This is a genomic window from Trichocoleus sp. FACHB-90 (genome assembly GCF_014695505.1).
GTDB lineage: Bacteria > Cyanobacteriota > Cyanobacteriia > Cyanobacteriales > FACHB-T130 > Funiculus > Funiculus sociatus.
In genome coordinates this window covers 1-57671 of the sequence record NZ_JACJOK010000008.1, presented here as the reverse complement: position 1 = coordinate 57671, position 57671 = coordinate 1, and the positions used below count along the sequence as shown (strand labels likewise).

The following is a 57671-nucleotide window of genomic DNA, read 5'->3' as shown; positions in this document are numbered from 1 at the left end:
CAGACCAAGTTCCGTGGCTTCCTCTACTGTAATGGGATAGTCATGGGTGACGCGGCCAGTGGTGAGGGCTTCCACAATTTTTTCGATGTTTTCTGGAGCAATCTTTGGTTGGGGAATAGCGTCTTTGAGGAGGGTGCGGACAAACCGTTGCACCTGATCGATGGCTTTGCGTGATAGGTCTGCCATGATGATCGTTTGGTCGTCAACTTCGCTAATCGGCTTCTGTTCAATGACCTTGAGAATACTAGCAGCTGCCATATTTCCCAGTTGGGGATCGACTGGCCCTAAGACGGCGTTGGCATCCATGATGATTTCATCGGATGCTAAGGCTAACATGGTGCCGCCGCTCATAGCGTAGTGGGGTACAAAGACGGTGACTTTCGCTGGGTGACGAATTAAGGCTCTGGCAATCTGTTCGGTTGCCAGCACTAAGCCGCCTGGGGTATGCAAAATTAGGTCGATGGGAACTTCGGGAGGGGTGAGGCGAATTGCCCGCAGTACCTGTTCTGAATCTTCGATGCTGATGTAGCTAGATATAGGAATTCCTAAGAAACTAATAGATTCTTGACGGTGAATTAGCAAAATCACGCGGCTGCGACGCGATCGCTCAAATTCTCTTAAGGATTGAACTCGTCGAGATGCAACTTGGCGTTTTTGCAATACAGGTAGGAAGGAGGATACAGCTAAAATAACCCAGAAAATGTCAAAGAAACTAAAGGTCATTATTTTTTTGGCGAAAAAGCACTATTTCCTCTTATTGTTCCAATCTCTGCATTGCATAAGGTCTATCTGTGGATTGAACCACAAAGGGCTGAGGGCTGAAGAATGTCTGAGGAGAGGAGTTATCTGCTGACTCTCCTGCTCCCCTTTTCCCTTATCGGCGGGCGATCCCTTCAGATCGGGCGGCGGCTTGTACCGCACCAGCAACAGCACTGGCTACCCGCTTGTCAAACACGGAGGGGATGATGTGTTCCCGGTCGAGGTCGGAGGGTTTGACTAGGGAAGCGATCGCATTGGCGGCTTCTAAATACATAGTGGTGGTAATCGTAGAGGCGCGACAATCTAAAGCACCACGGAAGACACCTGGAAAGGCTAAAACGTTGTTGATTTGATTCGGGTAGTCACTGCGTCCCGTTGCCATGACAGCTACATCGTCGGCGATTAATTCCGGCTGAATTTCCGGGATCGGATTAGCCATCGCCATGACAATCGGATCTTTTGCCATTGAGCGTACCATTTCCGGCGACACAACACCGGGAGCGCTGACACCTAAGAAGATATCTGCTTGTTTCATGGCATCTGCCAAGTTACCGCTAGATTCTATGGCAAATTCTCGCTTTTCTGGTGTCAAGTCCGGGCGGTTGGTGGAGATAATGCCTTTGGAGTCGCACATCCAGATTGACTTGGCACCAGCTTTTTGTAAAAGACGTGCGATCGCTACCCCAGCAGCACCCGCACCATTAATTACAATACGCACATCCTCAAAGGATTTTTTTACCAATTTCAGGGCGTTGATCAAAGCTGCCAAGCTGACAATTGCTGTCCCGTGTTGATCGTCGTGAAACACAGGAATATCTAATTCTTGCCGCAGTCGCGCTTCAATCTCGAAACATCGCGGCGCGGCGATATCTTCTAGGTTGATCCCGCCAAAAACTGGGGCGATGTTCTTGACAGTTTCCACAATTTGATCTGTATCTTGGGTATTCAGGCAGATAGGAAAGGCATCAATTCCGGCAAATTCTTTAAACAGCATCGCTTTACCTTCCATCACTGGTAAGGAGGCGGCGGCACCCAAGTTACCCAATCCCAGGACAGCGCTACCATCGGTGACAATGGCAACGGTGTTTTGCTTAATAGTTAAGGTGTGGACTTGTTCCGGGTCTCGCGCGATCGCCATACAAATACGTCCCACACCGGGAGTATAAGCCATCGCTAAATCCCCTTGACTTTTGAGGGGAATTTTGCTTTCAATTGTAATTTTGCCGCTGCGATGTAAATTGAAGGTGCGATCGTAGACATCGATCAATTTGATATCTGACAGCTGCTTAATCGCTTGTACAATCTTTTCAGCGTGTTCTGTACTGGCAGCATCGACAGTGATTTCGCGAGTTACGGTCTGACGGGTGCGCTCAACCAAAGTAATCTGGTCTAAGTTACCGCCGACAGACGCGATCGCTCCTGTTACACTTGCTAACATCCCAGCGCGGTTGGGAATCTGGAGGCGAATCGTTAAACTGAAACTAGAGTTGGGTGTTAGTTCTACCATTGAGTTAAGAATTTTAGATTTCAGATTTTAGAGTTTGGATTGAGAATGTGGGATTTTAGATTCAGGAATTTGGAATGGTTAAGAGTCTTCCTCTGCACCAATCCCTAATCATCCAAAATTTACTCGCTCCTAGCCTAAAGGAGCTACAAATTTGCAATTGTACCCGCTTACACCACCTGATCAGCTGCTACGACATGGCAAGTTTCTATGCCGAAATTGAAATCAATGCTCCGAAAGCTAAAGTTTGGCAAGTTTTATTCCAAAAACAGCAGTGGCATAAATGGAACACCTTCTTATTTGACTTAGACCCTAGTGCGCCATTTAAGCAGGGGCAAGAAGTTTTCCTCTCTTTGCGGCGGTATCCAGGTGAGGAGGAGACAGAGTTTCAGCCTACGGTTACTTTAGTACAGTCTGGGACGTGCTTGGCTTGGGTTTCTTCTATTCCCGGTTTTCAGAATGAGTATATTTTCGAGTTGCAAGAGATTGGTGTTGGGCGGACTAAATACGTTCACCGGGACAATTTCTCAGGGCTGCTGACGAAGGTGTTTTTGCCCTTCATTCGGGAAGATGAGCAGCAGGGGATCAAGCGGATGGCGCGGGAGTTGAAGCGGTATGTAGAACAGATGTGATGGAGATTGGGCAGGAAGGGATTGGGAGCAATTAACTGCACGCAATTCGAGTTGGTTTCAAAAAATGTTACCAGCACTGTTCTAGAAATTGGTGCCTATATGATGACTTTAAGATAAGACTCCTTCAGAGCCGTGGAACCTCAACTCCCACGGTTTTTTATTTTGTTAGGGCAGTTTAGCGGTTCTCACTATTTTGTGGGGGCATGGCGATGCCATGCCCCCACCGCCAAAAAACTAGAACCGCTATACAACCGTCAGGGAGATTTTTCCAATTCCAGCCGATAGCGGTAAAGTGCTACTGGTCGCTCAAGAGCTTTAAAATAATCTGGATCTTGAGGTGAAAGATAAACAGCTGTCACCTGATCGGCTTCAATAGATGACCCAAGCCGATGATAAGCTGTTGTCGTTTCTACCGTGTTGAAATAAGGGCTGGGTATGCCGCGAAAGATTTGCTCTTGAAGTTCTGTGGCAATGAATTTATCGGGCGCTGGTGTCTCGGTGCCGCGACCAGTGACAATTGAGACAAGCTGGCGATTGCCTCTCAACGAGGTAATCTGACGATTGGGAGAACGGGGATCAACTTTGACTGATAGAATAGCGCGATCGCCTAAATATGCCCTACCAATATTCAACCCATTGAATGCCCGATCTGCCACCACTTGAGGAATTTTTAAGCTATTTTTGGGAAGAATCAATCTCCCCAAAACATCGCGTGATTTTGGATTTAAAAAAAATCTTGACAATCCTTCACTGGTGTGAATAATTGGGTTAAATCGCACATAGAAACTTACAGGTTGGTTAAGATAGCGACGATTACTTTCAAAACCTGGTGTTAGAATCTCTGGTGCTAAGGGTGCCACTAAATCTACTAACGTACTCGTGACCTTCCAGGTGCCTACCATCCAGTCAGGATAAACTAAATCGCCCTCAGCAGCAGCGACAGGTGGCTTACCTTCCCAATGGGGATGTGCCAAACGTTCAGCTAAGACTCCCGCCTGTGCCTCACCCCCCCACAACAGCAACACCAGAACCAGGAAGCAACTCCAAAAGACTCGTAATATCACGGTAGAGCAGATTTAATTGTCAGGTTAAATTTATCGTTAGCTAATGGCGAATGGCAACAAACAATTAGCCATTAGCTAACTTTTAAACAGCCTCAAGTGGTGCTGGTTCCCAAATTTCTCCGTATTTTTCTCTTAGTGCCTCCCATGCTTCTACTTGCCCCGGTTCGTATTCTCCCGGTTTGCCCCACTGTAGAAACGCACTCAATGCTGTTTCCTCTTTCTCATCTAAAAAGCGAATCGCGTAGGTAGTAAAGTTCCCTCTTTTTGCTTCACCTGTTTCAAATTTCACCCGCTTGATGGCATCCATGTTCAGGTGAAACTCGAATAAATCTGCGTGCATATTGGCATACCTGCCTTTAGGCAACTCTGCATAGAAAAGCTTTTGGATTGTTCCCCGTACTTCCAAAACAGCAGCGCTGCTAGTTACGATTAAACGCAACGTCAAGAGAGTGTTGCAAGCTTCTAAAAATTCTTTCAGGGTGGCAGTCATTGTCTCACGTATAAGAAGGTAGAGAACACTCTTAAGTTTTCTTAAGAATCTGTTAAAGACAGAGTGTTAGTCTATCTGCGGATTCCTGGTAACTCCAGGCAAAACAGTCATTACAGACAAATAAAATTTGTCCTCGTGTTTAAGCATACAAAATCATTTAGGGAAAATCTTATCTATATGGTTGATGCACACACCAAGACAAAAAGCAATACTAAAATTTTGCATCATTCTCAACAAAAGGAGCCAAAGCCTCTCTTGTCCCATTTCCAGTTTTTGACTGGGAATGAGAAGAATGCTGAAGGCGATCGCATTCGGTGGGCAATACCCGCCCTACTACTAGGAATGCTGTTACCAATATCAGCACAGGCCCAGTCTATTATCCCAGCTACAGACGGGACAGGCACAGTTAGCACACCCAATGGCGATGTCCTTTTAGGAGAACCTTCGGTTCGCTTCGACATTACTGGCGGAACTCTCTCTCAGGATGGGGCTAACCTCTTCCACAGTTTCACCCAATTCGGTCTGAGTGAGAACCAAATTGCCAATTTTCTCTCTAATCCATCTATTCAAAATATCTTGGGGCGTGTCAACGGCGGCAACCCTTCGATTATTAATGGTCTTATTCAAGTTACTGGCGGCAACTCCAACTTATTCTTGATGAATCCAGCAGGCATAGTTTTTGGTGCCAATGCCCAGCTAAACGTGCCTGCATCTTTTACCGCTATCACCGCCACTGGTATTGGTTTTGGTGACAATTGGTTTAAGGCTGTGGGGGCGAATAACTACGCTGCTTTAGTCGGGAAACCCAGCACCTTTGCTTTTTCGGTCGCACAGCCGGGAGCAATTGTCAATGCAGGTCAATTGGGTGTTAATTCAGGACAGAATTTAACTTTATTAGGCGGCACTGTAGTTAATACCGGGCAGTTGTCGGCACCGGGAGGTAATATCACCGTAGCCGGGGTGCCTGGTGAAAATATGGTGCGCCTCTCTCAAGCTGGGCATCTGCTGAGTTTGGAGGTGGGGACTGGGGACGGAGGGCTAGGGGCGGGGAATCCTAATCCCTTATCTTTACCCCAGCTGCTGACGGGTTCTGGTTTGGGGAATGCTACGGGATTGACGGTTAATAGTAATGGAGAAGTGCGGCTGACGGGTTCTGGCGTTCAAGTGCCAGAAGCAGGGGGGGTAGCGATCGCATCTGGCACTCTAAATGTATCTGGTGCAACTGGTGGCAAAATACAAGTCTTGGGCGACAAGGTAGGGTTAATTGGTGCCAATATCAACGCCTCTGGAACTAATGGCGGCGGAAATGTGCTAATTGGCGGCGATTATCAGGGTAAAGGTACAGTACCGAATGCCTCTGCAACTTACGTCAGTTCCGACTCGCTGATTAATGCCAACGCTGACAACAATGGTAATGGCGGGCGCGTCATTGTATGGTCTGATAATGTTACGAGATTTTATGGCAATATCAGCGCTCGTGGCGGTGCGAACCTTGGTGACGGTGGCTTTGTTGAAGTCTCTGGTAAAGAGTTTCTAGATTTTAACGGTGGGGTGAATGTCTCTGCAATTAAGGGCAAAGATGGAACAATACTCCTCGATCCCAGAGATATTATTATTGAGCGTGACACGAACCCTGATAATAATGCCGAAGTAGGGGACAGGGAAATTATTTTTCTTGATGGTGGTGTTACTGATTTCCAAATTGATGATACGGCCTTAACTGCTCTGGACGGCGATATTTTTCTGCAAGCGCAACGCGATATTATCGTGCAACCTTTTACTGCACCGATAGTATTTACCAATCAAACGTTAGGTGAGTCAATCACTTTCCAAGCAGGTAGAGATATTCGCATCAACAGAGCTATTAGCACAGCAGGTGGTTCTATAGATTTGAGTGCCGGACAAGATATAATTGTCACTCAAAATATTTTCACTTCTTCAGCTATAGGAGGCGGAGTTATTCGCCTTAACAGTGTCAACGGCTCTATTGATACCAGTTCAGCTATTCTTCAGTCAAGCAGTAACAATGGTGCTGGCGGAGAGATTGCCATCAATTCTAATTCTACAAACGGTACTGTTAATACTGGGGTTATAAATTCTTCCTCTTCGTCTGTCAGCGAGAATGGCGGTCTAATTACTATTCAAGGTGCTGGCAACATTATTACAAATACCATTGATTCCCGTTCGCTGAACGGTGCGAAAAGTGGGGAAATTCGCATTACTAGCGGAGGTGGAAGTATCGATTCTCTACAATTATTGTCTAACTCTGTTAGTGGTAATGCAGGCGCGATCGCTCTCACTGCTGCTAACGGTATTAATGCTGATTTTGTAGAATCCAGCACTCAAGGAGGGGGAACAGCAGGAGACATTACTTTTACAACCAGTAATGGCAATATTACCACAGGAGATATGTTCTCCAGAGCAGAAGTTAATGCGGGAACCGCTGGTAATGCTGGAAAAATTCAACTAACAGCAAATAATGGCAGCATTACTACCACTAATCTTAGATCCTACTCTAGTATCTCTTCTGGTTCGGGCAATGCTGGAAATGGTGCTGCTGTCATTCTCAATGCTGCTAATGATATTACCGTAAATGGTTTGCTGCAAAGTGGTTCTCGCGTTGCTGGTACTGGCAATGCTGGGAATGGTGGTGATGCAATTCTTACAACTACCAATGGCGATATTAATCTAAAAAATGCTTTGCAAACTAATGCTGAAACTGCATCTGGAAATGCCGGAAATGCTGGCAACATTAGGCTGAATGCTACTAATGGTAATATAACCACCAATCTTGTACAAGCTTATGTTAACGCTACTGGTACTGGGGGGAATGGAGGCGCGATCGCACTTTTTTCCAACACAGGTGACATCACTACAGACGCTATTACCTTTGGTTCCAATTTGTCTAGTGGTGTAGATAACCCTTTGAATATCAATACTGCTGGCATTGTTAACATTAATAGTGATATAAATAACAATGGTAGAGATATCTCTATTGGCGATATTGCTGCGCCTAAAGAAGTTAACTTAAATTTATCTACAGATACTTTAGCTACCTCTGGCGGCGATATTTTTATCAAGACTTCGGAAGAACTGAATATTTTAAAAAATCTGGATACTGATGGCGGTAATATTACTCTTGGCGGGAACACAATTGATACTACCGCAGTTACTTTAGATTCCAGCAGTCTGACTGGTAATGGGGGAAAAATTGAACTTTCTGCAACTAGCGATATTACCAGTGGTGCTGTAAATTCTGCCGCTGTTGTTTCAGGTAATGCAGGCGATATTATTTTCACGAGTAATCAAGGACAAATCAACTCTCAAGGCGAGTTAAATTCAAGTTCGATTTTAGGAAATGGGGGAAAAATTCAACTTTCCGCAACTAGCGATATTACTACAACCAACTTAAATGCTGCTACTGGTGCTGGCGATGCAGGTGAGATTAATCTCATTAGCACTCAAGGAACAATTAATACTCAAGGCGCGTTAAATTCTAGTTCTGTTTCTGGCAGTGGGGGGAAAATTGAACTCGCTGCTAATAACAACATTACCACTGCAAAAGTTGACTCTTTCTCTGTTAATGGTACGGGAGGAAATATCACTGTCAATAGCACGGCGGGAGGAATTAACACAACCGGAGAATTAAAAACTGCTTCTGGTGGTAATGGGGGAGCGATCGCGCTTTCAGCCTTTGGCGACATTACTACAGATAAACTATCTTCTTACTCTCTCGTTTCTGGCAATGCGGGTAATATTATCCTCACCAGCCAAACTGGAAATATCAACAGCGGAAATTTTGATGCTGATGCTGATAATGGTACTGGCGGCGAAATTAAGCTTTCTGCTAATAACAACATTACCACTGGCGAATTAAATTTTGGTTCTATCGCCGGACTTGGCGGGGGTGCCTTGACAATTGATACTTCTGGGGTGATAAATTTCACTGGAAATATTACCGCTCAGGGAGCAGATACTGTGGTAGGAAATGATATTAAACCAAGCAATATTTTGCTACCAAACAGTATCAACACCAGTGGCGGAGATTTTACCCTGAATGCCAGTAATGCGAATTTGTCGAGTTCTGTTTCCACTGGTGGCGGAAATTTTGAGCTGAAGAGTCCGGGCGCGATCGCTATTTCCGGTACACTACAGACGCAGGGCGGCAAAATCACTCTCTCCGGCGCAACCATTGACACTAAGCAAGGCACTATTAACTCTAGTAGCGCTACGAATGGCGGAGAAATTGACTTTCAAGCCAGTGGAGATATTCTTACAGGCTCCCTTGATTCCAGCGCAGCCGGAATTGGCGGTAACATTACGCTTACAAGCGATCGCGGTGCTGTAGAAACCGAAAATCTCACTTCAAAAGGGACAACCCGTGGCGGGGATATCACCATTTCTGCTCTTAACCAGGTGATTACTGGCAATCTAGACTCTAGTGCGTCTTCAGGCGATGGCGGTAAAATTACCCTCACCAGCACCAGAGACGCGGTGCAAAGCGGTAATCTAACATCTTCAGGATTGAGTAGTGGTGGGAAAGTTACTGTCTCTGCACGTTCGCGCATTCAGACTGGCGCGATAAACTCTAGTGCAACTGTGGGAGACGGTGGCGATGTCACCCTCGATCCGGAAAATGACATCCAGGTTGTCTCAATTAACTCCCAAGGTGGCACTCAAGGCAAGGGGGGCAATGTTGATATCACCACAGGGCGATTTTTCCGGGCGACTGACTCCTTCACAGATCAAAATGGTACACAAGCCAGTATTTCCACTGCTGGTGGTGCAGGGAATGGTGACATCACTATTCGACACGCTGGGGGATTCCTTGATACTCCCTTTGTCGTCGGAGATGCCAGTGTCAACGGCACAGCAGGGGCCATTACCAGTGGAAATGATACGATACAGCCGCAGCAATCTTTTTCCGGTGCGTACACTCAGGGCGATATTAAGATCCTGACTTTTACACCAGATGCAAGGGCGGCAACAACCTTCCTCGACTTCCAACTTCAGCCATTACCAACACTATCCGCCAGCATTGATAACCTCAGCCCAGTTTTAGATAATTCTGATATTTCTGCCTTGGAGAAGGCTTTTACCAACCAGTTTGAGAATTATCTGGGTATTGAGGATACCTCGATCAAAAATCTGGAAGATGCCCAGAAGACAGTTCGTAATATTGAAGCAGAAACAGGCGTAAAACCAGCACTGATATATATTGTATTTTTGCCTGCAAGCGTTGCATCCGAGGAGAAAAATTGTAGAGGCGTTAGATGCAACGTTTCTACAATCCAAAATTCCCAAGATCAGCTGGAATTGATTCTGGTGACGGGGAAAGGGGAACCGATTCGTAAGAAAATACCTTCAGCTATGCGATCGCAAGTCCTCAAAACTGCTCTTGCCTTCAGCACCGAAGTAAGCAACGTACAAAGCAGTCGTCAGAAATACCTTCCTCTGGGTCAGCAACTTTATCAGTGGCTAATAGCCCCCTTGGAAGCAGATTTAAAAGCACGAGGCATCCAGAATCTAGTATTCATCACGGATATGGGGCTGCGTTCTCTACCCCTAGCTGCTCTCCACGATGGTCAAAAATTTCTCGTAGAAGGCTACAGCGTCGGTCTGATGCCCAGTCTCAGCTTAACCGATACCCGTTACCGAAATATCAAAGATACGGAAGTTCTGGCTATGGGGGCGGCGAAATTTCAGAACAAACCTGCTTTACCTGCTGTACCTGCGGAGTTGTCGTTCATCGCCTGTACAGACCAACAAAGTAGCGCTCGCCCTTGCTGGAATGGTAAATCTTTCCTAGACGAAGCTTTTACTCTAAGTAATCTCAAGACGCAACGCGGTGAACGCCCTTTTGGGATTGTACACCTGGCAACCCATGCAGAATTTAAGTCTGGCTCACTGAGCAATTCTTACATTCAGCTATGGGACACTCAGCTGAGATTGGATAGTCTGGGACAAATGGGCTGGAATAACCCCCCAGTTGATTTGTTAGTGCTGAGTGCGTGTCGAACGGCAATTGGGGATGAAGAAGCTGAGTTGGGCTTTGCAGGGCTGGCGGTGCAGGCGGGAGTGAAGTCGGCGCTAGCAAGTCTGTGGTATGTGTCCGATGAAGGTACTTTGGGATTAATGACAGGCTTCTACAACGAATTAAAAAAAGCCCCAATCAAAGCGGAGGCGCTACGTCAGGTGCAGGTAGCGATGTTAAAAGGGGAGTTACGTGTAGAGGAAAACCAATTGCTTAGTCCTGATGGGAAAATACCTCTACCACCGACTCTGGGAAATTTCTCAAATCAACAGTTTACGCATCCTTACTACTGGGCGGCTTTTACGATGATTGGCAACCCTTGGTAATCGGATTATGGCCCAATACGGTTCACTTAAAAGTAGTTGTACAGCAATCCTATTTGAGTTGTGAGCCAACCTTTCAGAGCCCCGACTTCTTAGAGAAGTCGGGGCTCTCGCCTTCACGAATCATTTAGGACTGGTATAGTTGTAGGTTGGGGTTGAATTTTTAGGTTTAAATACTCGTTCCCATGCGATCGCATGGGAACGAGGATAATTTGGGCTGAATGCCAGTAGTAACAAACTATTGACTATTACTTTGCTTCGTGCTGTTCGTAAGCTGATACAATTCTCTCAACTAAGGGATGGCGAATGACATCAGTTTTGGAGAGATAGCAGAAGGAAATACCTTCAACTGACTGGAGGATTTTCTGAGCAACAGCTAATCCTGACTGTTGATGTCCAGGCAAATCTGTCTGGGTGATGTCGCCTGTAACAACCATCCGGGAACGGAAACCAAGCCGAGTCAGAACCATTTTCATCTGCGCTGGTGTGGTGTTCTGGGCTTCATCAACAATCACAAAGGAATTGTTGAGGGTACGACCGCGCATATAAGCTAGGGGTGCGACTTCGATAACGCCGCGTTCCATCAAACTAGGAATTTTCTCTGCATCGATGAATTCATATAAGGCATCGTAGAGGGGGCGCAGAAATGGATCGATTTTCTGCTGTAAATCCCCAGGCAAAAATCCTAATTTTTCGCCTGCTTCTACTGCTGGACGTGTTAGGATGAGCCGTTCGTACTGATCGCTAAGCAGCGCCTGAACTGCTAGAACTGCCGCTAGGTAGGTTTTACCAGTGCCTGCTGGCCCGATGCAGAAGGTAAGGTCGTTGGTGCGTACTGCCTGGATATACTGCCACTGGGGGAAAGTTTTGGCGCGGATTTCTTCGCCGCGACGGTTTCGGGCTAGAACTTCCTCTTGCATGGCTTGCATTTCGTCAGTGCGTCCGGTATCCACGGCGTAGGCGGCGGTGCGGATATCGACTTTGGTGATGCGCTTTCCGTCTTTCCAGAACGGTTTAAGGCTTCGCACTAACTCATAGCAACGGTCTACTTGTTGCTGGGTTCCAGAAATTATCAGTTCTTGTCCGCGCAACACTATAGTTGCACCTGTAGACTTTGCTAGGGCTTTGAGGTTTTCTTCCCGATCTCCCGCGAGGGCGATCGCACTATTTGTACTCGGTAGTTGTACTGTCTTAAAGGCCTCTGTCATTTATATATTTATGTGAAAGAACGCCCGATTTATCGCTTTGCAGCTCCCAACTTGGGCGTCCCAAAAAAAGGCAATCATGTAATCTAAAAGGCAAAAGCCAAAAGAAAGAACTTTTAGGTTTTGATACTTTTTGCTTCATATCGGTCAAAAAACCACGATGAAGTATCGTTATTCAATTCCCTAGCTTTAGACATGGGATATTCTTTTTGCTTTTGCCCTTTTACTTTTGACAGATGAGTAGGTTCTGCTCATCTCCCCATCTCCCCATCAAAGCTAAACGCGATCGCTTGAGCGTTTGACTTTTAATTGGGGCGAGATTTGGAAGAAGGTATTGGGGCAGACGGGCGACGGGGTGGATCTTTCTTGGGGACTTCTCGGTTTTCCGGGGGAGTTTCAAGCGATCGCGCCGGACTTCCATAAATATCTAGATGTACAGATTGTCCAGCAGCAAGGGCAGCCGCTTCAATTACTGTCCGAATTGCCTGAATATTGCGCCCCCCTCGACCAAATACTCGTCCCTTATCCTCACCTTCAAAGGCAACCCTCAGCCAGGCTCGCGTGTTGCCTTGTGACATTTCACAGTCTACGCTAAGCGACTTTGGCGACTCCAAAAAGGGCTGCACCAAAAAATTCACCAGAGCGGCATAATCCGGTTGTACTCCCCCACGAGGGGACGTTCCTACTGGTTTGATGGTTGGAGCTGGTTTACCCAACCCGTTCTCATGAGGTGGCTCTTGCACTGGATTGTTCAAGGACATTAGCTTTTTGCAGAATCCGACGCACCGTTTCTGTGGGCTGCGCTCCTTCTTTGAGGCGCTTGGTTATGGCAGGCTCGTCCAACCTTACTTCATCGGTTCTGGGGTTGTAGAAGCCCAGTTCTTCCAGGGGACGACCATCCCGGCGGGAGGTGCTATGCACCGCTACAATCCGATAGCTAACTTCCCGCTTTTTGCCGAATCGCTTTAATCTCAGTTTGACCATGTTGATGAAGAATGCTCCTTATTGGATTTTAAGCTATTAGCCAGATCCACTTATGAGTAACGAGTTTTGAACTTACAATTATAACTCATAATTCATCGCGCGTTCTCTCTTTCCCTCGTTAAGAGTCTCTGACTCTTAACGAGAAACTGCTAATTTTTAACTTTTAGAGAGTGCCGAAGCCTTTCTTCTTCTTCTCCTTTTTCTTTTTCTTACCTGGGTTTCCTGCCGAGTAGCCGCGCCAACCGGGTTGAGAAGGATGATTACCGCCGCCCATGCCGCCCATGCCGCCGCCCATCATTCCCGGCATACCGGGGAAGCCGCCCATACTCATTTGCTGCATGGCTGTTCTCATTTTTGTGAAATCAGTTACCAGCTTGCTCACATCTGATTCTAGATAGCCAGCACCACGAGCAATCCGGCGACGGCGACTGGGAGACTTGGCTAATAAATCTGGGTTGGTGCGCTCCTGTTTGGTCATGGAATTAATCATCGCTTCCGTCCGCTTTAGCTGGGTTTCTCCCTGCTTGAGCTGTTCGTCGGAAATCTTGTTCATCCCCGGAATCATCTTGAGGAGTCCCCCCAGAGATCCCATATTCTTCAAGAGCCGCATCTGCTTGAGGAAGTCGCTAAAGTCAAACTTAGCCGAGAGCATTTTCTCCTGCATCTTCTCGGCATCTGCCAGGTCGATTTCCTCTTGGGCTTTCTCCACGAAGCCGATAACGTCTCCCATGCCCAAAATCCGGGAAGCCATCCGGTCAGGATAAAAAGGTTGCAGGGCTTCGACCTTTTCACCCACGCCGACAAATTTAATCGGCTGTCCAGAAATCTGCCGTACAGAAAGCGCCGCACCGCCACGACTGTCGCCATCCAGCTTGGTAAGAATGGCACCAGTAATGCCAATCTGTTCGTGGAAAGTACGGGTGAGATTGGCTGCTTCTTGCCCGGTCATGGCATCCACAACCAGCAACGTTTCGTGCGGCTGGACGGTTTGCTTGATTTTGGCTAATTCAGCCATCATGTCCTGGTCAATTTGGAGGCGACCAGCAGTGTCAATAATTACCGTGTCTACACCGTCTGCCTTAGCTTGTGCGACACCTTGCCGCGCAATTTCCACTGGGTTAGCGTCTGTACCAAGTTCAAACACTGGCACGTCAATCTGTTTGCCCAGCGTCACGAGTTGGTCAATGGCTGCGGGACGATAGATATCTGTTGCTACCAGTAAGGTACTGCGATTTTGCTTGCGGAGATACAAAGCTAGCTTTGCCGTAGCTGTGGTTTTACCTGTTCCCTGCAAGCCAGCCATCAAGACGATTGTGGGAGGCTTATCGGCTGAGGCGATGGGAACATTGGTTTCTCCCATCACTTGCAACAGCTCATCGTAAACAATTTTGATGAACTGCTGGTCGGGGCGGACTCCTGAGATTACCTCGGCACCTTGCGCCTTGGCTTCGACATCGGCGATAAAATTTTTGACTACCTGGAGATTGACATCCGCTTCCAGCAATGCGCGACGAACTTCTCGCAGCGCATCTTGGATGTTGGATTGGGAAATTTTGTCCTGGCCACGTAGTGTTTTCCAGGCAGATTCTAGGCGTTCAGCAAGTGCGTCAAACATATTATTTGTATTTTTTGGTTTAGATAATTATCCTGCTTATCAAAGTGATGAGGATTAAGTGGGAGAGGAACTCAGGGTAGAGGAGATTACTAATTGCCAATTACCCATTGCCAATTACTCATTTGATAACTGCTCCCGAAAGCGCTGTGAAAGGGCATTGGTTAATATAACCAATTTTTGTTTAAAAAAAATGCGATCGCAATATTCTAAGCGGATCTTTGTCATATGGGTTAGACACCCTCTGGGAAGACAGTATCATTTGTCTAAATTAAAGCGATTACATAACCTGGAATTGTGGAGAACATTGAAACTAAGATCGGCTGGTTCTGTCTTAGAGCTGAAACTGTGGTAGTTTTAACCCCTATCTATACAGGGTAATCGTTTTCGCGCTTGTCTGTGATGCGGCTTCAAGCTTGAGTTTGAGCCGTATCAACAAGACTTCCACAACTTCTTATTAGTACCAGAAGCCCTTTGTAAACGCCGACATTGAAACGGGAAGGGTACAGACGGTGTCAGGTATCACTGAAGGTAAGTTTGCCCACGTGTGGGTCGAAGCAGGGGTTTAAAAGGGAAAAAGGCAGAAGAAAGAGGAAAGATTCTTTCTTTTGCCTTTTTTTGCCTCTTTTTGATACTCACAACTTACTTTAGCCTAGCCATATCTCGTTTCAAGCCAGAGGCGATCGCTGTGCTTAGCTTTTCAAGAGGATTGCGATCGCATAAAAGCCTTTCTTAGGAAGCGCTCAGCACCGAGTCTGGACGACAGGCTTTAAGTCCCAACGCGGGATTATGACGATAGGAAGCTTCTGGAACCCAGACATTGACACTGCGATCCAAAGATACGCAGTAGATATATCCCACATCCTGAGCAAACTTCATCCCTACTCGCAAGTTAGAAAAATCGTCTTCACACATCTCGTAGCCGAAACGCACCAGAATCTGAGCCGCTAAGCACTCAGGCGTATCGCTGTTTTCTCCACAGGTTTCTCGTTCTTGCCAAAACTTATCTAGAAATCGCTTGAGAATGGGTAAAACCTTGTTAGGGCTACCATTCCGGCTGGCATAGATGATGACAGGGTTGCCCTCTACGAGAATATGACACGATGTAAGCATTTTTTTATTTCCTAGTCAGTTATATCTTCTGGACTGAGCTACAGAGTCGATTTCTTCCCAATATTATGTCTTTAGCCTACCTATCTGAAGTATTAAATCAAACTTTTGGAGGATGTAGGAGTTTCAAATTTGTCGGTGGCTCGTCAAATTCTACAGCCTTTGCCTGCCGACCAGTATCGGCTATGCAAAATCTGAATCACGATGCTACCCGATCCCAAAATTATTTGTGAATTTTTGTTTAAAAAGCCGTTTTGTAAATTTAGATACAGAATTTTCTGTTATATTGAATAAGTAAGGAAAAACAACGACCTTCAAACATCACTTAAGCAACACGGAGAAACCTGGTATGTCTACTCAAGAACAAGCTCGCGCCCTAATGATGCGTCATCATCACATCATCAAGAATCGTCAGCAGTCCATGCTAGGTCGCACAGCAGCTGAAGTTGGTATGGATGTTGAAGGATCTGAATACTGGAACCACATTCAGGGACAGCCTCATCCCAGCTTCCGCGCCAGCTATGACCGCAGCAATGCTTCGCTGAGCTAGGTTTATTGCAATTAATCGGCTAGAGTCCGTTTTGGATAGTGGTGTAACAATTCAATGAGGCTTTCCAAAGCCTGTGAATAAATGAATCGATTTGAATCAGGGCGTTCTTCAAGCTGAAGAATGCCCTGAAGCTTTTTGAGCCTAGTTGGGGAGCCACCCTTATGCGTGGATTAAGAGCGCACGAGAGTGCGTGGCTGTTGAAGAATTTTATTTTACCTATGCGTTTTGGGTTAAATTCTCAAACCACCTTGGTAGGGACATGGCCTTGCCATGTCCTACAGATGTATCGCACCCAACCCTTGAATTGCTGTATTTCTATTAATCCCTAACTCATCACTCCTCATTTTTTGGCAATACCCGCAACATTTGGTTGCCACCTTTTTGAAATTCATAAGGTACTTGTTTTATTTCCAAGTTGTAGCCTTGTGCTTCTAAATGTTTCATAACTGGCACAAGCATTGGTGACGCTTCTCCAGAAAGATGCAAAAGGGGAAAAATTCGCACTTCTTTGGCAACGCGGCAAAGTTCGATAATTGAGTTGATATGAAAGTCTTGTGAGAGAAAATCAGAATAGGTGAATAAGAAATGACCGCACAAGGCTAAATCAAATTGATTGGTGTTGAAGGGCAAAACAGGTAATTCAGCGGTTATGTATCGCTTTTGTTGAATTCCTAAGGGCAAGTCTTCGAGAAATTGCTGCATGGCTGACATCCGAATTTCCCCCATTTGTTCTGGTGACTGGATATTCTGCCAAACGTATCTGCCGAGGTTGGCTTGAACGCCGTCTATAACTTGTTGGTAGGTTTCTTGGATACGCTGTTGAATTTCACTAGCGGTAAACTGATAGACAGGATCGCAAGATATAACTTTGTACCCTTGGCGTGTCATCTCAATATTAAAGCTGGCAGGGCCACCAGCACAATCAAGAATTGTCCTCTGGAGGTCGTCAGGAGTTAGGTGAAACATCCCACTATATTCTTTTAATGAACGTCCCCAAGGAATGACACTTTCAAGCTTTAATCCCATATGTTTTTTTAGCGCGATTTTATTTATGAACTACCCAATAGTTTCCTTGACTCGTTAAAAGCCAAAGACTGGGAATGCTCCCCTTCAAGGTAGAGTCTCGACCTTCACAACTGGAGGTTCTGCCAAGTTCTCGTTAAGAGTCTCTGACTCTTAACGAGAGAAAGTTAGGTTTAAGCGGCTTGGGAAGTTCAAGACGCATTGACGCCGTTAAACTTTCTGCAACAAAACTTGATTTAATTTGCCGCTGCGGTAGCCTTCTAAATCGAGGGTGACGTAAATAAAGCCGAATTCCTGAAAGGCGGAAACTAGAGTTGGTAAATCGGTGGTTAAGACAAATTCTTTGATTTGCTCTGGTGATAACTCAATTTTGGCCGTATCGCCATCGGAACGGACTCGGAGATTAGATAAACCTAGCTTACGCAGATAAATTTCGGCTCTTCCGACTCGTTGCAGTTTGCTGACGGTGATTTCTTCGCCGTAGGGGAAGCGGGAACTCAGACAGGGTTGAGCGGGCTTATCCCACCAGGAAAGTCCTAATTGTTTGGAGATTTGACGTACTTCGGCTTTGCTTATTGTGAGTTCTGCTAAGGGCGATCGCGCTCCTCGTTCTTTCGCCGCCTGAATTCCTGGTCTATAATCTCCTAAATCGTCAGCGTTGACACCATCCACGACGTAGGGATAACCAAGTTCAAGGGCTAACGGTTTAAGGGTGTCGTGCAGTTCGCTTTTGCAGAAATAGCAGCGATTGACAGGATTCGAGGTGTAGTTGGGGTTGTCCATTTCGTGAGTTTGCACGACTTTATGGGCAATTCCAATTGCTGCTGCTTGGATACGAGCATCTTCTAGTTCTTCTGGAAGAAGAGAAGGAGAAACGGCGGTTACGGCTAAGGCGCGATCGCCTAAAACGTCATGTGCAATCTTGGCAACTAAGGTGCTATCGACGCCTCCGGAATAGGCAATCAGAGCCATTTCCATTTCTGCAAATAAGGTTTTCAGTTGCTCAAGTTTTTGATCAATCATGGTTAGTTAAAAAAAATTGAACCGCTCCAGGCAAGAAAGTACGCAGAGGAAGAGAATGCTACATGAGAGTTACTTTTTTACGGTAGCGAATTTTGGGTGGTTTTTGATGAATCTAAGGGCTGTATTGGCAGGTGTAATGTAAAGCACGAGCCGCTTAAGAGTTTTGACTTTACTGTAATCTCGCCACCGTGTAGTAATGCCAGTTTGCGGCATAGAGCCAAACCTAAACCAGTTCCCTCATATTGGCGATTCAGTCCGCTATCTAGCTGCTGGAACGCTTCAAAAAGGATAGTTTGCTGGGCTTGGCTAATCCCAATACCAGTGTCAATCACTGAAAATAAGATGGTGTCTGCGGTTTTTTCTACGTTGAGCGTTACTAAACCTGTTTCTGTAAATTTCACTGCATTAGACAGCAGGTTTACCAAAATCTGTTCCAAGCGGTGGTGATCAGCTATGCAGGTTGTGATATTTCGCGCAATATATACTAATATTTGTAACCCTTTTTTTTGCGCCCGTTCGCGCACAAGTTTAACAGCATCCAGGCATATTTCTTCTACTAGCAGTGTTTCTAAAGTTAATTCTTCTTGACCCGCTTCAATTTTAGATAAATCCAGAACGTCATTAATCAGTTCTAATAAATGATTGCCAGATGAACTAATAGCAGTGAGGTATTCTTGCTGTTTTTGGTTGAGTCTCCCAAAAACCTGATCTAATAGCAGGCGCGAAAACCCTAAGATGCAGGTTAGGGGTGTTCGCAGTTCGTGGCTCATGGTGGCGATAAATTCGCTTTTGGTACGATTGGCAATTTTTGAGAGTTGTTTTTCTTGCTCTAGTTCTTGGGTACGGTCTCTGACTTGCTGTTCTAGGCGTTTGTAGGTTTGAGCATTGTAGAGTGCGATCGCAGTCTGGTCAGCCATTCTTTCTAATCGGTGAGTTTGGTTTGTCTTTGCTTTTAGATAATTCACACCTGCCTTATCTTCTAAACAACTATTAAATAAATTTAAGGGTATTTCTTGCTTTGATTGCTGGAGTAATTTTAGTATCTCCATACTCATGTCTTCCAGTAAAGTATCTAATAATACTGCATCATAGCTTTGCTCCTGCAATAGTTTCTGACAAGCAGCAGAAGTTGCGGCAACATCATAAGTAACAGCGGCTGCTGCTTTGTGCAGCCTTTTAATAATCAGCTCTACATCCAAACTTGATTCTGACACTATCAGTAGGCGGAGGTTAGCTGGTTGGGGTGCTAGTGGCGACTGCGACATTACCAAGAGAGAGGTTTGAAATAAAACTAAAGATGAAACAGTGGTTTTATACTCTCGCTATCGCGCCTTAACTAACTTTACACCTGTAGTTAAAATTCACGCCTTGAAAAAATCAGGATAGCGATCGCCAAGACTAATACAGTGTACAGCAAGCCATACACAGCATTGCTTAAAAGTGTTATTGAGTCAGGCAAAATTCCATAAACTGCCTGATTTTTTAGGTCTAGTCTGGATAAGTCTGGTAATACTAGATATAGGGCTTGAGTTAGGCGTTCAATATCGACATTGCGGCTCAACTTCCCTAAGGCTAACAAATCCCGGCTGGAATGCCCCATTAAATACATTCCAAAAGTTAGCAAAGTAGCTAGCAAGGAGCTAGTAAAAACGCCTAACATCAACGCAATACCAGTTAATAAGCATAACTTAAAAAATAGGTAGAGTGCGGCAATCAAAATGCTAACTACTGGGTACGAAATCTGAGCCAAACTCAAAAAAGCCAGATAAATTCCTGTCATTAGTGCCACTAATACACCCAGCACCGCTGATAGTCCTAGTTGTTTGCCAATAATAAATTCAGCGCGGCTAATTGGCTTAGGAATTAACACCAAGACTGTGCGCTTATCAATTTCTTTGTTGATCAGCCCTGTGCCAACAAATACAGCGACAATTGAACCCAGTACATCAATTGCTGCCAGGCCTACATCTAAAAGCATTTTATCTTCTGTTGTTGCCGCAACTTCTGGTAGCAATCGCCACGCTGCTGCCATCACAAGGGCATACAAAACGATGAGATAAAGGACGCGATCGCGTATTACTTCTCGAAACGCATTGGTAGCGATCGCTAAAGTTCTCTTCAAGCTTCCAATCATTTCTTTAAACACATTGCTTTGCCTTGGTTTTACTGTACTTAAATTCATTGTTATTTTGAATTAATATTTATTTACTACAACGATTTATTATATTTTATTACCCTTGACTTCTGGTTGCTTGATTCTCCTTTAAGGTACTGGCTGGTTGACAGCTAACTTCAGCAATCGCAGTTGCTTGTCCCCTAGTTTCGTTGGATGTCGCCTCAGAATTAGTATCTGCTTGCTCGTAGGTTTGAGTAATCTGACAAGGCTTGTTTATGTAATATACTTCAGGTTGCGATCGCGGCCCTTGCCAAATTGCCAGTAATTGTAAGTTATAGCCTGAGTTAATTGAGGATATTTTAGACGTATATTGCCACCATAAATCTTCCTCAACACTAGGAAGCCCTTTGATCGCTTCCTGTTTAAGGGCATCTATGCGCGGTTGCGGTTGCAGCAGCCATCGTTCCACTTCTGACCAAGGTTTATTATCCAACTCTTGCTCTAAAAGTGGTTCCATAAAGTCTAAAACTATGGCACCTCTGGGAGCTATCGGCTCTGTAGACTCCATTCTAAACATAAAAGCACTTTGGCTAAAGTCATCGGACATTAAGGTGGGATATTCACTCAACCAATTTTGAGCTACAAAATAAAATTGAATCCAGCAACTAATCAGTATATTGCTGGTAAGCAATATTAAGTCTCTTTTACGAATTGCTGGTTTAGGCAATGTTAATTTCATGCCTTGATCGAGAAAATCTGGGCCAATAGCAATCAGTGCCGATAATGTAGGCCAGATTATCAAGCCCGCCTCTTGTTCTTCCGGCGTTCGGTTGCCAAATACGAAAGTACATATTAAGGCACCCGTAATCCACGGACTCAGATACAGATTGCCAATTTTTATTTTGTTTTCTGTGCTAGCCCAGCTTGTCCCAGCAATTAAAAATATCCATCCCCAAAAACTAATAAAATCTCGCGCTTCATCGGTTGTCAAAAGAGACATTACCCAAGAAAATGTACTTAGATAAATTAGTGTCTTCCAAGAATAAGCGCGAGAAGGTATGAAAGGCTCGATTAGCGACTGCAAAAATTTAAAAAAATCTTTAATGTCTACTACGATCCAAAACATTGCTAATTTCCTTGCACTAAAAAATTAACATCAATCATTTTTGTAGGTTGGAAAATGCCTAAAAACCTAAAAATTTATATAATTTCTGAACGAATCAAAAATATAATAACTAAAATAACACCATAGCTACAGAAAGTTGCTTGAAACATTATATTTGCTAGATTCGGACTTTCTTGGATTTTAACGTTACGATCGGCAATAGTTTTCAACTTCCTTTCTTGGGGTTCAGATGTAGTGGGTTTAGGTGGCTCAATTACAAATTGAATTAGTTGTAAAAAATTTAATTTTAAGAGATAATTAGACAGGAAAACAATAAATATTGTTAAAATTAGCTGTGTTGTATATGTTGAAGATTGATTAATTGTAAAAAAGGTATCAAAAAAAATGTAACTAATTACCTGCGCTCTCAGTTCCAATGGCAGCAAAGGCAAAACATAAAAGAAAATCCACCATCCTACAATACTTGAGAGTAAGTTAATCAACATAGCATAGTCGGCACTGGTTTGGCGACCGAGGTTAAGATTTCTATGTAGAATGAATGATTCTATAGCAATCGCTACCAGTAAAAAGAGAAATTGAAATAAAATCGTAGGCAGGGGGAAAACATTTGAACCCATAAGACTGTCTCCCTAACTTCTAGTTAACAAAGTTGCAAAGAGTGGAAATCGTTTTTTGTTTGTTGTGTTGGTTGCACTGACACAGGGGAAGAAAAGCACCACCAACGGACTACTTATTCCTAGTGTAGATTTATACGGCGTTGGATACACAACAGCTTAACTCCTGTAACGTCTTGTGCCTTGCTCCTTTTCAATTTAAACTTCTAATCTGCTATCGTTATCAATTTGTGGCAGCTGAGATTTCATGAGAATGATGAACAGAACGGGGATTGGCATTCGCACGGCGCAAGCACGTTCTGAGCGTATTGTTGGGCAGATTCATGTTTATGATGGAGCCGGGAAGGGAAAATCGCAAGCGGCGCTGGGTGTCGTTTTGCGTTCAATTGGACTAGGTATTAATACAGATTTGGCAACGCGAGTGCTGCTGTTGCGGTTTCTCAAAGGGCCGGGACGCGCCTATGATGAAGATGGCGCGATCGCAGCTTTACAGCAAGGTTTCCCGCACCTAATTGACCAGGTTCGCACGGGACGAGCAGAATTTTTTACCAAAGAGGAAATTACGCGCTTTGACAGACAGGAGGCGGAACGCGGCTGGGATGTGGCAAAAGGCGCTCTAGCATCTGACCTCTATTCTGTCCTGGTTCTAGACGAACTGAACCCGGTTCTAGACTTAGGTTTGCTGAGTGTGGATGAAGTCGTGCAGACTCTCAAGCATAAACCCCAAGAGTTAGAAATCATTGTCACAGGTAGAGCCGCGCCGCAACAACTGCTGGATATTGCCGATTTGCACTCGGAAATGAAGCCTCACAAACACTCCGCATCTGAGGAAAATTCAATTTCGGGAATTGAAATCTACACGGGTGCTGGGAAAGGAAAGTCTACCAGTGCGCTAGGCAAAGCGTTGCAGGGGATTGGACGCGGGATTAGTCAGGATACTTCGCACCGAGTTCTGATTATGCAGTGGCTTAAGGGTGGTACTGGCTATACTGAGGATGCCGCGATCGCTGCTTTGCAACAATCATATCCGAACCTGGTGGATCATCAGCGCTGCGGGCGGGATGCAATTGTCTGGCGGGGACAACAGCAAGAGCTAGACTATGTGGAAGCAGAACGAGGCTGGGACATTGCCCGGACTGCGATCGCGTCTGGTTTGTACAAGACTATCATCCTCGACGAACTCAATCCCACAGTTGACTTAGAATTACTGCCGCAACAGCCGATAGTAGAAGCTTTGTTACGCAAACCTCGCGACACAGAAGTTATCATCACCGGACGTTGTTTGAATACACCAGCTTATTTTGATCTGGCCAGCGTCCACTCGGAAATGATTTGCCACAAGCATTATGCTGACAGAGGCGTTGACTTAAAGCGAGGAGTAGATTTTTAGGCTTTCAGTTAAGTTAAACTGCCTTCACATCTTTGTAAGACATCTTGCCTGTCATCTTCATGCAAACTTGCCTTTGCTGCCAAACTTGCTGTAGTTGTTCTAAACCTTCTTCAGTGTACCGCTTGGCTTCTTTTTGAATAGCTGACCAAAGGACTGCCAGTGCTTCCAAGTTAGGACAACAGCGCAGCAAGCCGCAGCAAGCGGTTATCCACTGTTCCAAGGTGCGATAGCTAACGAAGTAGCCGCCTCTACCTTCAATATGTACCCAGAGGACGTGTTGCCACTTTTCCCAATTTAGGATGCGTCTGGAGTCAATGTTGAGGTGTTTGGCAAGTTGTCTCAGGGTGATGACAGTTTGCGGGTTGATGCGGCTACGAAGCAGAGACATGGCAATTTTGCGGTTCAGACGCACTGGTTCCTATTAGTTACCATCTATCTTACAGTAATCGTATCCAAAAGGAAACATTTACTATACCGTGAACCTCTGAGACGATCAAAGTTATGGGAAAAGCAGGCAAAGCACTTAGAAAGGTATTGGATACCCATAACATCAGCCAAAATCGTCTGGCAATGACAATGGGGATTCGGCGATCAAATGTAAGCCGTTGGGCCAGTGAAGTGAGAGATCCCGTGGCTGAAACGATGCTTGAGATTTGGAAGGCGCTTCAGAAGATCGATCTGGTCGCTGCGGAGGAGTTTATCAGGCTGTATTTGGATGACTCTGCTGAGGATGAGGCGCAGTCTTGATATTAGCTTCACCTAGATACACTCGCTTCCTAGTTCCCGGTTCCAATTATCTAATTCAATTTTTTCAATAATTAGGACTTACGCACTGGAAGGAAATCAATTTCCAGGCCCAAAGCCTAAGTCAGTTGAAACTGACTAAAAAACCTCAAACAAACCCATTTCAATGGGTTTAAGCTTTGAGCCGGAACTTTAGTTCACGGCAACTGCATAAGTCCTGAATAAATTTGAGGAAACAGAATTTCTAAGGCTACCGTCCTAATAATTACCGGATATAGGTAAACGCGAGCGGAATTTATCAGTTAAATAGTTCGGGATTGTTCAAATTCACAGAAATTGTTGAATAACTAAACCGTCCTTGAAAAAGCGCGATTTTTGCCGTTTGTGTAAGCCCTATATAGTCTTTCAAGAAAATCCATGAAAAATATTGTTTCTCGATATTCTCTATTGTTTGTCCTAGGAGTTGTAGCCTTCGTGCCACTAGGCGACATACTCTCCCCAGGTAGCAGTCAAGCAGTTCCTAGCGTTGCTCCAGAAGTTTCCTTAAAGCAGCTTTCCCCATCAGTTAGCCAAAAGCAAGTTCCATCTAAACGCCGTGCAAGTACACAGCGGTACACTAATTCTACTTATGGTGTTACTTTTAGCTACCCCAGCAATTGGCAACCTACCCCGGGCTATGAAAACCGAGAACGCTTTAGTGGTGCTGATGGATTTTTCCACGTAACAGGGCTGTTGACACCGCCGCCGTCAACTATACAGGATGTTTGTAATAATGAAGCACGGAATCATAGACTAATTCCCTATGGTACTCGTCCCCAAGTGCAGCAGTTGCAAATCCAGGGTCGCCCAGCGTGTTTAATTTTGCCTTCGGCTGACCAAGACAAGGCACTGGAAAGAATGGCAACGCTCATTGTCCGCTATCCGAATTCGATGCGCCTGAACGGGACAGACGACAGTTACTTTATGTTGCATTCCAACAAGGAAAACATTCGCCAGATTACTAGCAGACTAAGATTTACAATGCCAAGGCGATAATACAGCCGTAAAAAGCTGATTTCAGTGAGTGTGTTTATTTAGATAGCAGTTACAAAAGTTATTCGATTTAAGTGGTAAGTGCCTGTGCAGAATAAATTACATAAGCTGGCCTTGCTACATAAGGCTTTCAATAGCATTTAATGTGTAATTTATTTTGCATATCCACTTATACTTGTCTAGCAAAAAGAATGCGATCGCGTTTTTGTTGTGAAGTGGGGGAGAATGCGATCGCATTTTTGTTGTGGAGTGGGGGAGAATGCGATCGCGCTTTAACTTCAGTTAATTAACCAGAGTTGCACTTTCGCTCAAAACAAACTCAGCGTGTGAGGACAGAGGCGGAGATTCCGACGCTGCAATTTCTTTAAGAACCTGATAGACAACATCCCGATTTTTGGAGTTAGTTGAATGCAAAATCTCTTTATATAAAGCACAAGACGAATCATCATTTAGAATTCCGTAATGAAGAGTTTTTGTCCACTCTGGCGCACGGACAATTAGCTCAGGAATAACATCAATAAGTGCTTGAAACTGTTCCTTTGCATCAAAAGACTCCAGAAAATGGATTAGGCCATACATGACCTCGTGATGCTCGCACTCATCGTCTAAAACTAGATGCAATTCTGGCAAATATTCATTTTTCGGATGCTTGGCAAGTTGAGCCATAGCTTCATCAAAAGCTACGACCTCGGCACGCGATCGCATAAATCTATTAGCTTTCATAATTTCAATAAAGTTATTATCGCTCATCTTCTATTCCTCACTTTGTTAAAAGTACCTACCCAAGTTAATTTATTTTGCTTGATGACCTGCTGTAAGCTACGCCGAATATCAGGCGTATAAAGTCCTTGTTGGCGATAAATCGATCGTACATCCCACACTTCACGAGCAAGAGCCTGTCTTGAAGAAAGGCTCAAGTCGGGAGACGATCCATAAGATAAAGTCTGGCGATGACGACCACCCGCTCCCGGATACGGCTGCTCCATCCATATCGAAATCCCCTTATTTCTGGTATAACCAGACACTTTTGCTTTCATAAACGCATCGGACGGAATGTGATGCGCTGTGAGGTTATCATCTCTACGTCTCGCCTTGGTTAATTCACCATAAGTTGCAACAGTACCCTCACCAGGAACCAGTTTAGCCATCTGACCAGTTACTTTTTCTGCATCACCAACACTATCACTAATGTTTCTACTGATGCTTGGTGGGAAGGGTGCGATCGCGCTTATCTGGTGAAGTGGGGGAGAATGCGATCGCGTCCCTCCATCTTCCTGCTGCGAAAACAAGCCACAATAGTTAACATACTTGCCCAGAGCATCCTAAAATCAGAGATTGCCCCTAGAAGTTCCTAATCATGTCCTTAGAAGATATCCGCGCTACGCGGTTAGAGAAAGTCGAACAACTCAAGCAGCTAGGGCTGAATCCCTACGCTTACAAATGGGAAACTACCCACCATGCAGCTCAATTGCAGGAAAAATACGCAGATTTGTCCAGCGGCGAAGAAGTTGACGTAGAAGTAGCCGTTGCTGGGCGCATCATGGCGCGGCGCGTGTTCGGTAAGCTTGCTTTCTTTGCCTTGCAAGACGAAACTGGCACAATTCAGCTGTACTTGGAGAAGAAAAGAATCGAAGAAGGTATGGCGGATGTCCCAGATGCTTTTAACACAGTCAAGCAGCTGACGGATATGGGGGATATTCTGGGAGCCAAGGGGACAATTAAACGCACGGAAAAGGGCGAATTATCTGTCTACGTTAAGGAGTACGCGATACTTACCAAGTCGCTGTTGCCTTTACCGGATCAGTGGCATGGACTTACTGATGTGGAGAAGCGGTATCGTCAGCGCTATGTAGATTTGATCGTAAATCCGGAGGTGCGGGAAACTTTCCGCCGTCGCGCTAAGATTACGGCTGGGATTCGTCGGTATTTGGATAAGTTGGGTTTCATTGAAATTGAAACCCCAGTGTTACAGAGTGAAGCTGGGGGTGCTGATGCGCGTCCTTTCATCACGTATCACAATACGCTGGATATGGAGTTGTATCTGCGGATTGCCACAGAACTCCATTTGAAGCGGTTAATTGTGGGTGGGTTTGAGAAGGTGTTTGAATTGGGGCGGATTTTTCGGAATGAGGGGGTTTCGACTCGCCACAATCCGGAATTTACGACGATTGAGGTTTACCAAGCCTACGCCGATTATCACGATATGATGGCGCTGACGGAAGGGATTATTACCACCGTTGCCCAAGAGGTGCTGAATACACTAGAAATTACCTACCAGGGTGAGGCGATTGACTTAACTCCACCGTGGCGTAGGGTGACGATGCACGACTTGGTTCAGGAAAAGACAGGGTTAGATTTTAACTCTTTTCAATCTCTTGAGGAGGCAAAAGCAGCAGCTACTCAGGCGGGGATTGAGAATGTGCAAGAATGCGAATCTATTGGGAAACTTCTCAACGAAGCTTTTGAGCAAAAGTGCGAAGCTAATTTGATTCAGCCGACATTTGTGCTAGATTTTCCTGTAGAAATTTCGCCTCTGGCTAAGCCGCATCGCTCTAAGCCTGGTTTGGTGGAACGGTTTGAGTTGTTTATCGTAGGACGAGAGACGGCAAATAGTTTCTCGGAGTTGACAGACCCAATCGATCAGCGGGAACGTCTGGAGGCGCAAGCGGCGCGGAAGGCGGCGGGAGATTTGGAAGCGCAAGGCGTGGATGAGGATTTCCTGACGGCGTTGGAATATGGAATGCCGCCGACGGGTGGTTTAGGGATTGGAATTGACCGCTTAGTGATGGTGCTGACAGATTGTGCGAGTATTCGGGATGCGATCGCATTCCCTCTCCTGAAGTCGAACAGCAGCTTTATTAAAGCCTTTGACTATCACTCAGAAACTAAAACACTCCGCCTCGAATTCGACAACGGAAGTATCTACAACTATCACGATGTACCTGATAGCGTCTATCAAGCTTTAAAGAGCGCACCGTCAATTGGTCAATACTACAATGCCTTTATTAAGGAAAAATACGGCTTTGACCATGTGAAGTGAGCCACAAGCCCTGTCACCCCACCCTAAGAACGGGGCGGGGTGACAAAAAATTATGGATAATGGAACGTCAAAATAATTAATTCGACACTTCCGCCATTTCAATCACGCGACCTTCGAGATCCTTCACCAAGAAATTCAGTGGCTTGTCGCGGCGAATTTTGTGCTTGACACCGCGAATTTGTACTCGCAGCAGCACCATCTCTAAACAGTCGTGGTCAAAACATACGTGGCGTTGCTGATTTTTTCTGCCCAAACTTGCGCCAGAGATGATGTGTAGCTGAGTATTCTTTTTCAGCTGATACCACAAACCATCGTTACCGCTAAACTTTTGGGTAGCGGTGCCTCCCAAAGTCGGTGAGAGGTAAAGAGGATCGATGGCGGTAGCGCCCAGGGTTTGCTCGTAGTTGTAGTAATAGTGCAGTGGCACTTCTGCTACGGGCAAATCTAGCAAGCCTTCGTATAACTCTCTCGCCATATCTAAGTCGGACACCATGATGGTGTGGACTTTCGGGGCGCTGGTGAGGAACATCCACATGGCACCCGCGTAGGCTACCAATAGCATCACCATAATGCCTTGTGTGGACAAAAGACCGTCTAGAGGCAATTCCGGAAAGAAAGACCCTAAGTAAAAGATGTTCAGCACAGAAGGAATAATACTAACCGCTAGAATCATGAACTTACGAGGCGCTTGCCAACCCAAGGAGAGTTCACAAAATTGCTGTTACTTTTCTGCACAGCATAAATTTTTGAGAACTCAGAGGATACTCTTTTAGGGTAGCTTATTGTATCAAAATTTCAATCCCTAATAGGGATTTAGAGCGCTGTCCGGGTAAAATTATACTTGAATTTAGGTATAAGGTCTAAAAATAAACCAGTAATAGTTAAAAAAGGGCGAATAGCGCTCGCTTGTCTACTCGCGTGTTGGCAGATGCGATCCTGAAGCGATCGCATCTGCCAACACATCAGGATATATTAGAATCGTCGGTGCCGATTTCACACTCCTGGCAACTAAGCTCTCTTATTGTGCAGATTCCTCATTTCCCGGAAAGCAATCATCCGATTGTCAAATCGCTGTTTCATTACAGCGATCAGGAATTACTCACGTTGTTTCAGCGTCATCCTGAACAGGGACGCTTTTTCACCGCGATTTTCTGTCGCTACAGTTCGATTGTATATACGTTGATTCAGCATTTAGCGCGATCGCCTGTACAGGCAGATTATCTATTTGCCCTCACCTGGCGGCACATTTACTTTGAGCTAGGGGGTTTGGATTTGCGCGACGTTACCGGGACTGGGTTGCTAACTTTCCAGAACTGGCTAATTAATATCACGGCTGTTTGTATCAACCAGGCAGAATTGCCACCTGTAGAAGCAATTCATTACAACCTACAAGCTGCTTCTCCGCCGCTGTGGTGTTATGTAGAACAAGCTTTGGAGCGATTTCCGCCGATGCTGAGGTTGATGGTTTTGATGGCGCAGACTTTCAACTGGAGCGATACGCGAATTGCTGCTTATTTACAGGCAGAGGGAGAGGCAATTTCTCCGGCTGCGGTGCGAATCAAGCTAACTGAAGGGTATCAACTATTAGAAGCATCATTACCTGAAGATATTCGCGCAATTTATCTGTTGGGGGATAGACAAGCAACCAAAGGCGAGAGGAGCTACCAGGTATGAGTTATGGGGAGCGGGGATGGTTATCGGTAGTCAGCTTGGGGTTAAAACCCCAGCCTGATAGAGCAATTCGGTTAAAACAGACATCTTGCACCAATAAGCCCTGGCGATTAGAAATCGCAGCTATACAAACCAAGTCCGCGCAGCCGGACTTAAGACAAGTCGAAGGTTTTGAAACCCATGCAGGCGGGTTTTGTCTGTCTAGAAGCGGTTTCAACCACCCAGTTGAGAATGCTGCAAGATATCAGTTAAGATTCACATCTTGCACCAGTAACAATAAGCCCAGGCGATTAGAAATCGCGGCTATACAAACCAAGTCCGCCTGCGCGGACTTAAGACAAATCCAAGGTTTTGAAACCCGCGCAGGCGGGTTTTGTCTGTGTAGACGCGGTTTCAACCGCCCACTTGAGAATGGTAAAAATTTCTTAAAGTCAATCCGTTTTAACAAACTTAACCTATTAGCCTCAGAATCTATTCTGAGGCAGAATGGCAACGAAGAGGAGGTGCCAGCTGTGGGTAAGGGGCTAGGGAAACATAGGTTAATTAAAACTGAAAGCCGGAATTTATTACTTGTTAGTTTTTACTTGTTACTTGTTGCTTTCTTTTTCAGCGCTCCTAAAGCTGCCAAAGCTGTTAGTATTGACCAACAACTCACCATTCCCTTAAACAACGGCACTCAAACCACTGACAGGGAAGATGCTGACACACTGCTGCGACTGGGGGGACAGGAGGAGCAGAAAGGGAATTTGGAAAAAGCCATTCCCTACTGGTTACAGGCTTTAGAACTTTATCAGAGAATTGGTGACAAGGAGGCAATCGGTCTTACATACGATTTTCTCGGCATCACCTATGGTAAATTAGGGCGCTACATCGAAGCAGAAGATGCTCTTAGAAGACGCTTGGCAGTTGCTCGTGACAGGCAAGATTTCCAAGGTCAAATTTATGGTTTAAATAATTTGGGGACGCTGCTGCTGCAACGAGGTGCCGTAGATGCTGCTACAGTCAGCTTTTCAGAAGCCGCAAGAATTGCCCAGAGCATCAAAAGCCTACCTGGTGAAGGGCTATCGCTGAGTAATCTTGGTTTGGCAACAGCTAGTGCTGGAGATTATTATCAGGCGATTAAACGTTACGAAGAAGCTTTGATTTTCCGGCGGCGGGGTGACGATCCGCTAGGCGAGGCAAATACACAAAATAATTTGGGAGATGCTTATCTAGCGACTGAGAAATATCGCGATTCTTTACTAGCCTACCGTGCGGCGCAGCGATTAGGCAGACAAACACGCGATCGCTCAACTCAGATCCGCGCCATTGATGGTCAAGTGGCAATCTACAGCAGACTTAGGCAATATCCGGTTGCCTTTGAATTACTCGACCAACGCTTAACCCTTGCCCAAGAATCGCAAAATCTGCGTCAAGAACTCAGAACGCTGGCGTTATTAGCTCAACTTTACCAGGCAAGCGGTAACAACCCAACGGCTCAGACTTTTTACGAACGGGCGATTATTTTGGCTCGTTCTTTAGGGGATCAGCAGCAAGAAGCGTTTTTAATCAACGATTTGGCGCAAATCCGTTTTACCCGCACCAAATAAAACATCAGCCTGTTTGAAAATAAATCGTTTTACCTCTCCCCAACTCCTTCAGGGGTTGGGGAGAGGTTTTTCATCACTTGCGTTTCCAACCTCAGCCTAGAAACGAGAATTCTTACTTTTTAGTTCAAGAAAACAGATCCACTTTCTTGAATAGTCATGGCATTTTTGTCAACGCTTAGATCCGTTGTTTCCTGTAAATTCACCTCCAATACTCCCGGTTCAGAGGATGCTTGAGGAACTACCCTCAGTAATGCCCCATTCGGGCGTTGGAAGGTCATATTCACGGGTGTTTTCAAACCTTCTAGAGTGGCATCGGATCTGCCTTGTAGCTGTCGCTGAGTGGTATCGCCAATCACTTGATAAGTAATAGGATCGCCAGTTTGGTTCACCAACTTGACACTTACCATCCCGTTCATGGGGATAACTCTGGAAGCCGGAGATTGTAGCTGTTCTGGTGCTGGTGTAGTTTCTTGTCCGCCGCTTTCAGGTATAGCGTTGGAACTGGGAGATACTGGCTGCTGCTGTACTGGTTGTGTTCCGGGCAAGACAGCCGGACAACCCTCTGGGGGACGAATGCCGCGCTGGACGTGTTGGGGTTCGTAAAAGACACTCGGACAAGGGTTAAGTGGTGAGACGCGCCCTGTGGGTTGGAGTGATTGGTTTATGGTATCGCGATCGCCTGTATTCTGCATCATGCGATCACTACTATCCGGCGCTTGGTTCATATTGCCGGGAGTAGGGTTCATTTGGGCGAGTGCTGGTAAGCCAATAATTAGACTTCCACAGATAGCCCCCATTAACCCAATGGTTTTTTTGATTGGCTGATTTTGCCGAATCATCGTTTATTCCTCTGTTAACTGAATTTTAAAAAAAATTTTGCTGTTGCCTATATCTTATCTTTTTATTTTTTAAGTTTTAAATATTTATTTCTTTCCCCTTACATCTGGCTAAAGAAAGATTTTATTCATCTTTCTTTAGCCCTTATTTCACCCTATGCTTGCTCCCACATTTCCTTTATTTTGTCGGGAAGAAAGTCGGAAATTTCCTTAATCCGTTCTGGCGACAAATCATCTTTAGTCGCCGAGAAGACAGCCTTGATTGCCATTTCTGGTTCTACGCCTTGTGGCAAACCAGCTTCTTGACGAATCCGAAATAGAAAAGTATCCGCCTTAATAATCAAAGGCGGACGAATCCGACTTAAGAAATGGACAATGGGATTAGTATCTACCCAAAGATCCGCAACTTCGTTTTGCAGCGCTTTATCTTCTGTGGGTAGGGCTTCTTCATGTAATTCTTCAGTCACCCGGTCTACAGCTTCGTTGGTCATCATATCCCGCATTGTGCGGAACACAACCTCAGTGATATCTCTGGCATCAAAAATATCTTCCAATTCGCCCCGGAACATGACTTTTTCCAGGAAGGGCATATCCTTTGTAGCAATGGGAACTACCGGGCCTTCATTAAGGGACTCAGGCGGGTTATCCTCCATTTTTTCTAGCAGACGTTGCCCTTTTTCTGTCAGTCTTGCACTCTTAAATTTAATCAAATGAGGTGCTAAACCATCTGAAGGATCGTAGGTGTTGGCAATCCGAAAGTCAAACTCTTTCGGGTTAACTACATCCGAAGTATCCTCCTGATTTCCATAGGCATTGCCAGTAAATTCGGCATCGATATACTGCTTTTGATTTAAATAATCCAAGTGACCTAATAGGTCGGTTTCTGTAACTTGTCTTCCGGCAAAATCTGATGCTGTAAAAGCCACTTCATGCTTACCCGGTTCATTGTCACCTTCGTGGATTTTTTTGAGTAAGATGTAGGCAATATCTTCTCTTAAAGGTATGGTCATCAGAAACTCCTGATAAATTGAATCTAGTAAAAAATGCTATTTGCCGAAAAATGTACGCATACAGCAGTGAGCTATTGAAACTCCCAAGAGTTTCAAGCGCAATTTTTGGCTAATTGAATGAGGATAAATTCCTTATCCACACCTTTTAGAAATTAATAGGTTAAGCACGATCCCCGCATCTGCCACGGGTAGCATTTCTTTAGGAGATTGACACTCCCCTGCCTAAAGGCGAGAGGATTCTTCGTTCAAAGACCCAACTTGCCCAGATAGGTTTGCACCTACCACAGTAGAGGTCGAATCTCCCGAAGCGTTCGGATCTAAAATCCAAGTTCCCGTATGCCCTACGGTACTCAAGGCTAATTTCAGGACGTTGATGGCAGCATTCCAATCTCGGTCTAATACCAACCCACACTCGCAAACGTGCGTTCTGGTAGATAAAGATTTTTTGACCTGAGTGCCGCAATTAGAGCATTGCTGGGAAGTGTAGGCGGGGTTTACGGCAACCGTTACCCTGCCAAACTTCACCCCAAAATACTCTAACCACTTCCTGAACTGATACCAACCTGCATCATTAATAGAAAGGCTAAGACAATGATTTTTGACTAAGTTCTTAATCCTCAAATCTTCATAGGCGACCAAATCGTTAGATTGGATTACGCAACGCGCTATTCGCTTAGCGTGTTCTTCGCGCTGCCTACTTATTTTGAGGTGTACTCGTCCTAATCTATTGATGGCTTTCCTGCGGTTGGCAGAGCCTTTTTTCTTCCGTGAAACACGACGTTGACGCAATTTCAGTCGCTTGGAGCCTGTTCGATAAAATCTAGGGTTAGGTTCAGTGTGTCCATTGCTATCGGTGTAGAACTCTTTAAGTCCCACATCTAAGCCGATGGTTTTACCACTAGAGGGCAGTTCTTGATGAGTATCAACTTTAATGAGAAATTGAACGTAGTACCCATCAGCCCGACGGACTAATCTAACCCGTTTGATTTGGTCAGGTTGGTAGAAGTTTAAGTCCCACGTTCCCTTGAGTTTTAGTTTCCCAATTCCTTTCTTGTCAGTAAAAGTGATTTGCTTGTTTGTCTGTGATAGCGCCCATCCAGAGGTCTTATACTCCACTGAACGAGAGTTTTTCTTGAACTTGGGATAGCCTTTTTTTCCGGGAATGGATTTCTTGCAGTTGTCATAAAACCGAGCGATTGAGCTATAGGCTCTTTCTACAGAGGCTTGCACCGCTGTAGAGTTCAAGGTTTTGACAAAAGAAAACTCATTTCTTAGCAATGTACTCAGGCGATATAACTCTTTTTGTCCTACGCCTCGGTTGTCCATCCAAAAACGAACACACTTGTTGCGAACGAATTGAGCAGTTCTAATCGCTTCGTCTATAGCTTCGTATTGAGTTGTTTTTCCTTTTGCTTTGAACTCTAGGACGATCATCTTACGTGGGAAAACCCTACGCAAAAACTTTAACACAAAAGCCGCCCTTGTAGGGCGGGGCTTTAGGCCTATTATTTTGGTAATGGGGAGGATGAGGAATGAAGGCTGAATAGGAGAAGTTGTTTGGTGGTTTATTGTTATTCTTCTCTAGGGGCGGGTAAGGTGACTGTCACGGTTGTGCCTTGATGGAGAATACTAGCGACTTGGATGTAACCGTGGTGATTTTCGACAATTGCCTGAGCGATCGCTAACCCCAATCCCGACCCCGTTGCTGTAGAATTCCCACTAGAGTGAGTCCGGGCTGGATCAACCCGATAAAATCGGTCAAAGATGTGGGGTAGTGCCGACTCTGGGATACCCGTGCCAGTATCGCTGACGGTCACTTGTAGCTGGGGTATCCCGTAGCGTCTAGTAGAGATGCGTTCGCCATCGCCTTTTTCTATATATTGCAATTCGACATCAACTTGACCACCCGCCGGAGTGTATTGCACCGCGTTACTAACCAAATTTGTAAACAGACGCGCCAATTGATCCCAATCGCCCTCAACATCCAATGTTGGATTTTGGATTTTGAAGGGATTTTTGGGGAAATTTATTCTTTCCAAAACATCGCCTGATTTTGGATTATTGGGAATTGCGGATTGGCGAGATTCCCCCAGTCCCCAGTCCCCAGTGCCCAGTGCCAAATCTAAAGATAGTTTGATACCCTTTTCAGATGCAACTAGCTGTTGTTCTTCTATCACCTCCATCAATAGGGCATCCAGGGGAACTGACACCCAATTGCGTTGCACCATACCGCTATCTTGCCGCGCCAGAAACAGCAAATCATCCACCAAACGCCCCAACCGCCGAGTAAGTCGTTCTACAACTTTCAACTGTTGTCGGTAATGTAGAGGTGCCTCGCCCTGTGCTTCTACCAAGTCAGGGTCAGCTAGCGCCACCTGGACATTGGTTTGAATCATGGCAATTGGGTTTCTCAGTTCGTGGGAAGCGTCAGCTGTAAATTGTTTGAGACGTTGATAAGACTCTCGCACTGGTTCCATTGCCAACCCAGAAAGCCACCAGCCGCTAGCTGCAACAGAAATCAACATTAGCAGGGTGCCAAAAATCAAATCGACCATCAGCAGGCGAGTCGGCTTAGCAACCTCAAACCAGGGATGGCTGACGCGCAGATATCCCAGTACCTGTCTCCCGATTTCCACTCGTTCTGTCACCTGTCGCAGCAGGAGTGGTGAGTATTGAGTGCGTAGCCCAGGTGTCTCGCCAGTTTGTTCTGAGTTTTGAGTTTTGAGTTTTGAGTTAAGAGATTCTCCTTGCTCCCCTGAACCCCTTACCACCTTGACGGTTTCACCAGTGCGATTGAGATGGATGGGAATATCTAGCGGTTCGGATAAAGTTGACCAGCGTAATTCACCGTTGGGGCTAAACCATTCTAAGTCGATGTGGTCGTCTTCAACTGTGTCCGCATTGTTGGGAAAACTCGCCTCGACGTTAACGGTAAGTTTGTCGGGCGCGACACTTTCAATTACGAGACTTCGCTGTACAACTTCTACCACATGATTGAGGGTGTCATCCACACGCTCAATCAAGGTGCTGCGGACATACATATAGACACCAGTGGCAAATAGCAGCAGCAATACAGCTGTTACAGCTGTATACCAAAAAGCCAACCGTCTACGAGTGGCTTGAAACATAAGCACCTCAGCCAATTCTCACAGTGTCTACAGTTTAGTGGCTATCACCCTTGATAAAACGGCATTACAGCAAAGGTTCGCCGTGACGTTCAACTAACTGGTCAGCCACTACAACATTTCAAAAATTATTTTCGCTTAAATACACTTAACAGCTAAAAAAATCAGGGTAAAACAAATGGAAACTCTCGCCTATCTTCATCTTGCCTTATCCTTTGAAGAGTGCGTAAATCTTGAAGTTGACGAATTTATAGAAGTTTCCGTAATCCCAAGCCAACTAGAGTGTAGAGATAATTATAAGATTTCGCTTTTGTCAAGTTCAGATGAATGGCTCAACTATTCGCCAGTTTGTTTTTAAAAACTAACTGATATCCTTCATTCAAGGTTTCCCAAACTTACAATTTCGACTCATGCAACCAACTAAAAACCAGTTTACAGAGGAAGTGCTTACCGATTTAAACGCCCTGATAAATGAAATAGAAAATAACCCTTCCTTATCTTCATGGGCAATTCGCTTAACTCTCAAATCTATTCGAGACAAAGCTAAGAAGATGACATTTGAAACTATGCCGAAAGATGCCAAATTTGCTATTAGTTGTTAGCCATTAGCTATTCCGGGTTATTTGAATTTGATTTGTGATGGTAGAGACGTTTTTATGACGTCTCTACCTTTTTTTATGAACCGCGTTAGCGAAGCCTGCGCGGTTCATTCCTGTAAAAAATCTAAACCACTCCACAAGTTACTAATGATAAATGACTATTAAGCAGCACTAACCTGTCCAAATTGAGTCAAGAATCTAAACGCCTTTACAATAAAAGTGGCGCATTCCTTGGGAGAAGTTCCATAAAAGGCACGCCAAGCGGCGGCTTTGTACTCATCGTAACGGTCGGCGTGTTCCGGAAACTTTTCTAGCCAAGCTAATCGGACAGCATGACCAATTAGCACATCTAGCACAATATATTCGGCAATTTGTAAACCGGGGTTAGCGATCGCGATCGCATCCAATTCCATCAACGCCTCAATATTAACTTTACGGTATTCCGGCACCTGTATCTTATTTAGCAAATGTTCCACCCGCAGAGCAAAATTCTTCTCTCCGGGTGTCATTTCTGACAAAATCATCTGGCTATCCAAACGGTTGCGGCGTTCTAACTTATCGCCAATTACCAAACCCTTACAGTGTTTCAGCAATCGCCAAACGCTGGGATAAAAATCTTTCGGAACCCGATTTAACGCCCCATCTAACTGTCGCTGTCGCAACCAACCACCAGCCGCGGGTGCTTCTACTTCATCTTGTTCCACTATTGACACCACCCAGTCAATATCTTTCTCCTGCTGTTTAACGTGCAAAGATTCTTGACTTAGCAACACTTGATTCATCCCTTCGTATCCAGCCAAAACTTGACGCAGACGCATCCTAACTTCAAACGGACTTAATTGCATCAAATTTTCGTAAGCTTCATCTTGAGATGTTTGCAACTCGTGAGCTAATTCGCTAGTTAAAAGTAGAATTAGATATCCGACTCGCAGCGTCAGCAAACCGTCAAATAATTGGGGTTCCGACTTGATCAGTTGACCGAGATAGATTAGGATTTCTTGAGTAAGGACGCGATCGCGTATATCTTCCCTACAAAACTCCCGAATCTTATCCATAATCTCTGTATACGACATCGGGCGCGTCATCAAGGATGCCTCACTATACGCCTTCCCCACCGTAATTTGCTTACCCCGCACCAGAATATCAGTCACCGCATCCGACAAACTGATATCCACCTTATCCAGCAACCCAGCCGCATGACGCACCACCGTCCAATAAGGTGAAGCCCCAGAAATACCAGCCTTAGCGTAAACTTCATCTAGCAAATCCGCCACCGTCACCCGCACGCCAGGGCCTCCGAACCCTGTGTCAAAATCCAACCCCCGCAACCGCACCAAGGTATCCAACCACTCAACTTGCTCGTAGATATTATTTGTCTCCCGCAGACGGTCGAGTAATAATCCTAAATTCGTTTCACACTCCAGCATAAATTCTTGAGTATGGTTCAACGGGCCATTTTTCTCAGGAAGGCTAGCTAGGTAGTAGCATTGCAAAGCTGCATCTTGAACTGGAGACTGACTAAACTCAAAATCGTGCAGAGAATCGATTCTTTCAGTCCCCGCCGTCAGCATCAGCTGATTGAGTCGCCCCAATTTTACCCGGACACCATTGCAAAGACCGTCTTTCAAATCCTGCATCAACTCCAGCAACGCCTCAGAGCCAGTTTCCAGCATCCCATGAGTTAGCAACAGCGTCATCGTCGGACGACCCAACTCAGACCAATTCCGCTGAATATACGCCAGTTCGCTTTGAATTTCAGCCACCAGGAAATGATAATCTAGCGTCAGATAAAATTGCTGTTGATCCAAAAACGACGGTAAAAAGACAATCGTCTCACCTCGGACACGAAAAATCCGCGATGTCGTTAAACTCCGCAACCGCCTTAAAGGTCTGCCAGTAAGTCCCAGTTTATCATTCCGACCAATTTGAGTAAAAACCCCCGACAAGTCGGTTGCTTGACGTACCTGAATCGGTTCCACCTGCGTTGGTATTTGGGTAGCAATGCCCTGAACTTGCAATTTTGCCTGTAAATCCTCATCTTCAGCTAAGAGGGCAATTTGCACCAATGGGTCTTGATTGCGATTCATTGTTAAATGCCGTCCCAGTGGGTCAATATCTCCCACCGCGACCAAACCTTCACTCAACATTTGCCCCAATAAATACAAGCTTTGCGCCCATACCAAGGGAATATTTTCGTTAGGTAAACGTGTCTGGCTGTGAGGATTTAACCTTTCCGCCTCTATCTTCTCTCTCGGCACATAATACAGTTCAGGTAGCAGCCTCAAACCTTCCTGTTCAATTAACAGAGACTCCAGACACTCTTGGTAGTCTTTAACTTGTTCTGTGTCTCTGTGAAACAAGCCATCCAGCACCAAATAGGTGAAAAATAAAGGCCATTCGCACTCAATATGCTCAAACTGTTGCAGTTCCCAAGGTTCGTAGTGCAAGCGGCTGGTATCTTCCAAAACGGTTTGGTGTCCATCTCGCAAAAAGCGTTTGCAGCCGTAGCGTCCTTCCAGCTTGTCAATAATTTTCTGGCGGGTGCGTTCCACCAGTTCCAGATTTTCCACTGCAAAGGCTGGGAAACTAATTACACTCAACAATGCCGCATCAACTTCTTTTGAGCTGGATTCCCTTGGCAGCAAGGATTTCAGTGTCATCCGGGCGCGAGCAATTTCATCAGGTAAGACGTGGATAACCGAAGCCTGAGAACCGCGTACCCCGAATAAATCCAACCCGCTAATCGCTTCTAAAGCGGCTTTTGCCATTCCCACCGAACTTGCGTTCAGTTCTGGATTCCCCCGATTAATTTTATTTCCTCGTTCCCAAATTCCATAATCGGGTGTTCGGTATGCGCGACCAATGTAATACACCAGATTTTGCACGAAGTTAACTTCATCTATGCAGTAGATGATGTGTAACCCGGATGCTGTCATCTGCGCCAGCATCAGTAAAAACAGGGAGGTAGCATCTAATTGCAAATGTCCCCAAGCGTCATCGCCAACGACAACATCGCCAGAACTGGTGTTGTATTTGGCGTGCAGGCAGTCTAGCAGGGATTGGCTTTGTTTAAAACTTTCTACTTTGTGGCTTTGGCGCATCATGCAGAACAATAGCCCCCGCATCAGCTTGACGACGCTTTGTTCTAGTTCGTAGGTGCGTCCCCCATCTTCATCAACTTTGCGGTAAGCCAGCGCCAATCCCCAAACCGCGAGAATGCTATAAACGTTGTCTCGCACCCAAGCGTCGGTATAGTCGCCGTGGGCGTTAATGGCGGTACTGGCGGGTAATAGCCCGGTTATCGGATTTTGACGGTTGAGAATGACTGCTGCGATCTGCTGATAATAATTATCTAAGCGATCGCTTAGCAGTTTGGCGGTTAGCGACATATCATTTTGCAAGAGTATGAGGAAGCAAGCCCAAGTGCCTTATATTTTCGCACCAAAGTCAATTTTCATCCGCAAGCGGATCAGATTGTTGCGCGATCGCTGATCTTTGGTTACATTAATTTGCATAATGTAGCCAAATTTTATTTCAGTCAGTATAAAACTATGCAAACTCAAGATCGCAACGATGTAACTAAGGTTGGCTTTACGCCTCAAGCTGAAAACTGGAACGGTCGTCTGGCGATGATTGGATTCCTCGCTGCTGTAATTATTGAACTCACCAGTGGTCAAGGTGTACTTCACTTCTGGGGTTTAATGTAATTTTCCAGTCTTTTTAACCTCGGTCAATCTCAATTCGCTGGGTGTTTCTTCGGAAATATCCAGCTTTTTTATAAATTATGGTGTTTTTGAATAGTTGTAGAATTATTGTTAGGAAAAAAAAGCTAAGAAAATAGGGTGGGCATTGCCCACCCTATTTACTGAAAGCTCTTGTTTAGCGAATGTATTCTTTGAGGATGCTGTTGCGGTTGGGATGGCGCAACTTGCGGAGGGCTTTCGCTTCGATTTGACGGATTCGTTCGCGGGTGACGTTGAAGATTTGACCGATTTCTTCGAGGGTCTTCATGCGTCCATCATCTAAGCCGTAGCGCAGACGTAAAACGTCGCGTTCGCGGGGGCTGAGAGTGTCGAGGACACTTTCTAAGTCTTCCCGGAGCAAATTTTTGGAAACTTGATCTTCTGGGGTTTCACCATCAGCTTCGATGAAGTCTCCCAGTCGAGAATCTTCTTCTTTGCCGATTGGCGTTTCTAAGGATATCGGCAACTGGGCAGATTTGGCGATGAAACGCAGTTTCTCGATAGTCATCTCCATTCTCGTAGCAATTTCTTCTTCAGTGGGTTTGCGGCCCATTTCCTGAGAAAGGAGTTTGGTGGTTTTCTTGATGCGAGAAATGGTTTCGTAGAGGTGAACGGGTAGGCGGATGGTGCGGGATTGGTCAGCGATCGCTCTGGTTATTGCCTGACGAATCCACCATGTAGCGTAAGTTGAAAACTTGTAGCCTTTCTCGTGGTCGAATTTCTCAGCGGCGCGAATCAATCCCAGACTGCCTTCCTGAATCAAGTCTTGGAAAGATAACCCGCGATTCATATATTTCTTGGCAATCGAAACCACCAAACGCAGGTTTGACTGCACCATTTTGTCCTTAGCGCGGCGACCTACATAGAGGCGATGTCGAAACGCTGGTAGGCGCTTTTTCACCTCTTTAGACCACTCTTCTTGCTCTGGTTCTCTTCCTAACTGAGTAGTAAGTTGTTCCCAGACTCGCTCAGATTTCAGTACCCCTTCAGCCCACTCTATATCTTGGGGTTCCCGCTCTAGATTTTCGATCAATTGCTGGCGCAAACGCTCCAATTCCAGCAAATCTGCAATTTTCCGAGCAAGTTCAATTTCTTCGTCGGCGCGTAGTAGGCGAATCCGACCAATTTCTTGTAAATATAGGCGAATCGAATCCTCTGTATAGTGCTTCTTTTTAGTTTGCACCCGACGACGGGATCTGGCTACCTTACCAGGCTTACCGTCTTCTTCATCCGGTGCTGCGTCTACAAATTCTTCATCTCGATCCGCTTCTTCGTCAATTAATAGCTCTAACATTTCGCTGTCAGGCTGAATGATGATTTCGAGTACGTCGTTGGCCTGGGTCATGCCTAATTCCTCATGCTCCTTCAGTTAAAGACCAGAAGATGGTGTGGTTAATCTACAAACAAGTTAGTCAGTGGTGTTTGCCAGCATTCAAAGGTTGCTCACTGACTAGGTGAGAGAAAGAGAGAATACATTCCTCACAACGCCAGGGCGAACTTAAAAGCGTTGGGGTAGGTGTTAATGCTGGATATGTTCAAGACCTTTCCGATTGTAGCCTCTCTTACAAAAATTGCACGTTTTTTGATTATTTAATCCTGCAAATATGAAATTAATGTCTGGCGAGCTTTTACAAATGGATAATGCAATTGGAATTGATGCACCCATCACGCAGCCCATCTCCTTGAACTAATTTTTACAGGATTTGCTCTTACTTACTCGCTTTCTTGAGAAAGCAAGCCAGCTTTTCGCTGCCTTTCTATCAATTGCCCGCTTTATCAGCGTCAAAGGATTGGCGACAATAGCACTAAGCAGTAATGAACGTGCAAGCCAAAACTACGAGAAATTCTCCTTTTATCTTACGTTAAGCTCAAATATAACTCCATACTATTAAGCTTTATAGGTCAGCGGTTGAGACAAATGGCTGAATTCTATTCAGTCATTCTAATCAACTGGGACTAAATGTGACATCTAAAACATCAATATATATTGCAAAATCCGCATTGACCACTCAATTTGGCTTGTTGCCACAAAAAATCAATGGTGACAAACTGGTATCCTTGCTGCAATAGTTGGGGAATTAGCTGGCTAGTAGTTTGGGCTACGTCTTGTCCACCGTAGTAGCCATCGTGTAGAACAATCACTGAACCATTGCGAACTTGCCGCAGCACTCGCTCTACGACCAGGGAAATCCCTGGTCGCACCCAGTCTTCCGGGACGACGCTCCACATGACGGGTCGATAGTTCCACTGGTGCAATAAATCTAAGGTTTGGGGTGTAAACAAACCGTTGGGGGGTCGGATATCTCGGATGTAGCGTGGGTCTAGTTGACAAGCTTTTTGGATTGCCTGTTGGGTTTGTTCTATACTTTGCTGGAGTTCTGTTGGGCTGAGTTTAGGAAAGGCGCGATGATCGTATCCGTGTAATCCAATCCAGTGGCCCCGGTCGTAGACTTCTTTAGCAACTGTTGGGGAACGGTTGACACAGGCACCGAGCCAGAAAAAACTAGCAGTGATGCTGTAGCGGTCTAGCACTTGTAACAGCTCTCTGGTGTACTGAGGATGGGGGCCATCATCAAAGGTGAGAGCGATCGCTTTTGAATTTGCAGCACCCGACCACAGACAGTTAGGAAAGGCAGGCTGAAGAATTCGGTACACAATAGGAAATAGCGGAGCCAGCTGCATTTAGTCTATTAAATTGGTGTCAGCATACAGTGAGTCTTAAAGGTCAATTTTTACAACAAAAGCAAATTTTTGCCACCGTCACGCGATTTTTTCTTTTGGTTGCTCTTGCTGGGTGCAGCACTGTAACTACCAACCAGTATGAAGCAACAGCACGGACTACTTTCACTTGGAAAGTTCACTACTTTACCAATCCCAGCCGCAATCAACAGCGAATAGAAACTTTTGGCTCTACTTCTTTGCTCAATCGCAATGGCGAGAAACCAGAAGGAGCGGTTATTGGCCCTGATGAGCGGGAACTTTGGTGGGCTGCTCTCCCGCCACAACCGACGCTGGATGAAATTGAACAGCGACAACAACCAGGCGAACAGACAAGTACACCTGGTCTGTTGCGAGATGTGGACTACCAGATTACCTATCGCTCTGGCAACCAGACGGTGACGTTGCCGACGAATTACGATGTTTATCGGGAGGTTGTGAAGGCCTATCCTTCCCAGACACCTTTAGAGCTGACTTTGGGAATCAACGATGCTTCAGTGGAAAAAGCTGAACCCAAGTTTGAAAATTAAAAGTGAAGCATCCCCCATATACGCCATGTGCAACTTTATAGCGCGATACTCCCAACCCAAAGGCAAATTAGGGAGCTAAAAAAAAGTTGCACATTCGGTCAATTTTTAATTTTTAATTTTCTAGCAGAGCTTTTCACAGTGATGGGTATCTTTAACGGCTGACTGGCTTTAGTTAGCTGCTGTGATTCCAGCTCTTGCAGACCATCGAGAATTGCGTCGCGGATGACAGCTTCCGGCTCTCGACTCAGCATCAGGCGAAAATATTCGGAGATGGTACGTTTGCGATCGCGTTCCAACCGAGCATCTGTTACTAAAGCGCTCAGTTGACGAACTGCAAGCAAACGCTTCAGGGGGTCAACCTGTGTTAGTTCCGTTAACAGATGGTTCAGATTACCTTCGTCGCGATTCACTTGACGACTAATAATTTGCCACACCAACAAAATGAGGGTGAACAGGGTGCCTAAGCCTTGTAGAATCGCACCAGTTGCAATCCAGGGGCTATCTGAGTCTACCCAGATGGAAGCAGCCATGTAGGTGCTGAAGCTGGCAAGTCCGCCGCTACCAACTGCCAGAGTTAATTGACGATTGGAGCCGCTAAAAAACCTTTGTAGACTTGACCAGTGTACTTGCCAGTCCCATTCCTGCATCAAGTAAACCAGCAACATTACCAACACACCAGCGCAGGTAGCCAGCAGAAGCTTCCAGTTCCAGAAAAGCATTGCCAACATAAATGCGATCGCCAGCAGCCAGCCTCCTTGCGACAACCTTGCTTGAGGAAACCGCTGGAAAAGTGCCAACTTTGATGGTTTGTGCGACGAGCTTTCAATGAGGTTAGCGATTTGCTGCCGCCATTTAGACGCCTGTGCCACGGAGATTTCCTGCTTAAGTCAGATAGATTATATCTAACCTACTGGCTCTCTCGATAAGTTTTTTCTCAGTGGAAGGTTCAAACGTGGGAACGCTAACTTATTTTCTTAGAAGCCAAAGCTTAAGTCATCGACGGTTAGCTGACCGTCAAAGGCGTAGAAACTAATCCGACTGATATCTGGTACGTTTACGCTCAGAAGCGTGTTGGGAGGGATTGGGGAGTCAGTTCCGGCGAGATTTGGCCCAGGTATCTCGGTGCGGGCGAGCAGTTTATCTTGGGCGTCAAAGGCAGATAAAATAGTTCGCTGGGAACTGGTGGTAAAGCCACTGACAAAACGTACTGGATACTCGAAAAACACTTCTATCAAGCCGTTTTTCGGCGCACCCATGAGGACTGTGGTGCCAGAGTGAACGGGAAAGGCAGGGTTTGAGGGTTGGAGAGCGATCGCGTTTCTAAAGGTGACTCCCCATTGTTGAAACTGACGTTCCACTACTTCAAAGCATGTCAAATCTTCCATGTTGAGGCGAACGCAGGTAGGTTTCTTTACCGGAAAGCCGAAATCAGACTCTAACGGCTTTGCGCCAGCAGCAGCGACAACGGTAGCAGCGTTGAGAAAATCCGCTGTCGCTGATGCTTCAAACTCGCCCACTTCATCACACACAGGACTGTATTGCTTTGCCATAACACTATGTAAACGCCCTTTTTCAACAACCGGATCGCCTTTAACTGCATCTAGCACTGGACACTGGACGATGATTTCTTTCTGGCTTTTCAATGGAAGCGACGACCTTAAACTACCAACTGTCCTTGTGTTCATCCAGCCTCCTTGACTCCCAAAGCATTTTTTATATTGCCATCCCAATTAATGCTTCTTTGGCCAGTCGAAAGATTCCGCACTTTAAACTGTCTGATCCGGAAATGATGGCAAATGTTCCATTCCTCAACGTTTGCTGATGGCTGCTCGTTTAAGCGTAGCTGGGATTTTACTTAAGTACGGAAAAATGGGGTGATGGGTTTTACCCCCTACCGTTAAAATTATCTCTGATTTTTTCCGGTTTCGCATCCGTTATCTAGCTGATGTCTCCGAACTCCCACAAATGTCAAACCAACGCGCTATTAATTTTTTTACCCAATATGGCTATTTTTCGGGTGAGAGAACCACTTACCAAATCTTTAAACAGACGAGGTTTGGTTTTAAAGTTTCTTGGCATTTCTATCGGCTGTGTGGATCGGGGAAGTTCTTCATGACTAATCACCATTCCAGAGCCAGAGGTTTTGGTAGACCTAAATCGGCGATGATGGCAGTAGATAGGAGGTTTGTCCCATGATTCAGCCACCAGGATTTGAACAGCACTCAGTTGTCACCTCGTTGGGAAGAATGGTGTACTACACTAACGAGGGGGAACCGTGGCGGTCAACATCTGCCACCAGCTTGAAAGAGTTGCCCACATTGGTTTTCCTGCATGGCTTTGGTGGGGGGTCGTCCGCTTATGAGTGGTCGAAAGTCTACCCAGCTTTTGCGACTGAGTATCGAGTTTTAGCACCAGACTTAATTGGGTGGGGTAGATCCGATCATCCAGCCCGGAATTACCAAATAGATGACTACATCAACACGATTATCGAGTTTCTGGAGCTGACTTGTAATAGCGCAACGCCTGTAATTGCGTCTTCGCTCTCCGCTGCCTTTACAATTAGAGCTGCGATCGCTCGTCCCGATTTATTTAAGTCCCTGATTTTGACGACAGCCGCTGGTTTGTCTGACTTTGGCGAAAATTACACGCGCAGTTTCTTTGCCCAATTGGTCAGCACACCGATTCTAGATAGATTAATTTACAGCACTGGCGTTGCTACCAGCGGCGGTATCCGCAGTTTCTTAGAACAACGCCAATTTGCTCAGAGCGATCGCGTTTACGAAGAAATTGTCAACGCCTATCTGGAATCTGCCCTGGAACCAAATGCTGAATATGCAGCGCTTTCTTTTGTGCGGGGGGATTTGTGCTTCGATCTTTCACTGTACATTGGGCAGCTAAACGTGCCTACTGCCATCATGTGGGGCGAAAAATCTCAGTTTACAGGCCCTGATATTGGCAGGCGGCTTGCAGCTTTGAATCCGCAAGCCATCAAGGTTTTTCAACCTCTGGATGATGTGGGACTGACACCCCAGTTAGAAATGCCTGCGGTGACAATTGGCTTAATCCGGCGATTTTTGAAGTTGCTTAATGGCTAATGGAATCATGGCTAATGGTCAAGAACGCAATTAGCCATGATTCCCTTCTTTTAGCCTTTCTACCGGATATCAATCACAGTGACGTTAAAGTTGTAATCTGAACCGTCGAGTTCTAGGGGCATGCCAATTTTGACTTTAGTGCCGCCTATGACTAGACCATCTTTAGTAACTTGCCCTTTTGTAGCAAAATTCATTAGCATATCGGTGCTGAAAGAATCTTGTCTGGGATCGGCTAAGGCTTTGACAGAACCATCTGGTTGCGGCACAACCACTGTTCGTGGTAGGAGTTTGACGGATTTAACCTCCATCTGTCCGGCAGGTTGATTGCGGATGATAATATTTACTTTTTTGTCTTTCTCAAACTGTTCGATTAATCCTTGCGGGTCTAGGACGTTCAAACCCCGAACAATGGCATCTACTTCTACTTGTTTTGTGGTAACGCCGACTTGAGCAACCGAACCGGAGGTGCCGGGGAAGAAAAAGATCCCGACAATAACTGAGAGAATCACTAAGGCAGCAGCAACATCTAAAATGCTTACCTTGCCGAATAAGCGACCTTGAGAATCCAAAATCTTCATGCAGAAATGTCCTGGCTCTAGCTAAAAGACTGGTGGAAATAACATCTAACTCTATAGATCGCAAGCTAGATGAGTCACGATCCGGTAGTCTTTTGTCAGAGTAACATGAGTGCCGTCAGGAAGTGGCGTGGCTGACTGGATAACTAAATCTGCTGAAAAAAAGAGGATTATTTAGTCTACTACGCGCAACCATCCATTTTTTAGCTTGTCAAGGACTCGATTTACTTGAGCTTGCTCTTCGGCGTTTAAGGCTGTTTTCGATAACAGTGTGGACATCAGCCGCCGTTGGTCAGCGCGAGTGATTGTGCGAGTGATTAATAAATGCTCAACTAATTGACCAATACTTACCGATGTTAAATGCTCTTGAGCTTGCATATATTAAACGTGAGGATATAGATACTATCTAAATTTTCTGTGAGGCTGCCTGGTACTTCATCGGCATAATCGCTTAATTTGCTTTTCGGAAAAATGCTTGTCTACGCAATATTACCTAGGAATCTGGCAAGGCTTAAGCGATCGCATTTTGATGGTGTTGAGTTAACGGCAGGATAAAGGATAAATCCAATGATTATATTTATTGTTAGGACTTAACGCTCTTATATTGGCTATTTAGGCAAAAAATCTCTTGTTTTAAACAAAAGTTGGAAAACTATCTGCCAGGGGAATCCTAGAAAGGCAACCAAGACTTGCTGCTTTGCGTCTTGGATTCCAGAGTCTTTGATTGCAGTTGTTTGAAGTATTCTTGCGCGTATTGGCTATGAAGTTGAATCCGTTATCATTTTTTTATCGTCGGGCAAATCGCCGCTGGTTATACCCGTTGCTGTCAGCGGTGATGGCGCTGTTTATTTGGGTAGGTTTGCCGCAACCAGGGCAAGCGATACCCTGGTTAGACCTGATTTTGCGCGGCGTTCAGGTGATTCAGATGTCGAATGTTTCTGATAGACAGGAAGTTCAGATTGGTCGGGCAATTAATGAACAACTGGTGACTAGAGAAATTCGGCTGTATCGTAATCCGCAAATAACCCGCTATGTTAATGAGATTGGTCAGCGGCTGGCTAGTAGTAGCGATCGCCCGGATATTCCTTATACTTTTCAGGTAGTTAACGATAAAAGCGTTAATGCTTTTGCTACGATGGGCGGCTTTGTCTACATCCATACTGGCTTGCTAAAGGCGGCAGATAATGAAGCTCAGCTGGCAAGTGTCTTAGCTCACGAAATCGGTCATATTGCTTCCCGTCATGCGTTGGAGCAAATGCGTCAAAGTGCGATCGCTCGCGGTGTCGCGGCTGCTGCTGGGTTAGACCAGAATTTGGCGGTGCAAATTGGTGTGGATCTAGCTCTGCGCCGTCCGAACAGTCGCCAAGATGAATTTGAGGCGGATCAAAAGGGTCTGGAAATGTTAACAAATGCAGGCTATGCCCCCGCAGGGATGGTGGGTTTTATGGAAAAACTACTCCGAGGCGGCTCGGTGCCTAGTTTCTTGAGTACCCATCCGGGGACACAGGACAGAATTAAAGCCTTGGAACGTGCCATCGACCCGGCGACTGCCAATGTGGGCGAGGGGCTGGATGAGTTGGCTTATAAGAGGAACATCCGCGTCCTCCCCTAAAAGACAAACTCTTTAAAAAGGCAATCCTTTCATAGGATTGCCTTTTTGCCTTATGGTCTTAGCATATGGCGACGCATTCTACCCACCTGTGATGGATCGATTCGCGTTACAGCTTCTGATAGCGAGAGTTTGCGAACGCGACCGCGCAAGACGTTGACTTGATATACAAGGTTGTTGGTGATGTCCAAGCCTGTCAACCAGCCGCTTTTTTGGTGGTAGGCACCAGTATCAATGTCTAGCCAGCCATTTCCTTGGGCTAATTTCCCTGGTGTCACCCCAGGCAAGGTGAAGGTGATGGTGTGACCTGTGATGATCAGTTTATCAGGGAAGTATGGTTTGGCTATACTGTGGAATTCTTCCCGAATCCAACAAAATTCTTCAGCGCTTTGCTTTTCGAGGGGGATTTGCGGATGAATGCCTGCGTGAACTAACCAGATATCGCCTAAGTCTAGGTGTGTTGGCAAGCTTCGCATCCAGTCTATATCTCCTTGGGGAATGCCAGCTTCGCCATAACTGTTGACGGTGGCGTGTCCGCCACTATAAAGCCATCCTTGCAGGGCTGGGCCATATACTTCTCCATCGCCCAATACGTCTATTAACATTTGCTCGTGGTTTCCCAAGAGGCAGTGGTAGGAACTTTGCCTGACAAATTTCACAACCTGAGCGCTCTGAGTCCCCCGATCTATTAAGTCCCCCAGAAAATAAACTGAATCTTCATCAGAAGGCGCGATCGCTTCTAATAATCTCATTAGGCCGTCGTAGTGGCCATGCACATCACCTATCACAATGCGACGGTGGGTCATTTTGCTTTTCCTAACTTCCGATTTCTCACAACACTGGATAGTGCCGACTATTATTAAGGTGATGCACAGCCTGAAGTAGGGAATGCCTGCCTAAAAATTAAAAATCAAAAAAGACACATTTTAATTTATAATGTATGATTCTCAATTCTTTTAAATGGCGGTACTTCCCAGATTGTAAGTATGGTAGACTACAGTTCAATCATATCTTGCCTAGCCTTAGTAGCATATTTAAGGGTTTGGCATATCCCTTGCGGATGAACAAATATGTCTGATTTGCCCACTGGGGACAAAATTCAGACTAAAATCCTCTGGCTTTTGCTTGAATGTTAGAAATTTCCAAGAATTCTGAGCTTAGCGCCTCTTCAGTAACGCCGCCAACGATCGTCGCTTTGAAGCAACCAACCAGTCAGGCTTGGGTGAAGATGGCGATCGCTAACTTAGACACGATCCTGTTAGACCATTCCCACTGCGAACGAAAAGCTGCTGGCGTAGCTTTGAATTTGATGTTTCGCTACCCTTCTAATACTCAGCTGGTGCGGATGTTGACAGCGATCGCTCGTGAAGAACTGGAACACTTTGAGCAAGTCAATCAGTGGCTAGAACGCCGCCACATCCCTCTGGGACATCTTTCGGCTCCTCCCTATGGTGCTGGAATGAAGGCGCAAATTCGTCCCCAGGAACCTCAGCGATTGTTGGATTCTTTGCTTGTTTCTGGTTTAATTGAGGCTCGCTCTCACGAACGGCTGGGATTACTGGCTAATCACTCTCCAGATCCCGATCTAGCCAAGTTTTATCGCAGTTTGATGGCATCTGAGGCGCGTCATTATGGCGTTTATTGGGTGCTGGCTAATACTTACTTTGAGCGTGATGTTGTTAAAGAGCGGCTGGAAGAATTAGCTATTGCCGAAAGTGAGTTGTTAGAAACTCTGCACCCAGAACCGAGAATTCATAGTTAAGAACCTGACATTAGTAACCCCTTTTTGCCGACAAAGAGGGGTTACTATAGCAATTCAAGGGTTGGGTGCGATACATCTGTTGGGACATGGCATTGCCATGTCCCAACCTTGGTAGTGGGAACGTCAGAACCGTGATATATTCCACCCATCTGAGAAACGCTATAATGCTTCACAACTTATTTCGTATAAGTATATTTAAAATAAATAATATTAGCTTATATTTCCATTATTAAGAATAAACTATCAGAGAGGGGGGCATTGCAAAAACCTGACTTATTTGATAATTTTTTGTAGTTCCAATGGTTGAAAACGGGCATGAAAATACAATATAGTAATTTTTTAATTCGGAGTTGGGAAGAAAGCGATCGCGCAGCCGCATCTGATGTTATCCATTCAGTATTAACTGAGTATGGCTTGCCTTGGGAGCCAGAGGGAGCAGACAGGGATGTGCTGGAGGTAGAAAAATTTTATTTCGATGCTGGGGGCGAATTTTGGGTAGTGGAAAGACTTGGGCGTGTAGTCGGAACTGGTGCTTATTATCCGGTACATCGGGGAGAAAAAGCGGTAGAAATACGCAAAATGTATTTGTTGCCAGAGGTGCGAGGGCAAGGGTTAGGGAAGTATTTGTTGCATCAGCTGGAGAAAGCGATCGCATCCCTTGGTTTTCAAGAAATTAGGGTAGAAACTGCCAGCGTTCTCCAACAGGCAGTTAAACTTTATGAAAATAGCGGTTACAAAGAAGCCGAGGGGGTGGAGACAACTAGATGCGATCGCGTCTATGTCAAATTATTAGATTTAATTCCAGGCAAATAAAGGTAACTTAGTTTTCCGATGATAATGAGTAATGAATATATTTGTCACAAGTTATGTTTAATTACGTCGGCTATTTATAGATTATTTTTTATAAATTTATTTGCTAATAGAATCGTCCCCAGCAACGCTACGGGAACATCCCGTTTTTGCCAATATAACCCACAGGCTAGAAGCCTCGATGCTCGAACAACAAAGCCTGCCAACGCAAAGGCTTGATATTACTAGCTTGCGTTGGCAGGCTTTGTTTGTTTAGACGCGACTTTAGTCGTCGGACTTATAGACTGCTGAAGCTGCACTTTATCAGGCGAAACCAGCAGGACGGAGTCAAATTAAAAATGGGGCATTCTTCATTTTTAATTCTTTTTAACGACTCAGGGCGCGGATGAATCGTTGTAAATTGGTAAACAATCCAGATTTTTTTGGTGCTGGGGTGTCGCTGGTGCTAGTGCTGGTGCCTGTAGCCTGAGCGATAATTTGATCGAGTTCTTCCCCGACTGGTCTTTCGGAGACTTCAGCAATCAGCTTGTAATCGTCGCTAGTTTCCAGCCAGACTTGCCAAGATTCAGGATAGCAGCGAAGTATGGCAGCACCTTCTAGAGATCGCAGGTAGTAGCAAGACTCCAGGGAGATCAGGAAGCGATCGCGCAATTGTCGCGCTGCATAGCCAATCCCCACGATAGAGGGATCTTCTAAGCGGGGGTTGAGCATGACAACGGGACGATCTCCGGCATATTCGCATAGCTTCTCGACTTGCAGGACTTCTACCGAGGAAGGCTCAACCAACAATATAATCTTGTCTTCTGGCTGAATTTTATCTTCTAGGGAGCTTTTGCTGGTGCCAATATCTTGTATTTTAAAAGGCACCTCTGGCCAGTCGCGACGAGCCAGAGCAGCTGCACCAGCGTCAGGGAAGAAAACTTTTAGCCCAGAACCTATGTCTTCAAAAACTGGGATAAATTGCCAAGCTACAGGCATAATTTTGAGTTCTGGGAAGACTAACTCAACTTTTAGCCTGGTGTAACCATTTGCGATCGCGGCTTTGGTAGCTTCGCGGGATTGGGCGATCGCTTCTTCTAGAGTTTTGGGAAGTTCTGCCATCTGGAAAAATTTTGATTGTAGGGGCGGGTTTTACCAAATTATCTGTTATCTCACAAATATGTTTAATAAACTCGCCCGTGGGTGAGTTGTCAGCATTCAAAATTCTAAACTTAAAACCTTCTGTGACTGAAACTTAATAGCTGGTGGGATCAATCTTTCCAAAACTTGCTTTAGCACCATCGCCGCCCAGTCTACATCAGCTTCGGTGGTATCGCGTCCCAGAGTGAGTCGAATTCCTCCCAAAGCAGCTGCATCGCTGTAGCCCATTGCCAGCAGCACGGGGCTAGGGCTGAGTTTACCGCTGTTACAGGCTGCGCCAGCACTGATGGCAATTCCAGCGAGGTTCATCTGGCGCACGAGGGTCTTTCCGGTGATTCCTCCAGTGACGGTGAAGCTGACGTGATGGGGTAGGCGATGCAGTCTGTCGCCAGTGGGGATGAGGTGGGGGCTGTCAGATAAGAGGGAGAAGAGGCGATCGCGTAATTTTACCAATCTTGATGTTTCCGTTGCCAATTCTTGTGCTGCCAGTTCTGCTGCCACACCGAAACCAGCAATAATTGGTACAGCCTGCGTCCCGGAACGCAACTTTAATTCTTGTCCGCCACCGCACAACAAGGGTACTAACTCCACACCAGGACGCACATAAAGCGCCCCAACACCTTGAGGGCCATAAATTTTATGGCTGGAGAGAGATAGCATATCCACGGGTAGCTGCTGTACATCTATGGGCAAACGTCCAGCCACCTGCACAGCATCGGTGTGGAACAGAACGCCTTGGGAACGGGCAATTTGCGAAAGTTCCGCAATCGGTTGTAGCGTACCAACTTCGCTTTGACCGTAAATTAGCGAAACCAAGACTGTATTGGGTTGTAGCGCTAACTCTAAATCTCTGGGATTCACTCTGCCTTTGGTATCCACTGGCAAGCGCGTCACCTCCCAACCCCATAATTCCAGTAACCGCGCTGGTTCTGCCACAGCTGAATGCTCAATGCTGGAGATAATCATATGCTGAGGCAATCTATAGCTGCGGGCAACCCCCATAATTGCCAAATTGTCTGCCTCAGTGCCGCCAGAGGTGAAGATAATCGACTCTGAGGAAGGTGCGTTAATTAATCCCGCAACCTGCATTCTTGCTTGTTCCAGTTCGGTTGCTGCCCGTTGTCCCCACTCGTGCAAGCTAGAAGGATTCCCCCAATGTTGGGAAAGGGCTTGCTGCATGGTTGCGATCGCCTCCGGGCGAGTGGGCGTGGTGGCACTATAATCCAGGTAAACTTGCATGGTTGCTCAAGCGACAGGCTTCCTACACTTTCAGCATATAGCGCCAAAAGCCTGAACAACGAACAGTTAACCAGACTCTATCCGCCCGGTTTGCAGACGTTATATTCTTCGTGGGACATAACTTCTTCCGGTACCAGTCTGCTACCGCAGTCGCGGCAAATCATCCGGTAGTCGCGGCTTAAGGGAATACTGATGATCGTGCGGTTGTGGCGCAGCCGCTTTCCCTTAAATTCTGTATAGTTCCGGGTATTCTCCAATCTAGCAATGATGGTACGCGCCTTTACCACCAAATGAGCTGGAAGGTGTCTTAAATCAATGGGGTCATCGGCGAAGGTTTCCTCCCACTGCTGTTTTTCCTGTTTTTTTTGAACCCAAGTGGCGCGTTCAGAGGCGCACCGATGGCAGATTTGCCCATAGCCCTTGTGACCGCACGGAAAAGTCTTTTTTCTTGTTGGCATAAAAAAATAGTGGCGTGGCTTTTGGCACCCCACCCCCACAATGCTGCTACCCTGTGGAAACTCTCCGCCGTGAAGGCGGTTGGACAAAATATAAATTTTATCCGCTTGCAGTTTATGTTAATGCAAGAAGGGCGAGTTTCTGAGAACGGTCTTCGTTTTTTGGGTCAAAAAGTTATGAAACCTTTGAATACGTGAGTTTATTGTGTGGGTGGATGAGCGAAAATTATGTTTTCACGACCTAATAAAACTGCGGCTTGTTAGCCAGCATCTCACCGTGAATCTTTTTTCCCTGACTAAAATCCGTTTGGGGTATGTATTCCTCATAGCGCTGACTCTCGCCGCTTGTGGGCGGGTGCAGTCGCAAAATCCCATCCTTAAGCCCCTGCCTCAAGATCCGTTTGTTCAGGTATACTTCAACCACGCGGCTACATCAGAATACATTGAGCCTTACCGACTGCAAAAACGACCGGGAGATGACTTAGAGCATCATATTGTGGATGCGATCGCTTCTGCTAAATCCACAGTCGATGTAGCTGTACAGGAGTTGCGCTTACCTAAAATTGCAGCGGCGTTGGTGGAACGCAAGCAGGCGGGGGTGAAAGTGCGGGTGATTTTGGAAAATATCTACAGTCGCCCTTTGAGTAGTTTTACCGCTGCTGAGGTAGCGAAACTACCGCCAAGAGAACGCCAACGTTATAACGAATTTCGCCAGCTAGTAGACCGAAACGCCGATAATCAACTCACGAGTGCGGAAATTAATCAAGGAGATGCTTTGGTAGTTTTACGCAACGCTGGTATTCCCATAATTGATGATACTGCTGACGGTTCCAAAGGCAGCAGCCTGATGCACCACAAGTTTGTCATCGTTGATGGCACAAATGTAATTGTTACTTCAGCAAATTTCACTTCTAGCGACATTCATGGAGATTTTTCCGCACCTAGCAGTTTGGGAAATGCTAATAACTTACTAAAGATTGATAGTCCTGAAGTGGCATCCATTTTTACCCAAGAGTTTAACTTAATGTGGGGAGATGGGCCAGGAGGCAAACCTGATAGTAAGTTTGGTGTCAAAAAGACGTTTCGACCACCGCAACAAGTCAACCTTTTAGATACTACTGTCACCGTCCAGTTTTCTCCAACCTCCACTACACAAGCTTGGACTCAAAGTAGTAATGGCTTGATTGGCAAAACCTTAAATACATCTGCCCAATCTGTTGATATGGCCTTGTTTGTTTTTTCAGATCAGCGTCTGGTTAATATTTTGGAAGCCGACCATCAAAAAGGCGTGCAGATCCGCGCTTTAATTGACCCAGATTTTATCTATCGTCCCTACAGCGAAGCTTTAGATATGATGGGGGTTGCTTTAAGTAATTCTTGCAAGTACGAAGCCGAGAACCGCCCTTGGCAAGAGCCGATTAAAACTGTTGGCGTACCACTGCTACCAAAGGGAGATTTATTGCATCATAAATTCGGGGTTGTGGATAGAAAAGCTGTAATTACAGGTTCTCACAATTGGTCAGATGCTGCCAATACTGGCAATGATGAGACGGTTTTGGTAATTGAAAGTCAGACGGTTGCTGCTCATTACAATCGCGAATTTGAGCGTCTTTATGCTAATGCACAGCTGGGTGTTCCTGATGGGATTTTACAAAAAATCCAGGCTCAGGAAAAACAATGTCGTCCGGTAAAAAATACTTCAGGAGCGCAACCCATTGTAACTCCTTCTCCCCTCTCCCAGAACGCGAGAGGAGTTGGAGGTGAGGGAAAGACTGGAATGATTCCAGCTTCTAAACTATCTGAAAAAAGCGAAAATCAAACTAATCAAAAAGTTAATCTCAACACGGCAAGTAAAGAAGAAATAGAGGCTTTGCCGGGTGTTGGGCCAAGGCTAGCTGGGCGCATTATTGAGGCGCGTCAACAGAAACCTTTTACTTCGTTACAAGATTTGGATCGAGTGCCAGGAGTTGGCCCAAGTTTGTTGGAAAAATTACGCGATCGCGTGACTTGGTAAGTAGGGATTTGAGGGGATGTTAGTTCCGAGTCCTGAAGAAGAGGCGGCTAAACAACAACGAGCTGAACGTTTAGCTGAACAATTACGTGCAATACGAACACATGAATGAGACTACAGTGCTATTTCGTCCGGTTGGACAAAAAGAGTGGGATTTGATCGCAGAAAGTGGCTACACTGCGTTTCCGCCTCGGCTTCCCTATCAACCAATCTTTTATCCGGTACTAACGGAGGCGTATGCTGTGCAAATTGCCAGAGATTGGAACACAAAAGACGCAGCTTCTGGCTATGTTGGCTATGTCACCAAATTCGGCGTGAAAACGGAATTTATGGCGCGGTACGAGGTGCAGACTGTAGGGAGTTCTCGGCATCAGGAGTATTGGATACCGGCTGAGGATTTGCCCCAGTTCAACTAAAACCGCATTCCTCCCCCGCCATAAAACGAGCGTAGCAATGTTTTTGGCGGCGGGAGGAATGCGGGTGAGACAGGAAGCTCCTCCCCATTGCCGATTTCGACCAACGGGAGGACAGGCGACGGGGTGTGCGACGAACGAACAAATACTATATCTGTACTTTCTATTATCACTTTCACGCGATACGATAAGACTACTATCTCGTGAAGAAAATGCAAGTTATTACTGCCAAGCTAAAATTAAACCCCACAGTAGAGCAAAAAGACGCTCTGCGTGAGGTTTCTTTAGCTTATCGGGACGCTTTGAATTACGCTTCACAAGTAGCTTTCGATAACGATAAGACCAGCAATGGTAATAAGTTACAGA

General features: G+C 45.7%; 53 protein-coding genes and 1 pseudogene (1 of these 54 running past the window's edge). 20 read left to right on the top strand and 34 right to left on the bottom strand.

Going from position 1 to position 57671, the window contains the following annotated elements; all coding sequences use genetic code 11:
• Both H6F74_RS01755 and H6F74_RS01750 read right to left on the bottom strand, forming a co-directional pair.
• Positions 1-723, bottom strand: the 5' portion of a protein-coding gene (locus H6F74_RS01755) for a hypothetical protein (RefSeq protein WP_190435355.1). Its footprint begins 162 nt before the window's first position; the window shows 723 of its 885 coding nt (coding positions 1-723); the start codon lies at positions 721-723; its stop codon lies off the left edge, out of view.
• Positions 724-874: 151 nt separating this feature from the next.
• The gene (locus H6F74_RS01750; protein WP_190435352.1) at positions 875-2266 is read right to left on the bottom strand and encodes an NAD-dependent malic enzyme; all 1392 of its coding nucleotides are present in this window, start codon (positions 2264-2266) and stop codon (positions 875-877) included.
• Between the two features lie 74 nt (positions 2267-2340).
• Between H6F74_RS01750 and H6F74_RS01745 the strand changes: the two genes are divergently transcribed.
• The gene (locus H6F74_RS01745) at positions 2341-2895 is read left to right on the top strand and encodes an SRPBCC domain-containing protein (protein ID WP_242021756.1); all 555 of its coding nucleotides are present in this window, start codon (positions 2341-2343) and stop codon (positions 2893-2895) included.
• Positions 2896-3149: 254 nt separating this feature from the next.
• Here H6F74_RS01745 and H6F74_RS01740 read toward each other — a convergent pair whose 3' ends face one another.
• Together H6F74_RS01740 and H6F74_RS01735 are read right to left on the bottom strand one after the other, a co-directional pair.
• Positions 3150-3956: a DUF6816 family protein gene (locus tag H6F74_RS01740; protein ID WP_190435409.1), complete on the bottom strand. Its 807-nt coding sequence runs from the start codon at positions 3954-3956 to the stop codon at positions 3150-3152.
• 85 nt (positions 3957-4041) lie between these two features.
• Positions 4042-4449, bottom strand: a complete 408-nt coding sequence (locus H6F74_RS01735; protein WP_190435350.1) for a ChuX/HutX family heme-like substrate-binding protein — start codon at positions 4447-4449, stop codon at positions 4042-4044.
• Between the two features lie 177 nt (positions 4450-4626).
• On the opposite strand from H6F74_RS01735, the gene H6F74_RS01730 reads away from it, so the two are divergent.
• Positions 4627-10809, top strand: a complete 6183-nt coding sequence (locus H6F74_RS01730; protein ID WP_190435346.1) for a CHAT domain-containing protein — start codon at positions 4627-4629, stop codon at positions 10807-10809.
• 245 nt (positions 10810-11054) lie between these two features.
• On the opposite strand, the gene H6F74_RS01725 is transcribed toward H6F74_RS01730, so the two are convergent.
• From H6F74_RS01725 to H6F74_RS01705, 5 genes are all read right to left on the bottom strand, one after another.
• Entirely contained in the window at positions 11055-12014 is a 960-nt protein-coding gene (locus H6F74_RS01725) for a PhoH family protein (protein ID WP_190435343.1), read from the bottom strand.
• A gap of 302 nt (positions 12015-12316) precedes the next feature.
• A complete protein-coding gene (locus H6F74_RS01720; RefSeq protein ID WP_190435339.1) occupies positions 12317-12772 on the bottom strand; it encodes a KH domain-containing protein in 456 nt (151 codons plus the stop codon).
• Positions 12735-12995: a 30S ribosomal protein S16 gene (rpsP, locus tag H6F74_RS01715; protein ID WP_190419211.1), complete on the bottom strand. Its 261-nt coding sequence runs from the start codon at positions 12993-12995 to the stop codon at positions 12735-12737. Before rpsP ends, H6F74_RS01720 begins: the two co-directional genes overlap by 38 nt.
• 163 nt (positions 12996-13158) lie before the next feature.
• Positions 13159-14610 carry a signal recognition particle protein gene (gene ffh / locus H6F74_RS01710; protein WP_190435337.1) on the bottom strand — a complete coding sequence of 484 codons (1452 nt, stop codon included), beginning with the start codon at positions 14608-14610 and terminating at the stop codon, positions 13159-13161.
• Between the two features lie 729 nt (positions 14611-15339).
• The gene (locus H6F74_RS01705) at positions 15340-15720 is read right to left on the bottom strand and encodes a histidine kinase (RefSeq protein WP_190435334.1); all 381 of its coding nucleotides are present in this window, start codon (positions 15718-15720) and stop codon (positions 15340-15342) included.
• A gap of 346 nt (positions 15721-16066) precedes the next feature.
• On the opposite strand from H6F74_RS01705, the gene H6F74_RS01700 reads away from it, so the two are divergent.
• The gene (locus H6F74_RS01700; protein ID WP_190419205.1) at positions 16067-16267 is read left to right on the top strand and encodes a hypothetical protein; all 201 of its coding nucleotides are present in this window, start codon (positions 16067-16069) and stop codon (positions 16265-16267) included.
• Between the two features lie 333 nt (positions 16268-16600).
• Here the strand turns inward: H6F74_RS01700 and H6F74_RS01695 are convergent, their stop codons facing one another.
• The 6 genes from H6F74_RS01695 to fraC form a co-directional block, all read right to left on the bottom strand.
• Entirely contained in the window at positions 16601-17293 is a 693-nt protein-coding gene (locus H6F74_RS01695) for an SAM-dependent methyltransferase (protein WP_190435331.1), read from the bottom strand.
• Between the two features lie 207 nt (positions 17294-17500).
• Positions 17501-18313 carry an ATP-dependent sacrificial sulfur transferase LarE gene (gene larE, locus H6F74_RS01690; RefSeq protein WP_190435328.1) on the bottom strand — a complete coding sequence of 271 codons (813 nt, stop codon included), beginning with the start codon at positions 18311-18313 and terminating at the stop codon, positions 17501-17503.
• A gap of 77 nt (positions 18314-18390) precedes the next feature.
• Positions 18391-19578, bottom strand: coding sequence for an ATP-binding protein (locus tag H6F74_RS01685; protein ID WP_190435325.1), 1188 nt, complete (start codon positions 19576-19578; stop codon positions 18391-18393).
• 89 nt (positions 19579-19667) lie between these two features.
• Positions 19668-20447 (bottom strand): ABC transporter permease, encoded by a 780-nt coding sequence (locus tag H6F74_RS01680; RefSeq protein WP_190435407.1) that lies wholly within the window; start codon positions 20445-20447, stop codon positions 19668-19670.
• A 97-nt stretch (positions 20448-20544) separates the two neighbouring features.
• The gene (locus H6F74_RS01675; RefSeq protein WP_190435323.1) at positions 20545-21555 is read right to left on the bottom strand and encodes a DUF5357 family protein; all 1011 of its coding nucleotides are present in this window, start codon (positions 21553-21555) and stop codon (positions 20545-20547) included.
• 74 nt (positions 21556-21629) lie between these two features.
• Positions 21630-22172, bottom strand: coding sequence for a filament integrity protein FraC (gene fraC, locus H6F74_RS01670; protein ID WP_190435321.1), 543 nt, complete (start codon positions 22170-22172; stop codon positions 21630-21632).
• A gap of 253 nt (positions 22173-22425) precedes the next feature.
• On the opposite strand from fraC, the gene H6F74_RS01665 reads away from it, so the two are divergent.
• On the top strand, positions 22426-23559 hold the full coding sequence (locus H6F74_RS01665) for a cob(I)yrinic acid a,c-diamide adenosyltransferase (protein ID WP_190435404.1): 1134 nt from the start codon (positions 22426-22428) through the stop codon (positions 23557-23559).
• Positions 23560-23572: 13 nt separating this feature from the next.
• On the opposite strand, the gene H6F74_RS01660 is transcribed toward H6F74_RS01665, so the two are convergent.
• On the bottom strand, positions 23573-23947 hold the full coding sequence (locus H6F74_RS01660; protein ID WP_190435318.1) for a hypothetical protein: 375 nt from the start codon (positions 23945-23947) through the stop codon (positions 23573-23575).
• Between the two features lie 113 nt (positions 23948-24060).
• Here H6F74_RS01660 and H6F74_RS01655 point away from each other — a divergent pair, with 113 nt between their 5' ends.
• Together H6F74_RS01655 and H6F74_RS01650 are read left to right on the top strand one after the other, a co-directional pair.
• Entirely contained in the window at positions 24061-24306 is a 246-nt protein-coding gene (locus H6F74_RS01655) for a helix-turn-helix transcriptional regulator (protein ID WP_190435315.1), read from the top strand.
• A gap of 414 nt (positions 24307-24720) precedes the next feature.
• Positions 24721-25338, top strand: a complete 618-nt coding sequence (locus H6F74_RS01650) for a hypothetical protein (RefSeq protein WP_190435312.1) — start codon at positions 24721-24723, stop codon at positions 25336-25338.
• Between the two features lie 279 nt (positions 25339-25617).
• Here H6F74_RS01650 and H6F74_RS01645 read toward each other — a convergent pair whose 3' ends face one another.
• Both H6F74_RS01645 and H6F74_RS29115 read right to left on the bottom strand, forming a co-directional pair.
• Positions 25618-26085 carry an Imm30 family immunity protein gene (locus H6F74_RS01645; protein ID WP_190435308.1) on the bottom strand — a complete coding sequence of 156 codons (468 nt, stop codon included), beginning with the start codon at positions 26083-26085 and terminating at the stop codon, positions 25618-25620.
• Entirely contained in the window at positions 26082-26624 is a 543-nt protein-coding gene (locus H6F74_RS29115; RefSeq protein WP_199300750.1) for a hypothetical protein, read from the bottom strand. Before H6F74_RS29115 ends, H6F74_RS01645 begins: the two co-directional genes overlap by 4 nt.
• A 68-nt stretch (positions 26625-26692) precedes the next feature.
• On the opposite strand from H6F74_RS29115, the gene lysS reads away from it, so the two are divergent.
• The gene (gene lysS / locus H6F74_RS01635) at positions 26693-28375 is read left to right on the top strand and encodes a lysine--tRNA ligase (protein WP_190435305.1); all 1683 of its coding nucleotides are present in this window, start codon (positions 26693-26695) and stop codon (positions 28373-28375) included.
• Between the two features lie 76 nt (positions 28376-28451).
• Here lysS and H6F74_RS01630 read toward each other — a convergent pair whose 3' ends face one another.
• Positions 28452-29048 carry a glyoxalase-like domain protein gene (locus tag H6F74_RS01630; protein ID WP_190419180.1) on the bottom strand — a complete coding sequence of 199 codons (597 nt, stop codon included), beginning with the start codon at positions 29046-29048 and terminating at the stop codon, positions 28452-28454.
• A 350-nt stretch (positions 29049-29398) separates the two neighbouring features.
• Here H6F74_RS01630 and H6F74_RS01625 point away from each other — a divergent pair, with 350 nt between their 5' ends.
• Positions 29399-30049, top strand: coding sequence for a sigma-70 family RNA polymerase sigma factor (locus H6F74_RS01625; RefSeq protein ID WP_190435399.1), 651 nt, complete (start codon positions 29399-29401; stop codon positions 30047-30049).
• Positions 30046-31635 (top strand): tetratricopeptide repeat protein, encoded by a 1590-nt coding sequence (locus tag H6F74_RS01620; RefSeq protein ID WP_199300749.1) that lies wholly within the window; start codon positions 30046-30048, stop codon positions 31633-31635. Before H6F74_RS01625 ends, H6F74_RS01620 begins: the two co-directional genes overlap by 4 nt.
• 119 nt (positions 31636-31754) lie before the next feature.
• Here the strand turns inward: H6F74_RS01620 and H6F74_RS01615 are convergent, their stop codons facing one another.
• The 4 genes from H6F74_RS01615 to H6F74_RS01600 all read right to left on the bottom strand — a co-directional run bounded on the left by H6F74_RS01615 (position 31755) and on the right by H6F74_RS01600 (position 36609).
• The gene (locus tag H6F74_RS01615; RefSeq protein WP_190435302.1) at positions 31755-32474 is read right to left on the bottom strand and encodes a hypothetical protein; all 720 of its coding nucleotides are present in this window, start codon (positions 32472-32474) and stop codon (positions 31755-31757) included.
• A 152-nt stretch (positions 32475-32626) separates the two neighbouring features.
• Positions 32627-33481: a DUF2267 domain-containing protein gene (locus tag H6F74_RS01610; protein WP_190435299.1), complete on the bottom strand. Its 855-nt coding sequence runs from the start codon at positions 33479-33481 to the stop codon at positions 32627-32629.
• A gap of 222 nt (positions 33482-33703) precedes the next feature.
• The gene (locus tag H6F74_RS01605; protein WP_190435295.1) at positions 33704-34915 is read right to left on the bottom strand and encodes an RNA-guided endonuclease TnpB family protein; all 1212 of its coding nucleotides are present in this window, start codon (positions 34913-34915) and stop codon (positions 33704-33706) included.
• 137 nt (positions 34916-35052) lie between these two features.
• Complete coding sequence (locus H6F74_RS01600) at positions 35053-36609, bottom strand: ATP-binding protein (protein ID WP_190435291.1); 1557 nt, start codon at positions 36607-36609, stop codon at positions 35053-35055.
• Between the two features lie 407 nt (positions 36610-37016).
• On the opposite strand from H6F74_RS01600, the gene H6F74_RS01595 reads away from it, so the two are divergent.
• Positions 37017-37208, top strand: a complete 192-nt coding sequence (locus tag H6F74_RS01595) for a hypothetical protein (RefSeq protein WP_190435287.1) — start codon at positions 37017-37019, stop codon at positions 37206-37208.
• Between the two features lie 158 nt (positions 37209-37366).
• Here the strand turns inward: H6F74_RS01595 and H6F74_RS01590 are convergent, their stop codons facing one another.
• Entirely contained in the window at positions 37367-40594 is a 3228-nt protein-coding gene (locus H6F74_RS01590) for a glycoside hydrolase family 15 protein (RefSeq protein ID WP_190435283.1), read from the bottom strand.
• A 162-nt stretch (positions 40595-40756) separates the two neighbouring features.
• Between H6F74_RS01590 and H6F74_RS01585 the strand changes: the two genes are divergently transcribed.
• Positions 40757-40912, top strand: a complete 156-nt coding sequence (locus tag H6F74_RS01585) for a chlorophyll a/b-binding protein (protein ID WP_190419167.1) — start codon at positions 40757-40759, stop codon at positions 40910-40912.
• A 172-nt stretch (positions 40913-41084) separates the two neighbouring features.
• Here H6F74_RS01585 and rpoD read toward each other — a convergent pair whose 3' ends face one another.
• Both rpoD and H6F74_RS01575 read right to left on the bottom strand, forming a co-directional pair.
• The gene (gene rpoD / locus H6F74_RS01580; protein WP_190435280.1) at positions 41085-42293 is read right to left on the bottom strand and encodes an RNA polymerase sigma factor RpoD; all 1209 of its coding nucleotides are present in this window, start codon (positions 42291-42293) and stop codon (positions 41085-41087) included.
• Positions 42294-42925: 632 nt separating this feature from the next.
• Entirely contained in the window at positions 42926-43630 is a 705-nt protein-coding gene (locus tag H6F74_RS01575; protein WP_190435276.1) for a polysaccharide deacetylase family protein, read from the bottom strand.
• Between the two features lie 65 nt (positions 43631-43695).
• Here H6F74_RS01575 and H6F74_RS01570 point away from each other — a divergent pair, with 65 nt between their 5' ends.
• Positions 43696-44196 (top strand): hypothetical protein, encoded by a 501-nt coding sequence (locus H6F74_RS01570; protein ID WP_190435394.1) that lies wholly within the window; start codon positions 43696-43698, stop codon positions 44194-44196.
• Positions 44197-44294: 98 nt separating this feature from the next.
• Here the strand turns inward: H6F74_RS01570 and H6F74_RS01565 are convergent, their stop codons facing one another.
• Entirely contained in the window at positions 44295-45065 is a 771-nt protein-coding gene (locus tag H6F74_RS01565) for a hypothetical protein (RefSeq protein WP_190435271.1), read from the bottom strand.
• A 105-nt stretch (positions 45066-45170) separates the two neighbouring features.
• Positions 45171-45881, bottom strand: a complete 711-nt coding sequence (locus tag H6F74_RS01560) for a hypothetical protein (RefSeq protein ID WP_199300748.1) — start codon at positions 45879-45881, stop codon at positions 45171-45173.
• A 507-nt stretch (positions 45882-46388) separates the two neighbouring features.
• Here H6F74_RS01560 and H6F74_RS01555 point away from each other — a divergent pair.
• Positions 46389-47291, top strand: a complete 903-nt coding sequence (locus H6F74_RS01555) for an alpha/beta hydrolase (protein ID WP_190435268.1) — start codon at positions 46389-46391, stop codon at positions 47289-47291.
• 59 nt (positions 47292-47350) lie between these two features.
• Here H6F74_RS01555 and H6F74_RS01550 read toward each other — a convergent pair whose 3' ends face one another.
• Positions 47351-47869 carry a DUF4330 domain-containing protein gene (locus H6F74_RS01550; RefSeq protein ID WP_190435265.1) on the bottom strand — a complete coding sequence of 173 codons (519 nt, stop codon included), beginning with the start codon at positions 47867-47869 and terminating at the stop codon, positions 47351-47353.
• Between the two features lie 171 nt (positions 47870-48040).
• Positions 48041-48244 carry a hypothetical protein gene (locus H6F74_RS01545; RefSeq protein WP_190435262.1) on the bottom strand — a complete coding sequence of 68 codons (204 nt, stop codon included), beginning with the start codon at positions 48242-48244 and terminating at the stop codon, positions 48041-48043.
• 382 nt (positions 48245-48626) lie between these two features.
• Here H6F74_RS01545 and H6F74_RS01540 point away from each other — a divergent pair, with 382 nt between their 5' ends.
• Positions 48627-49478 carry a M48 family metallopeptidase gene (locus H6F74_RS01540; RefSeq protein WP_190435259.1) on the top strand — a complete coding sequence of 284 codons (852 nt, stop codon included), beginning with the start codon at positions 48627-48629 and terminating at the stop codon, positions 49476-49478.
• A 50-nt stretch (positions 49479-49528) separates the two neighbouring features.
• On the opposite strand, the gene H6F74_RS01535 is transcribed toward H6F74_RS01540, so the two are convergent.
• Positions 49529-50281 (bottom strand): metallophosphoesterase family protein, encoded by a 753-nt coding sequence (locus H6F74_RS01535; protein WP_190435257.1) that lies wholly within the window; start codon positions 50279-50281, stop codon positions 49529-49531.
• Positions 50282-50604: 323 nt separating this feature from the next.
• Between H6F74_RS01535 and miaE the strand changes: the two genes are divergently transcribed.
• Together miaE and H6F74_RS01525 are read left to right on the top strand one after the other, a co-directional pair.
• The gene (gene miaE, locus H6F74_RS01530) at positions 50605-51237 is read left to right on the top strand and encodes a tRNA isopentenyl-2-thiomethyl-A-37 hydroxylase MiaE (protein ID WP_190435254.1); all 633 of its coding nucleotides are present in this window, start codon (positions 50605-50607) and stop codon (positions 51235-51237) included.
• A 315-nt stretch (positions 51238-51552) separates the two neighbouring features.
• On the top strand, positions 51553-52050 hold the full coding sequence (locus tag H6F74_RS01525; RefSeq protein ID WP_190435250.1) for a GNAT family N-acetyltransferase: 498 nt from the start codon (positions 51553-51555) through the stop codon (positions 52048-52050).
• Between the two features lie 363 nt (positions 52051-52413).
• Here H6F74_RS01525 and H6F74_RS01520 read toward each other — a convergent pair whose 3' ends face one another.
• The 3 genes from H6F74_RS01520 to H6F74_RS01510 all read right to left on the bottom strand — a co-directional run bounded on the left by H6F74_RS01520 (position 52414) and on the right by H6F74_RS01510 (position 54884).
• Positions 52414-53148, bottom strand: coding sequence for a DUF1995 family protein (locus H6F74_RS01520; protein WP_190435247.1), 735 nt, complete (start codon positions 53146-53148; stop codon positions 52414-52416).
• Positions 53149-53244: 96 nt separating this feature from the next.
• Positions 53245-54426: a cysteine desulfurase family protein gene (locus tag H6F74_RS01515; RefSeq protein ID WP_190435244.1), complete on the bottom strand. Its 1182-nt coding sequence runs from the start codon at positions 54424-54426 to the stop codon at positions 53245-53247.
• Between the two features lie 77 nt (positions 54427-54503).
• On the bottom strand, positions 54504-54884 hold the full coding sequence (locus tag H6F74_RS01510; RefSeq protein ID WP_190435243.1) for a hypothetical protein: 381 nt from the start codon (positions 54882-54884) through the stop codon (positions 54504-54506).
• A gap of 9 nt (positions 54885-54893) precedes the next feature.
• Here H6F74_RS01510 and H6F74_RS01505 point away from each other — a divergent pair, with 9 nt between their 5' ends.
• From H6F74_RS01505 to H6F74_RS30840, 4 genes and pseudogenes are all read left to right on the top strand, one after another.
• Entirely contained in the window at positions 54894-55079 is a 186-nt protein-coding gene (locus H6F74_RS01505; RefSeq protein WP_190435240.1) for a hypothetical protein, read from the top strand.
• Between the two features lie 79 nt (positions 55080-55158).
• Positions 55159-56895, top strand: a complete 1737-nt coding sequence (locus H6F74_RS01500; RefSeq protein WP_190435238.1) for a phospholipase D-like domain-containing protein — start codon at positions 55159-55161, stop codon at positions 56893-56895.
• Positions 56896-56996: 101 nt separating this feature from the next.
• Entirely contained in the window at positions 56997-57308 is a 312-nt protein-coding gene (locus tag H6F74_RS01495; RefSeq protein ID WP_190435235.1) for a hypothetical protein, read from the top strand.
• 209 nt (positions 57309-57517) lie between these two features.
• Positions 57518-57671, top strand: a pseudogene (locus H6F74_RS30840) (RNA-guided endonuclease TnpB family protein); the annotation flags it as partial.

What these genes read in the sequence shown, in the direction of transcription:
- H6F74_RS01675 (WP_190435323.1), bottom strand. Translation starts at nt 21,555, where the DNA reads ATGTTTTGGATCGTAGTAGACATTAAAGATTTTTTTAAATTTTTGCAG.
- H6F74_RS01515 (WP_190435244.1), bottom strand. Translation starts at nt 54,426, where the DNA reads ATGCAAGTTTACCTGGATTATAGTGCCACCACGCCCACTCGCCCGGAG.
- H6F74_RS01610 (WP_190435299.1), bottom strand. Translation starts at nt 33,481, where the DNA reads ATGACCATACCTTTAAGAGAAGATATTGCCTACATCTTACTCAAAAAA.
- H6F74_RS01525 (WP_190435250.1), top strand. Translation starts at nt 51,553, where the DNA reads ATGAAAATACAATATAGTAATTTTTTAATTCGGAGTTGGGAAGAAAGC.
- H6F74_RS01600 (WP_190435291.1), bottom strand. Translation starts at nt 36,609, where the DNA reads ATGTTTCAAGCCACTCGTAGACGGTTGGCTTTTTGGTATACAGCTGTA.
- H6F74_RS01540 (WP_190435259.1), top strand. Translation starts at nt 48,627, where the DNA reads ATGAAGTTGAATCCGTTATCATTTTTTTATCGTCGGGCAAATCGCCGC.
- H6F74_RS01645 (WP_190435308.1), bottom strand. Translation starts at nt 26,085, where the DNA reads ATGAGCGATAATAACTTTATTGAAATTATGAAAGCTAATAGATTTATG.
- H6F74_RS01510 (WP_190435243.1), bottom strand. Translation starts at nt 54,884, where the DNA reads ATGCCAACAAGAAAAAAGACTTTTCCGTGCGGTCACAAGGGCTATGGG.
- larE (WP_190435328.1), bottom strand. Translation starts at nt 18,313, where the DNA reads ATGATTGATCAAAAACTTGAGCAACTGAAAACCTTATTTGCAGAAATG.
- H6F74_RS01520 (WP_190435247.1), bottom strand. Translation starts at nt 53,148, where the DNA reads ATGGCAGAACTTCCCAAAACTCTAGAAGAAGCGATCGCCCAATCCCGC.
- H6F74_RS01725 (WP_190435343.1), bottom strand. Translation starts at nt 12,014, where the DNA reads ATGACAGAGGCCTTTAAGACAGTACAACTACCGAGTACAAATAGTGCG.
- lysS (WP_190435305.1), top strand. Translation starts at nt 26,693, where the DNA reads ATGTCCTTAGAAGATATCCGCGCTACGCGGTTAGAGAAAGTCGAACAA.
- H6F74_RS01660 (WP_190435318.1), bottom strand. Translation starts at nt 23,947, where the DNA reads ATGTCTCTGCTTCGTAGCCGCATCAACCCGCAAACTGTCATCACCCTG.
- H6F74_RS01685 (WP_190435325.1), bottom strand. Translation starts at nt 19,578, where the DNA reads ATGTCGCAGTCGCCACTAGCACCCCAACCAGCTAACCTCCGCCTACTG.
- H6F74_RS01665 (WP_190435404.1), top strand. Translation starts at nt 22,426, where the DNA reads ATGAACAGAACGGGGATTGGCATTCGCACGGCGCAAGCACGTTCTGAG.
- H6F74_RS01550 (WP_190435265.1), bottom strand. Translation starts at nt 47,869, where the DNA reads ATGAAGATTTTGGATTCTCAAGGTCGCTTATTCGGCAAGGTAAGCATT.
- H6F74_RS01695 (WP_190435331.1), bottom strand. Translation starts at nt 17,293, where the DNA reads ATGGGATTAAAGCTTGAAAGTGTCATTCCTTGGGGACGTTCATTAAAA.
- H6F74_RS01705 (WP_190435334.1), bottom strand. Translation starts at nt 15,720, where the DNA reads ATGCTTACATCGTGTCATATTCTCGTAGAGGGCAACCCTGTCATCATC.
- H6F74_RS01750 (WP_190435352.1), bottom strand. Translation starts at nt 2,266, where the DNA reads ATGGTAGAACTAACACCCAACTCTAGTTTCAGTTTAACGATTCGCCTC.
- H6F74_RS01575 (WP_190435276.1), bottom strand. Translation starts at nt 43,630, where the DNA reads ATGCAGCTGGCTCCGCTATTTCCTATTGTGTACCGAATTCTTCAGCCT.
- H6F74_RS01650 (WP_190435312.1), top strand. Translation starts at nt 24,721, where the DNA reads ATGAAAAATATTGTTTCTCGATATTCTCTATTGTTTGTCCTAGGAGTT.
- H6F74_RS01585 (WP_190419167.1), top strand. Translation starts at nt 40,757, where the DNA reads ATGCAAACTCAAGATCGCAACGATGTAACTAAGGTTGGCTTTACGCCT.
- miaE (WP_190435254.1), top strand. Translation starts at nt 50,605, where the DNA reads ATGTTAGAAATTTCCAAGAATTCTGAGCTTAGCGCCTCTTCAGTAACG.
- H6F74_RS01495 (WP_190435235.1), top strand. Translation starts at nt 56,997, where the DNA reads ATGAATGAGACTACAGTGCTATTTCGTCCGGTTGGACAAAAAGAGTGG.
- rpoD (WP_190435280.1), bottom strand. Translation starts at nt 42,293, where the DNA reads ATGACCCAGGCCAACGACGTACTCGAAATCATCATTCAGCCTGACAGC.
- H6F74_RS01630 (WP_190419180.1), bottom strand. Translation starts at nt 29,048, where the DNA reads ATGATTCTAGCGGTTAGTATTATTCCTTCTGTGCTGAACATCTTTTAC.
- H6F74_RS01590 (WP_190435283.1), bottom strand. Translation starts at nt 40,594, where the DNA reads ATGTCGCTAACCGCCAAACTGCTAAGCGATCGCTTAGATAATTATTAT.
- H6F74_RS01745 (WP_242021756.1), top strand. Translation starts at nt 2,341, where the DNA reads ATGGTTAAGAGTCTTCCTCTGCACCAATCCCTAATCATCCAAAATTTA.
- H6F74_RS01720 (WP_190435339.1), bottom strand. Translation starts at nt 12,772, where the DNA reads ATGTCCTTGAACAATCCAGTGCAAGAGCCACCTCATGAGAACGGGTTG.
- H6F74_RS01535 (WP_190435257.1), bottom strand. Translation starts at nt 50,281, where the DNA reads ATGACCCACCGTCGCATTGTGATAGGTGATGTGCATGGCCACTACGAC.
- fraC (WP_190435321.1), bottom strand. Translation starts at nt 22,172, where the DNA reads ATGGGTTCAAATGTTTTCCCCCTGCCTACGATTTTATTTCAATTTCTC.
- H6F74_RS01605 (WP_190435295.1), bottom strand. Translation starts at nt 34,915, where the DNA reads ATGATCGTCCTAGAGTTCAAAGCAAAAGGAAAAACAACTCAATACGAA.
- H6F74_RS01680 (WP_190435407.1), bottom strand. Translation starts at nt 20,447, where the DNA reads ATGATTGGAAGCTTGAAGAGAACTTTAGCGATCGCTACCAATGCGTTT.
- H6F74_RS01730 (WP_190435346.1), top strand. Translation starts at nt 4,627, where the DNA reads ATGGTTGATGCACACACCAAGACAAAAAGCAATACTAAAATTTTGCAT.
- H6F74_RS01560 (WP_199300748.1), bottom strand. Translation starts at nt 45,881, where the DNA reads ATGAACACAAGGACAGTTGGTAGTTTAAGGTCGTCGCTTCCATTGAAA.
- H6F74_RS01620 (WP_199300749.1), top strand. Translation starts at nt 30,046, where the DNA reads ATGAGTTATGGGGAGCGGGGATGGTTATCGGTAGTCAGCTTGGGGTTA.
- H6F74_RS01595 (WP_190435287.1), top strand. Translation starts at nt 37,017, where the DNA reads ATGCAACCAACTAAAAACCAGTTTACAGAGGAAGTGCTTACCGATTTA.
- H6F74_RS01700 (WP_190419205.1), top strand. Translation starts at nt 16,067, where the DNA reads ATGTCTACTCAAGAACAAGCTCGCGCCCTAATGATGCGTCATCATCAC.
- H6F74_RS01545 (WP_190435262.1), bottom strand. Translation starts at nt 48,244, where the DNA reads ATGCAAGCTCAAGAGCATTTAACATCGGTAAGTATTGGTCAATTAGTT.
- rpsP (WP_190419211.1), bottom strand. Translation starts at nt 12,995, where the DNA reads ATGGTCAAACTGAGATTAAAGCGATTCGGCAAAAAGCGGGAAGTTAGC.
- H6F74_RS01555 (WP_190435268.1), top strand. Translation starts at nt 46,389, where the DNA reads ATGATTCAGCCACCAGGATTTGAACAGCACTCAGTTGTCACCTCGTTG.
- H6F74_RS01655 (WP_190435315.1), top strand. Translation starts at nt 24,061, where the DNA reads ATGGGAAAAGCAGGCAAAGCACTTAGAAAGGTATTGGATACCCATAAC.
- H6F74_RS01615 (WP_190435302.1), bottom strand. Translation starts at nt 32,474, where the DNA reads ATGATTCGGCAAAATCAGCCAATCAAAAAAACCATTGGGTTAATGGGG.
- H6F74_RS01735 (WP_190435350.1), bottom strand. Translation starts at nt 4,449, where the DNA reads ATGACTGCCACCCTGAAAGAATTTTTAGAAGCTTGCAACACTCTCTTG.
- ffh (WP_190435337.1), bottom strand. Translation starts at nt 14,610, where the DNA reads ATGTTTGACGCACTTGCTGAACGCCTAGAATCTGCCTGGAAAACACTA.